We start from the raw sequence: 57,671 nt of genomic DNA on the forward strand, positions 1-57,671 counted from the left end.
CAGGGCGCTCTGTCGGCGACGCTGGAAGAAGGCTCGTGGATTTCCACGTCGTACCTGGTCGCGGAAATCATCATGATTCCGCTGACCGCGTGGCTGGTGCAGCTGCTGTCTGCCCGGCGTCTGGCGGTGTGGGTGTCGCTCGGGTTTCTGGCCGCATCACTGCTGTGCTCGATGGCGTGGAGCCTGGAAAGCATGATCGTGTTCCGCGCCTTGCAAGGTTTCACCGGTGGCGCGCTGATTCCGCTGGCGTTCACCCTCACGCTGATCAAACTTCCCGAACACCACCGCGCCAAAGGCATGGCCATGTTCGCGATGACGGCGACGTTTGCGCCCTCCATCGGCCCGACGCTTGGCGGCTGGCTGACCGAAAACTGGGGCTGGGAATACATCTTCTACATCAACATCCCACCGGGCCTGATCATGATCGCCGGCCTGATGTATGGGCTGGAAAAGAAAGAAGCGCACTGGGAATTGCTGAAAAGCACCGACTACACCGGGATTCTCACCCTCGGTATCGGCCTTGGTTGTTTGCAGGTTTTTCTCGAGGAAGGTCATCGCAAGGACTGGCTGGAATCGAACCTGATCGTGTCCCTGGGCAGTATCGCGCTGGTCAGCCTGATCACGTTTGTCATCGTGCAGTTTTCCAAGCCCAACCCCCTGATCAACCTCGGCATCCTCGGCAATCGCAACTTCGGTTTATCGAGTATTTCCAGCCTCGGCATGGGCGTCGGGTTGTACGGCTCGATCTTTCTGTTGCCGCTGTACCTGGCGCAGATCCAGAACTACAACGCCTTGCAGATCGGCGAAGTGATCATGTGGATGGGCGTGCCGCAGCTGTTTCTGATTCCGCTGGTGCCGAAGCTGATGAAATACGTCTCGCCAAAATGGCTGTGCACCCTGGGTTTCGGGTTGTTCGGGCTGGCGAGTTTTTCCTCGGGGGTGCTGAACCCGGATTTCGCCGGGCCGCAGTTCAATCAGATCCAGATCATCCGCGCGCTGGGCCAGCCGCTGATCATGGTGACGATTTCGCTGATCGCGACCGCCTATATTCTGCCGCAGGATGCGGGCTCGGCGTCGAGCCTGTTCAACATCCTGCGCAACCTCGGCGGCGCCATCGGCATCGCCCTCCTCGCCACATTGCTGGACGCGCGCACAAAGACCTACTTTGATTATTTGCGTGAGGCGATAGTGCCGAGCAACCCGCAGGTTGCCGAACGGATTACGTCCCTGACGGAGCGCTTCGGCAGTGAAACAGCGGCGCTGGGCAAGCTCAGCGAGATTGCCCATCAGCAGGCGTCGATCATGGCGTATAACGATGCGTTTCACTTTGTCGGGATTGCGCTGGGGATCAGCATGCTGGCGGTGTTGTTGACCAAGCAGTTGCCGGCGGGGCTTAAGGCTGGCGAGGCGCATTAATTGAAAGCACCCCTGTAGGAACTGCCGAAGGCTGCGATCTTTTGATCTTGAAAATCAACCTCAAAAGATCGCAGCCTTCGGCAGCTCCTACAGGTCGCGGTAATTTCAAACCGCGATCAACCGCTCCCGCAACTTGCTGATCTCATCACGCATCTGCGCCGCCGCTTCGAACTCCAGGTCCCGCGCCAGCTGGTACATCTTCTCTTCCAGCGCCTTGATGCGCTTGGCGATCTCGCCCGGCGAACGCAACTCGGCTTCGTACCTGGCGCTTTCCTCGGCGGCCTTGGCCATGCCTTTGCGCTTTTTGCTGCGCGAGCCCGGCACGGTGGCGCCTTCCATGATGTCAGCCACGTCCTTGAACACGCCCTTGGGCGTGATGCCGTTGGCAAGGTTAAAGGCGATCTGCTTGTCCCGACGCCGCTCGGTTTCGCCGATCGCCCGCTCCATGGAACCGGTTATCCGGTCCGCGTACAGAATCGCCCGCCCGTTGAGGTTTCGCGCCGCGCGGCCGATGGTCTGGATCAGTGAGCGCTCGGAACGCAGGAAGCCTTCCTTGTCCGCATCGAGAATCGCCACCAGTGAGACTTCCGGCATGTCGAGTCCTTCACGCAGCAGGTTGATCCCCACCAGTACATCAAAGGTGCCGAGGCGCAAATCGCGGATGATTTCGACCCGCTCCACGGTGTCGATGTCCGAGTGCAGATAACGCACGCGCACGCCATGATCGGCCAGGTAATCGGTCAAGTCTTCGGACATGCGCTTGGTCAGCGTGGTGACCAGAACCCGCTCTTCCAACGCGACGCGTTTGCCGATCTCCGAGAGCAGGTCGTCGACCTGAGTCAGCGCCGGGCGGATTTCGATTTGCGGGTCCACCAGACCGGTCGGGCGCACCAGTTGCTCGACCACGCGACCGGCATGTTCGGCCTCGTAATTGCCCGGCGTGGCCGAGACAAAAATTGTCTGCGGGCTGATGTGTTCGAACTCATCGAAACGCATCGGCCGGTTATCCAGCGCTGACGGCAGGCGGAAACCGTATTCCACCAGCGTCTCTTTACGCGAGCGGTCACCTTTATACATCGCACCGACCTGCGGCACGCTGACGTGGGATTCGTCGATCACCAGCAAGGCATCGGCCGGCAGATAGTCAAACAAAGTCGGCGGCGCCTGGCCGGAATCGCGGCCCGAGAGATAGCGGGAATAGTTTTCGATGCCGTTGCAGTAGCCCAATTCGAGGATCATCTCCAGGTCGAAACGGGTGCGCTGTTCCAGACGCTGGGCCTCCACCAGTTTGTTGTTGGAGCGCAGGTATTCCAGACGCTCCTGCAATTCGACCTTGATGCCTTCGATGGCGCCGAGCAATGTTTCCCGGGGCGTCACGTAATGGCTCTTCGGGTAAAAGGTGAAACGCGGCAGCTTGCGGATGACTTCGCCGGTCAGCGGATCGAAGGCGGACAGGCTCTCGACTTCGTCATCGAACAGCTCGATGCGGATCGCCTCGAAATCGGATTCGGCCGGGTGAATGTCAATCACGTCGCCGCGCACACGGAAGGTCGCGCGGGCGAATTCCATGTCATTGCGGGTGTATTGCAGGTCGGCCAGACGACGCAGCAACGCGCGCTGATCGAGCTTGTCGCCGCGATCCACGTGCAGCACCATTTTCAAGTAGGTTTCCGGGCTGCCCAAGCCGTAGATGCACGACACCGTGGTCACGATGATCGCGTCTTTGCGCTCCAGCAACGCTTTGGTCGCGGAGAGCCGCATCTGCTCAATGTGGTCGTTGATCGACGCATCCTTCTCGATGAAGGTGTCCGAGGACGGCACGTAAGCTTCGGGCTGGTAGTAGTCATAGTAAGAAACGAAGTACTCGACCGCGTTGTTCGGGAAGAATGCCTTGAATTCACCGTACAACTGCGCTGCCAGGGTCTTGTTCGGTGCCAGCACCAACGTCGGGCGCTGCACTTGCGCGATGACATTAGCGATACTGAACGTCTTGCCCGAACCGGTCACACCCAGCAATGTCTGGTGCGCCAGGCCGGCTTCGATGCCCTCGACCATCAGGCGAATGGCTTCCGGCTGGTCGCCGGCGGGCTCGAAGCGGGTCACTAGCTGGAATTCAGACATTCAATACCCCTGATTCGCGCCCGCCCGATGAAACGGGCAGGAACGGGAAAGACCACAAACGACCGAGGTCGCCCGAGGAAAAAACTGGATTGTGCTCAATGTGGTGCCGATTGCCCTCGCTTTCAAGGCAAACGTCCTACATCCCTTGAAGTCTTTGATGCGGCCAATTGCCTAACGGTCAAAAAATAATCGGAAAAACTTACGTCAGAAGCGGAAATGCCTGTCGCCTTCAATCGCGGATGGCCTCTATACTAGCTCCCCGTTTGTGCACCGCTCTAGTGCATTCGGCTGGAGCGCGACACGTCCCTCCACACTCCATTCAGAGCCGCCGCAAAAATGAGCCTGTTCTCCGCTGTCGAAATGGCACCACGCGATCCAATCCTGGGCCTCAACGAAGCATTCAACGCCGATACCCGTACCAACAAGGTCAATCTGGGGGTCGGTGTTTACTGCAACGAGGAGGGGCGAATTCCACTCCTGCGCGCCGTTGTCGAAGCCGAGACGATTCGCGTCGCTCAACACGTTTCCCGTGGCTACTTGCCGATCGACGGCATCGCCGCCTACGACCAGGCCGTGCAGAAACTGCTGTTTGGCAATGATTCGCCACTGATCAGCGCTGGCCGCGTCATCACCACCCAGGCCGTTGGCGGTACCGGCGCACTGAAAATCGGTGCCGACTTCCTCAAGCAATTGCTGCCGAACGCCGTCGTGGCGATCAGCGACCCGAGCTGGGAAAACCATCGCGCGCTGTTCGAAACCGCCGGTTTCCCGGTGCAGAACTACCGCTACTACGACGCCGCGACCCATGACGTTAACCGCGCGGGCTTGCTGGAAGACCTGAACGCCCTGCCGTCCGGCTCGATCGTTGTACTGCACGCCTGCTGCCACAACCCGACCGGTGTGGACCTGAGCCCGGCGGACTGGAAAAACGTTCTGGACGTGGTGAAAGCCAAAGGTCACGTGTCTTTCCTCGACATGGCTTACCAAGGCTTCGGCGATGGCATCGACGAAGACGCCGCTGCCGTGCGCCTGTTTGCGGAATCGGGCCTGACCTTCTTCGTTTCCAGCTCGTTCTCCAAATCCTTCTCGCTGTACGGGGAGCGCGTTGGCGCCCTGTCGATCGTCAGCGAATCGAAAGAAGAAAGCGCGCGCGTGCTGTCGCAAGTCAAGCGCGTGATCCGCACCAACTACTCCAACCCGCCAACCCACGGTGCGAGCATCGTTGCCGCGGTGTTGAACAGCCCGCAACTGCGCGCCCAGTGGGAAGAAGAACTGGCTGAAATGCGTCTGCGGATTCGCGGCATGCGCGACCAGATGGTCGATCTGCTGGCGAAAAACGCGCCACAGCGCGACTTCAGCTTCGTCGGTCGCCAGCGCGGCATGTTTTCTTACTCCGGCCTGACGGTTGAGCAAGTGACCCGTCTGCGCAGCGAATACGGCATTTACGCCCTGGACACCGGCCGAATCTGCGTGGCCGCGTTGAACCAGAGCAACATTGACGCGGTAACCAAAGCAATTGTTGCGGTGATCTGAGTCCTGCCGTGATACGAAAAACGGGAAGCCTTTGGGCTTCCCGTTTTTTATTTGGCGCAGATAATTCTCAAAGCGGCGGCCGACGGCTCTAAACTGCACACCTATCAAATGTGGGAGCGAGCCTGCTCGCGAAAGCGATCCATCTGTCACATTGATGCTGAATGTGCCGCCTTCGCGAGCAGGCTCGCTCCCACAGGGTTTTGTGTACACCCCGAATTATGATGAGAGCTCACATGAAAAACGATGACCTGCGCGCAGAGCGCGATGACCTGGATGACCTGGATGAAATGGACACCTTCACCCCTCGCACCCCGGCCAAACGCGGCAAGAACCTGGTGATGCAAGTGGCCGCAGGCGTGTTTCTCGGCGGCCTGGCGTTGTGGCTGGTACAACTGGGCGCGACGCTGCTTTACGCCAAGCTGATGCTCGGCACTGTGACCTTCGGCGGTTAAGCCAGTTCGCTTGCGCGCTGACTGGCTGCATCGTCGTAAGCGACATACAGCGATTCGGCGACCTGGCTTTTGATCGCCTTGGTGCTTTCCAGGCCCAGGACAAAACCTTCAGCCTTGCCGCCCGCGCGGTTCAATTCGTCAGCAGTGCTGGCCTGAGTGATTGCATCGAACAGTTTTTCCGCGTGCGGGCCAACCCCTTTGGGCAGGCTGATCTGAGCGATGCTCATGCGAACACCTCGCGAGTGTGAAATGTGAGGGCTGGGTGATTCATGGCGCGTACCTTTTCGGCGAATGGCCGGCAGCGCGTGTTACCACTTCCGGGCCGCCATGGTAGACCTCTGGCGCGATTCTGGTAACCGCCAATCGCCGCTAAACCACCGTCCGTCACGATGAATCCCTCAATCTGCCAACAGGTGCTTGACTTCTCTTTTTGAATCAGTAACATACACGCCATTCCGCGATAGCTCAGTTGGTAGAGCAAGTGACTGTTAATCACTGGGTCCCTGGTTCGAGTCCAGGTCGTGGAGCCAGACAGCAATATCAAAAAGCCCCTGAATCGAAAGGTTCAGGGGCTTTTTTGTGCCTGCCGGATTGTCAGAAGATCACAGCCTTAGGCAGTTCCTACAGGAGATCGCATTCCAGGGTAGGAGCTGCCGCAGGCTGCGATCTTTCGATCTACCGCAGCGTCATTCAAATGTCGCCGTTACACATGCTCACCACTTTTGACCTGTACCACCCGCGGCTCTCCATGCCCATGGTCAACCTCCACGACCGGGATCTCTTTCCCGTCGCAATCATGCAATTTGCCTTCGCTGAAGTAATCGCCTTCGCGCAATGCGGCCAGGTCCTGGTATCGCAGGACACGTTCCGTACCTGCGGCAAAAACCGACTGCTGATCCGAGTTGCCGGCGGTGAGGTGGTTGAATGCCAGGTTGAGTACGATGGCCATGATTGCCGACGAGCTGATGCCCGAGTGGAAGATCGTGGCGAACCAGCTTGGGAAGTGGTCGTAGAAGTTCGGTGCGGCAATGGGGATCATGCCGAAACCGATGGAGGTGGCGACGATGATCAGATTCACGTTGTTGCGATAGTCGACTTTGGACAACGTGCGAATGCCGCTGGCCGCCACCGTGCCGAACAACACGATCCCGGCGCCGCCGAGCACCGAGGTGGGAACCGCGGCGATGACCCGGCCCATGAAAGGCAGCAGACCGAGGACCACCAGGAACAACCCGCCGGTGGCGACCACGAAACGGCTCTTGATCCCGGTCACCGCCACCAGCCCGACGTTCTGGGCGAACGCGCTTTGGGTGAACGAGCCGAAGATCGGCGCGATCATGCTCGACAGCATGTCGGCGCGCAGACCGTTGCCCAGTCGCTTGGAATCAACTTTGGTTTCAATGATTTCACCGACGGCGAGGATGTCGGCCGAGGTCTCCACCAGCGTCACCATGACCACGATGCACATCGACAGGATCGCGGCGAAGTGGAAGGTCGGCATGCCAAAGTGGAACGGCGTGGGGAAGCCGAACATCGGGCCCTCTGAAACGGACGAAAAATCCGCCATGCCGAGGAACACGGCGATGATCGTGCCGATGACCATGGCCAGCAGGATCGACAAGCGAGAGATGGTCGCGCTGCCGATCTTGCTCAGCAGCAGGACCAGCACCAGCGTCAACGCCGCCAGACCGATGTTCGCCATACTGCCGAAATCCGCGGCATGACTATTGCCGCCCATGGCCCAGCGTGCGGCCACCGGCATCAGCGTCAGGCCGATGGTGGTGATGACGATGCCCGTCACCAGCGGCGGGAAGAATTTAGTGATTCGCGAGAACACCGGCGTGATCAGTAATCCAATCAACGACGCAGCAATCACTGCCCCGAGAATCGATTGAAACCCGCCCTCCCCGCCACTGCTGACAATGGCCACCATGGTCGCGACGCCCGAAAACGACACGCCTTGCACCAGCGGCAACTGACAACCGAAAAACGGTAAACCAAGGGTCTGCAGCAATGTCGCCAGCCCCCCTGCAAACAATGAAGCAGCAATCAACAAACCGATGTCCGCTGGCGAGAGCCCGGCCGCCTGGCCGATGATCAAAGGCACCGCGACGATGCCGCCGTACATGGTCAGAACGTGTTGCAGGCCGTAAGCCATATTCGCGCCGACCCCGAGGTTTTCGTCCTCAGGCCGTTGGTGTGAAACATGGGGCGTTTTCATGATTGGGGGGTTCCCTGGTTTTTGTTATGCGCACACTGTATGCAAGACTCAGGACAAATGTCTATAGAGTTGTATACAACTCATCAGTCAGATTATCGACATGTGTCCATTACCTCCTTTACCTGCGCCGCTTCCTCCCTTCAAAAAGTTTTGAAATACATCCTTCCTCTGTCTTCTCCACTGCCCGCTAGTCTTTGGCATTCCAAGCGACCGTTGGCACGGACGCCCCTCGCTTATACATATAAAGTATGCATAATGAAGTCATTCGAGATTCAGTATCACAAGGCAAAAAACGCGGCTAACAAATTAAAGCACCAAGGCATCAGCCTCGCGGAAACGGAGGCCGTCTTTTATGACGAGAGGGCCCTCTCATTGCAGGACGACCATCACGAGGAGCAGCGGTGGATCACGCTGGGGCTGGATGCCAAAGGTCGTTTGCTGGTCGTTGCGTACACCTACCGCGATCCGAATTTCGTTCGAGTAATTTCCGCGCGCCTCGCCACCAAAAACGAGCGACGCCGATATCTGGAGCCTTGACCCATGAAAGACGAATACGATTTCAGCAATGCCAAACGCGCAGCGGTTGCCTCCAGCAAAGGCAAAACCCGAATCACCATCATGCTCGACGATGTCGTGATTGAAGCGGCACGCGCCGTCGCCGAGAGTGAGGGATTCGGTTATCAGACAGTCATCAACAACAGCCTGCGCAAAGTGTTGCTCGGCGACGCAGACAAGGGCTCTGCGGCCACTCCGCGGTCCGCGCTGGCGAATGCCGGGCATTTCAAAGAAGGCATAACCGCCTCCGAACTGAAAAACCTGGAGAAAAAATTATCCGAGGTGCTCAGCGAAATTCATCGCGTGATGAAGCCATGAATCAGGTGGCAACCATCAATCGCTCCAGCACGCGCTTCAACGGCTCGTGCTCGGGCATCCGAATCCCGAACTCGCTCTTCAGCAACCCAACCAGCTCATCCACCCCCGCCACCTGCCGGCGCTCGCTCTCGCTGCCGATCCGATGGATCGCAAAGCTGCCGTTGTTGAGCGTGCGCCGCCAGCCCTCGCCCGTTCGCGCCACCATCAGTTGCCTGGCAAAAGACGATTCGGGATGGGTCGAGACGTACCAGTTACCCACGGTGTAATCGATCTCCTCCTGACGCTGCAGGTCGAAGATGTACATCGCTCGCCATTCACCGCCGACGTTGGCGCGCAGGGTGTAGCCGTCTTCATGCTGTTCGATGCGATAAGGTTCGTGAGGGGTGAGTTGCTCGGCTGGCGTGTCGAGGAGCAGCGGTGCGGTAGGCACCATGCCACCGAAACCGACGTCGGTGATGTAGCGCACGTCGTCCAGGTTCACCAGACTCAAACGATGCGTACGCGCCGTCCATGCGCCTTCAGGTTGACCCATGACCACTCGGCCGCTGATACCGCGCGCATCGAAGCCCAATTCCTGAAGCAACGCCAGGTACAGCCTGTTGAGTTCGTAACAATAACCACCGCGGTCTTCGTGCAGGATTTTTTGCTCGATGGATGGCAGATCGATGCGCACCGGTTCGCCCGACAACGTACTGAGGTTTTCAAAGGCAAAGGCGCCGGTGTGACGAAACTGCAATTGATTCAGGGTTTCCAGGGTGGGTGCCGGTGGCGCGTCGAAGCCCAGACGTTGCAGGTACAACGCAAGATTGCTCAGGCGTGGCTCGCTCATTGCTCGATCCTTACGCAGTGGCCGCGGATCATTCCGCCGATGGCTGCCATGTATAAGGGATTAACCACATCGACCGACAATTGATTTAGCCAATCGTCGCCGATACAAAATCAACGCCGCTTACGCGAACCCAGTTGAATCCATGTCGGTGCATGGTCGCTGGCATGCGGCTCGTTGCGTACCCAGGCGTCAACACCGGCCTCTTGCAAATAAGGACTCAGCGCCGGGTTCAGCAACAGATGGTCGATGCGCAGCCCGGAATTTTTCTGCCAGTGTTGTCGGAAATAGTCCCAAAAGGTGTAAAGCCGATCCTCCGGGTACAGATGACGCAAAGAATCGGTCCAACCCTGATCCAGCAACCGCTGATAACACTCGCGAGTTTCAGGTTGCAGCAATGCATCCTTGAGCCACGAACGCGGGTTGTAGATGTCGAGGTCGGTCGGCACCACGTTGTAATCGCCGGCCAGCACCACCGGGTGTTCACTGCTCTGAAGATCCTTGGCGTAGGCGATCAGACGTTCAAACCACGCCAGTTTGTAATCGAACTTCGGCCCTGGCTGCGGATTGCCGTTGGGCAGGTACAGGCATCCCACCAGAATTCCATGCACGGCGGCCTCCAGATAACGACTGTGAGTATCGCTGTCGTCACCCGGCAGACCGCGCCGGCTCTCTAGCGGTTGCGCATCCCGCGCAAGAATCGCCACCCCGTTCCACGATGACTGCCCCTGCCAGATCGCGCCGTAGCCAGCGGCCTCAAGTTCCGCTGCAGGGAATGCACTGTCCACCGACTTGAGTTCCTGCAAGCAGGCAATGTCCGGCTTCTCGCGCTCCAGCCAGGCCAGCAGGTTCGGCAGCCGCGCGCGCATGCCGTTGACGTTGAACGTTGCGATGCGCAGTTTCTTCATGGCCGAGCGCTCCTGCGAAGGGGGATTCACTGTGTGACAGCCGCGCGTTCGGGTCGTTGCGTTGGCTATCCCACTCGACCGGGTTCTTTCAAAAGATTGCAGTTAATGTGGGAGCGAGCCTGCTCGCGAAGGCGAATGATCAGTCGACTAATCCGTTCGTCATGTAACTGGCACCAATTATCCAGCCCTTCACACCAACATCAGGTACCGACTCTTTTTTGGAGACGACCATGATGAACATCAAAATGACTACCCTGTTGTTGGCGAGTCTTTTGGCGGCAGCTTCCTCGGCCACTATCGCAGCCTCCGGCGACGGCGCTGACGCCACCGGCACCAAATCCGGATCGACCGGCGGCTCGACAATGGCTCCCAACAATAACCCGGGCGCACCGTCCGGCGGGCAAAGCGGTGACGGCGGCAGTGGCGGATCGAGCGGTTCCAGTGGTTCCAGCGGCACGTCCAGCGGCAATGGCGGTTCCGGGGCCGGTGGCGGCAGCGGTTCTGGCGCGGGCGGCGGAACGGGTGCACCGGGTGGTGGCACCGGCGGTGCAGGTGGGGGAACGGGCAGTTGAAAGCAAAAGAGCGACCCGTGACGTAAATCACCCATCGCTTCAGGCCTTTGCTTTCAGCGATCCGAGCGCATCAATTCCCCGATCGTGGTTTCCAACGGCAGCACTGCCGTGCGATTTCGTCCTGAATGCTTTGCCTGGTACAACGCAGCGTCGGCGCGCCTGATTAACACTTCGGTGCTGTCCAGGCGTGTCGGCACAAATGAATAGCAGCCCAGGCTGACTGTGACGAAACCGTAGGGCGAACCGCTGTGGCTGATGTTTTTGGCCATGACGCTGCTGCGGATCTGTTCTGCAACCAGCAGCGCGCCGTGGATATCGGTATCGGGTAACAACACAGCAAACTCTTCACCACCGTAACGCACCGCCAGATCTGCTTTGCGAAGACAGCAGTTCTTCACCACCTGCGCCACTTCCGCCAGACAATGGTCTCCGGCCACATGACCGTAAGCGTCGTTGTACCGTTTGAAGTAATCGATATCGAGCATGATCAGACTCAAGGAGTTGGGCTGTCGGATGCCACGACCAAACTCGATGTCCAGCGCCTGCTCGAACAGGCGTCGATTGCCAAGACCGGTCAGGCTGTCGTGCGTTGCGATCAGCTTCAAGTCTTCCTTGGCTTGGCGCAGATCCGTCTCGACCTGTTCACCGAGCCGTACCTGGCGCACAAACACCCAGCCGAACAGCCCCACGCCCAGCACGACCAGCGCCACTATGACGCTGGACTGAAACGCCCGGTCATACCAACCCTTGAGAATCGAGTCCCGGGACGATGCCGCCGACACCACCAGAGGGTAGGCATCGAGCTGACGGAAGCCATGCAGGCGGACAGTGCCATCGAGCACCGATCCGACCATTGCATTGCCGGACACGGCGCCGGTCAGGTATTTGCTGAAAATCTCACCTTTGGCCAGCGACTGGCCAATCTGTGACTCCACAAACGGTCTTCGGGCCAGTAACGTTCCGTCAGTCAACGCGAGGAAAATAGAACCGTCATCATCAAGATTGAAGCTTTCGAAAAACTGATCGAAGTAGGTCATTTTGATGCCGGCCAGCAAAACGCCCTGAAAAAGGCCATCTTTGTCGTTGACCCGCCTCGACACCGGGATGATCCACTCGCCATTCTGCCGACTGCGAATGGCCGGCCCGATGTGCGCCAAAGTCGATACGTTCTGCTGGTGATACAGGAAGTACTCACGGTCAGCGACACCGCCACCACGGGGCAGATCCTCAAACGAGGTCACGACCCACTGCCCTTCCCGGTCGAACAGGAAGATGCCATGCAACTGACTCAGCGCCTGCACTCGCCGGGCGAAGATTTTCTGTAATCGTGGCTTCTGCGCCGCGTTAAAACCATCGGCCTGAATCCAGTCAGCCAGACTGGTCAACACCAGGTCGGCTTGCATAAACGTGTCTTCGGCATGTTGTGCCATCGCGCGGGTCAGGTTTGCTGACGCCACTTGCGCCACCGCCAGATCTTGCCGTCGCGATTGCTCCAGTTGCAGATACAGCAAACCGCACAGGCACAGACACACCACCGCAATGAACAGCACCGCCGCCTTGCCCAGTGGCAAGCGTTTCAAAGTGACGCCACTGGCGTGACGCGGGTCGTCATGGGAGATAGGCAAAAGCTCGTCCTGCAAGGGTAAGGCAAGGGCGAAGGCCCTAAACCCCTATTTTTTGTGAGCTTAGTCTACGGGGTGATGTGGGGCAATCGCCGTTTGGACAGCCGCCTACTGCTGGCCAGCAGCGCCCGAGGCCCTCGCCGCATGCAGATTCAATACAGTCGACAGTGCGGGCCGATTCAACGCCCGCAACACGGGCGCATCGTAGCCATACACATCCGGCTTGAATGCCACGCGCCCATCACTGCCCAGGTCCACGGTCCAGTACGCCAACAACACCGGTACTTTTACTGGCAGTCGAATATTCGCGGTCTTGCCATTGGCCAGTTGTTTCTGAATTCCGGCGCTGTCCCATTTAACCGGGTCGTTGAACAACAGCTCCACCAGTTGCAGCGGGTTCTCCACGCGAATGCAGCCAGAACTGGTCGCACGCACCGTTTTGGCAAACAACTCGCGATGCGGCGTGTCGTGTAGATAAATCGCATAATCGTTGGGGAAACGGATCACCACCTGCCCCAGCGAACTGTCCGGCCCTGCGTCCTGACGCAAGCTGATGCCCCGCGGGCTCGTCCAGTCGACCGTCGCTGGATCGAGCTCGTTGCCTTCGCGATCAATCACGCGAATTCGGTTCGCGGCGAGGTAGCGGGGATTGCTCTGAATCTTCGGCAGCACGTCTTCCTTGAGGATCGTCGGCGGCACTGTCCAGGTCGGATTGAACGTGATGTAGGTAATCTGCGCCTGAAAAACCGGCGTATTGCGCGCTGTTTTACCGACCTGTACCCGCGAGCGCCAGATCGGCTGACCGTCGCGGTACATCGCGACTTTATAGCCGGCGATATCAACGATCACGAACGTGCCCTGAAGTTTATAAAGCAGCCAGCGCGCCCGCTCCATGTTGACCCGTACCTGATCGATGCGCGCATCAATGGAGACATTCAATGCGGCCAATGTGGTCGCCCCGGCCATGCCGTCCGCGCCAAGGTATTGCTCGTTCTGATATTTTTTGACCGCGGCAGTGACAGCGCCGTCGTACCGGGTGCCGCGGATCAAACGCGGATCGAGAAAACCTGCCGCGACCATTCTCGCGCGCAGTTGCGCGACAGCCGGATCGTCCATGCCCGGCTTTAGCGAATGATCAACGATCACTTTCGGCCAGCCACCCTGCTCGCGAATACCGCGAAGTTGCGCCAGCGCCTGACGCAACCCGACGTACACCGCTTCTTGCGGCGGAGCCTGAGCAAACGCTTTCGCCACATCGTGATCGTCGAGGGCGGCGAAAAAGGCATTGATGTCGTCGCGCGGATCGACGCCATTGGCGTCGAAGTTCCAGTGATTGTCGAGCCGCGAGGGGTCCACCTTGCCGCGCCGCAACTGCAGCAGTGCAGTCAAAAAAGTATGCGTCGTCGCCAGGTCAAAAGCCGCTCGCTGTTCGGGCGTGACAGAAGCGTCCTGCATCGCGGCCAAGGCCCGGACCAACTCGTCAATATGAAAATCCGCCGGGTTCAGACCATCGGCTTCAGTCGCATTAAGGCTGGCAATCAACTGGGTGACGTCGCTGTCGTTTGTCCACGCCGCGCGATAGGCGCGATGGGTATAGAAATCCATGACCAGACGGCTGACATCCACGCGGCGATTGCGGGACGAAGTGAGCAATGGCGGAAACGCGGATTTCATCGGCTCCAGCGACGCTTGAATCGCTCGGCCGACGTTGTCGTCCGCGGCAGCTTCGATTACGGAGTCCGGCGCAATTGTCGACTCGATCGGCGAAGTTTCTGCGAGCGCCGCGCCGCTGATCAGAAAGCCCATAAAAAATACGCGGCTTATGACGAATAACCTTGTTAAAAGCACCATGAATAATCCTTAATCTCCCGCATTCAACGCCTGGCTTTCAACACACTGCTAGACTCGAACTTAACATGATGAGACATCTATATGGCGCCACTACGTTTTGGCTTTCTATTGCCGGGCTTGCTATTGACTGCAATGTCCGTACCGTCAGCCTACGCCGATTCGCTCGCGGCCGCCCTCATCAAAGCGGCGCCGAAAGCTAACGCCAACGTCATCAACCTCGCCGTTCGCGCCTCGCAATGCAGCATCGCTCAAGGTGCCGCTCCTGTCCAAAGACTTGCGGTGATCGACTATTCCCTGCCTTCGACCGAACAGCGTCTGTGGGTGTTCGATTTAAAGAAGCGCAAGTTACTGTTTCATGAACTGGTCGCCCATGGCCGCAACAGCGGCGAGAACATGGCCGTCAATTTCTCCAATCAGAATGAAAGCTTCGCCACCAGCCTGGGTTTGTACCGCACCCAGTCCAGCTACGTCGGCCAGAATGGCTATTCGCTGCGCATGGAAGGTCTGGAGCCGGGGTTCAATGACAACGCCTTCGACCGCGCGATCGTGATTCATGGCGCCCCCTACGTCAGCCCGGTACTGGCGCGGGCAAATGGACGGATTGGTCGAAGCCTGGGTTGCCCGGCCGTGCGCCCGGCGATTGCGCACAAGCTGATTGATTCGATGAAAGACGGTCAGTTGCTGTTCTCGTACTACCCGGATCAGCGCTGGCTGAAGAAATCTTCGTACATCAATTGCGGTGGTGCGACGGTCGCGTCGGCGGCGAAGCCTACGATTAATCGATGACGTCGAGTTTCGCAGTGACAACGCGTGACCTGTTGCCTGCGACTATCTAAACTCCCGAGCACGCCAAAACACCTTCGGCACGCTCGGGAACCCACACATGGACCTTCAACATCGCAACAACGTCAAAGTGATGGGCGAAGGTCCGGCAACATTGGTCTTCTCCCACGGCTTTGGCTGCGATCAGACCATGTGGCGTTATCTGGTTGACCATTTCACCGCTCGCTTCAAGGTCGTGCTGTATGACCTGGTGGGTGCGGGCCAGTCGGATCTTGGCGCTTACGACCGGGAAAAATACAATTCCCTGAACGGTTATGCCCAGGACCTGGGTGAAATCATTGACCGGTTCGCCAGCGGCCCGGTGATTGTGGTCGGCCATTCCGTCAGCGCGATGATTGCTGCCCTGGCGGATCGTCAGTCTCCCGGAAAAATCGCCGGCCACGTGATGATCGGCCCTTCGCCCTGTTACATCGATTCCGACGACTATGTCGGCGGTTTCAAACTCGAAGACATTCATTCATTGCTCGACACCCTCGACAGCAACTACCTCGGCTGGTCCAGCACCATGGCCCCGGTCATCATGGGCGCGCCGGGGCAACCGGCGCTGGGCGAGGAACTGACTAACAGCTTCTGCCGCACAGAACCGGACATCGCCAAACAGTTCGCCCGCGTGACCTTCATGTCCGACAACCGCCAGGACATCGCGGGGCTGACCACGCCCACGCTCATCCTGCAATCCACTGACGACCTCATTGCCCCCATCGCGGTGGGTGAATATATGCGCGCGATACTACCCAACAGCACGCTGTGCCTGGTGGACAACGTCGGCCATTGCCCCCACATGAGCGTTCCGACCGCTTGCTCCGAAGCCATGGACAATTTCCTGTTGCCCTGGGTCAGCGCTGATGTCGCCTGATCAACCGTTACTGCCCGACCCGCAAACATTATTCGAAGAAGCACCCTGCGCATTGGTGGTGACGAAAGAGGACGGCACGATCCTGCGTGCCAATCTGACTTTCAGCAACTGGATTGGCTTCAGTCAAACGACGCTCTGTGGCAAGCGCTTTCAAGATTTGCTGACCATGGGCGGGCGCATTTTTCATCAGACCCACTGGGCGCCGCTGATGCGGATGCAAGGTTCGGTCGCGGAAGTAAAACTCGACCTGGTGCATCAGGACAAACGCACCGTCACCATGCTGCTCAATGGCGTCAGGCGCGAGCACACCAGTGGCGCGTTTTATGAACTGGCACTGTTCGGAACCACTGACCGCGACAAGTACGAACGGGAACTGCTTAATGCGCGAAAAACCGCCGAAGATCTCCTGCGCGAAAAAACCGCTGCCGAATCCGCCCTCCAGCAGGCACAAGATGAATTGAGCAACGCCTATGTAAAGGCCCAGCGCCGCGCGTTGTTCGCCGAGCAGATGGTCGCCATCGTCAGCCACGACCTCAAAAACCCGCTGACCGCGATCAAAATGGCCTCCGACATCCTTGCCCGAGACGAGCGTTCGACCAAGGAAGCGAAACTGCTCGGCCACATCAACCAATCGGCCGACCGAGCCGAGCGCATGATTGCCGACCTGCTGGACTTCGCGCTGGCTCGTGTGGGGAATGGCATAGCGATCTCTCTTACATTGCAGGATTTACATGCATTCGTCAGTCGCAGCGTCGAAGAACTGCGTGTTGCTTTTCCGAACGCGATGCTGTTGCATCAGTCCTTTGGGTATGGCTCTGCGCGTTTAGACGCTGATCGCGTGCAGCAAATCATTGGCAACCTGGTGGCGAACAGTGTGGCCTACGGAGATTTGGAGCTACCCATTACGATCACATCCCGACTGGAAGATGACCAAGCCGTTGTCTCGGTACACAACCATGGTCCCGTTATCCCGCAAGCATTGAGGGCAGCGTTGTTTGAGCCGATGACCCGAGGTACGGAAACAGCCAGCGATGTGCGAAGTGTGGGTCTCGGCCTGTTTATCGTCCGGGAAATCGCCAAGGCGCATGGTGGGAATGTTTCAGTAAGTTCAACTCCGCAGGATGGGACAGTGTTTAGTGTTCACTTCCCGTTGGGCCCGGACACTGCTCCAGGCGTTTAGCCAAGAGACTAATCAAATCCTTTATGGAAGCCGGATGACAATGAAAACAATAAAATTCAAGTTGATGCTCTGCGGCCTGCTCACCCTGCCCTTTGGCGTTCAGGCAGAGTCTTCCCATCTGGACAGCGTCATCCAGCAAGGCCAACTGCGCGTGTGCACGACGGGCGACTACAAACCCTACACCTTTAAGGCCGAGGACGGCGAATACACAGGGATCGACATCGCCATGGCCCGCTCGCTGGCCGAGAGTCTTGGCGTCAAGATCGAGTGGGTACAAACCTCCTGGAAAACCCTGATGCCCGACATGCTCGCGGGCAAGTGCGACATCGGTGTCGGCGGAATTTCAGTCACGCTGGAGCGGCAAAAGAAAGCTTTCTTCAGCACCACCCTGGATGTCGACGGCAAGATCCCGCTCGTGCGCTGCGAAAACCAGGCGCAGTACCAGACAATCGAACAGATCAACCAACCTTCTGTGCGCCTGGTTGAACCCGCCGGCGGCACCAATGAGGCCTTTGTGCATGCCTATCTGCCAAAGGCGCAACTGCGATTGCACGACAACGTCACTATTTTCCAGGAGCTGCTGGACAAGAAAGCTGACGTGATGATTACCGACGCATCGGAAGCGCTGTACCAACAGAAGCTAAAACCCGGTTTGTGCGCGGTGAATCCGGGCCAGTTCATGCAGTATGGGGAGAAAGCGTACTTGCTGCCGCGTGATGACATGACGTGGAAGTTGTACGTGGATCAGTGGTTGCATCTGGCCAAGGTGACGGGGAATTACCAGAAAGTTCTGGGGCAGTGGATCGCGACGCCCGAGCAGGACCAAACCGCCCAATAAGATTATTACAATTATATCGTCGGGAAACACCGCATGGACCAGGGAATGACACGTGGCAATTGATACCAGACCCACCCACAAACTATTTAAGCCCGAATCAATTGTACTGGGTGTATTAGTAATTATATTTTTGGCTTCGCGTCTCTTTCTATTAGATTCAGACATGCCATCATGGGTATCGTCTACTTACAGCCCGATCGATGAGTTTTACTACACGACCCAGGCTTTCGACATAGTGGAAGGTATGCACGAGCCCAATGGGAAATTGCTAAGCTCCCAGTACTCTGCCTACAACATTACGGAACAATTGACTACAGCTGCGTCAGTTTATACTTTTGGTGACAACTATTTCGGACTAAGAATCCCATCGGTTCTTGCCGGATTGATAGTGCTGGTGCTTTTCTATTTATTAGTCCTGAATCGATTCGGCCTCGCGTACGCTACGTCATTCTCATTGATATTGATGTCCGAAAAAAGTTTCGTACTGGCCACAAGAATCGCAGAACCCACTATTTTCCGAATGGCTGCCGCCGCCGCGATTATCTTTATTCTCGCAAAGCAAGACTACACCCAGAAAAATCAATTGCGCGTGATTGGATTCGTGACGTGTTTTGCTTGGCTTTTTATTTATCCAACCAATGCATTTTTAGGGCTGTTTGTACTCATCACACTCGCCACATCCAATCCAAAAAACCTGGCACCCAGCCTTGGCCACTACCTCACCGGCTGTCTCCTGTGTGTAGTTGTCTACCTCATCAGCTATTACTCACTTGGAAACACGTTCAGCGATGTCTTAACAACGAAAAGCATATTTTCCGCTAGAGTTTTATCAGAAACAGAGCCCAGCTTTATAGCGCAGATCAACTCCAAACTTATGGGCCTTACCCTGGCAAGTTATTTTATTTCGTACCCCTACGTGATGTGGATGTCCATATTCTCACTCATCGTAATGACAATCCTCGTGCCAATAAGAAATAAACTTGTCACCCGTACCGACAAGGTAATCTACATATTTTGCGTTTGCTTCCTATTGCAGTGCGCTTTTATCAACGACTACCCGGAAAGAAAACTTGTATTTCTTCTGCCCATCTGCCTGTACATGGGACTGTTTACCCTGTACATCATTTTAAGATTGCTGCCAGCAAAAATCGCGTTGATTCTGGGCGCCACAGTCGTTACCGCGGTCATTGCGACAATAACCCCCCTAACGTTCAACACTATTTACAAAAACCCACAATACACTTACAAAAACGCCATGAAAGAACTGAGCTATCTGGATAACCAACGGGTCATTGGTGGCTGGAGTTATGGCTTTCGACTGTATAACAACTACAAACCTTACTTAAACAGATACACGATTATCTATTCCGAACCTGAGCGCTACTACCAAATGCTCAACGATGCTGGGAAGCAGGGTAATGCCAGGTTTACGATTGAATACGGCAATGACAAAACAGAACAAAAAATGAACAGCATTGACTTTCATAAATACAAACCGGCATTTAAATCGAATGACCCTTCGTACCCGGACGTATACGTATACAAGTTTATCGAAAAGCAAAATTTCTCGACGACAAACTGACCAAGTTGAAAATATATGACCGCCAAACCGACGCCCGACATTTCAGTAGTCATACCCGTGTATCAGGCGGAGAACCTGATCCACGAACTGCTGCGCCAGCTAACAAATGAGCTAAAATCGATCACGAGTCAGTATGAAATAATATTGGTTGAGGACCGAAGCCCCGATAACAGTTGGGTAGAATTACAAAAATCGACTAAATTGTACCCGAACGTTAAAGCTGTTCGATTGAGCAGAAATTATGGCCAGCACTACGCCATTTCTGCAGGCCTAGCCCTTGCGAAAGGAGCGTGGATTGTCGTGATGGACTGCGACCTTCAAGATCAACCCAGCGAAATCCCGAAGCTCTATGAAGAATCAAAGAAAGGATTTGATATCGTCTTGGCCCGGCGAGTGGAACGTCAAGATAACTGGATGAAACGGCTTTCTTCGAAAATTTTCTACGGCGCGCTTGGGTATTTAACTGGCACAGAACAAGATTCTTCGGTCGCAAATTTCGGCATCTACAGCAGGAAGGTGATCTCCGCGATTAACAGGATGCCGGAATCGATCCGATACTTTCCAACGATGGTACGCTGGGTGGGCTTTAAATCAACAAAGCTGGATGTCGTCCACGCAGCCAGACCTGCAGGAAAAACCTCCTACAACTTCAAGAAATTGTTAAATCTGTCACTGGACATCTGCCTCGCCAACTCGGACAAACCGATAAGACTGACTATCAAGCTAGGGCTACTCGTAGCGTTCACAGGGTTCATATTCGCGACTTACGTAGCGATCAAGGCTCTCCTTGGCGAAATACAGGTTCTCGGGTATGCCAGCCTTCTTGTTTCGCTGTGGGTGTTAAGCGGTCTCATCATTTGCATAATAGGTGTGGTCGGGTTGTATGTAGGCAAATCGTTTGAAGGCATTAAAAACCGCCCTCTTTATGTGATAGATGAAGTGATAGAACATGAAGAATAACATAGCATTGGGACTGTACCTCATGTCCGCCAAAGGACTGGCGACACTTCAGTCTTTCAGCAATGAAAGCAAGAAACTGATTGCTTACGTTGTAGTGGCCAAGGACAACAATGTCACGAACGACTTCTTTACAGACATTATTGAATTAGCGGCCCGCTTGGGACTACCCATACTCGACCGATCTCAAACGCCGCCGCCAGCTTCACATGTAATAGCGGTTTCGTGGAGATGGCTAATCGAATTGTCCCCACAACAACAACTAATCGTTTTTCACGATTCGATCTTGCCCCGTTACAGAGGGTTTGCACCTCTGGCGAGCGCCCTGATCAATGGTGACAAACAGTTAGGCGTTACCGCTTTAGTGGCTTCCGACGAATACGATAAAGGCCCAATAATTGATCAGGAAGTCATTGAGATCGATTACCCGCTCAGGATGTCTCAGGCGATTGACCTTTTATTGCCGTGTTATAAATCACTGACAAAAAAAGTCGTTAATCGCATTATCGACGGCAGCATGTTCGGTTTACTGCAGAACGAGGCTGAAGCCACCTACAGTCTCTGGCGGGACGACGAAGATTATTTTATCGACTGGAGAGCTGACGCTCATTACATTCAACGATTTGTGGATGCCCTGGGGCCTCCGTATAAAGGTGCCGCAACCACAATTGGTGGTGAAGTCTATCGCATACGAAAATGTCAGCCTTTGCCGGACGTCGAAATAGAGAATAGAGACGTCGGCAAGGTGATTTTTGTGGTGAACGGTAACCCAATAGTCGTATGTGGTACAGGACTGTTAAAAATACTTGAACTCACAAAAACAGATTCTGAAACAAACGCACTGCCGTTAGCAAAGTTCCGATCCAGGTTTGTCTCATCAGTTAAAAACCCAGAATGAAAATGAAATAAACCATGAAAAACCGGCATACGATTCAATTCGTAAAATATCTGGTTGTTGGCGCAGCAAGCAATACTGCGGGCTACTGCACCTATTTATTACTGACGTACTTTGCGCTCCCACCCAAGACAGCGATGACGCTGCTTTATATTACAACTGCGGCGCTGAGCTTCTTCGGCAATAAAAGAACTACATTTGCTCATGAGGGGCGTCTATTCGGCGCTGGCGTTCGCTATATTATCGCTCAGGCTTTGGGATATTTAATAAACCTTGCTATCCTCATGGTATTTGTGGATCAGCTTGGATACAATCACCAAATAGTTCAAGCCACCGCTATTGTCACTGTCGCTTTTTATTTGTTTTTTTCCTTAAAGCTTTTTGTTTTCCGGAGCGCTAATTAAATGTCAGACAACCGCTCCCCTTTTCCACCGGCTTATTTCGCAAAGCTAGCGGAGGTCGAATCGGGTAATTGGTGGTTTCGCTCAAGAAACCGCACTTTATTATGGGTTCTAAAAAGAAAAGCAGGTCAATTTAATAATTTTTTAGAAGTCGGATGCGGTACGGGGTATGTATTGGAAGGCGTACGGAATGCATTCCCTGAAGTAGACATGTTCGGTGCAGAATACCATGAGGAAGGGCTGGACTTCGCAAGAGCACGAATCCCCTCTGCGAGCTTCAGACAACTGGACGTTACTAACATGACCGACACCGGTATTTTTGATGTGATCGGTGCGTTCGATGTCATTGAACATATAGAGGAAGATCAAAAGTCGTTGTCGAACCTTGCTCGCGCGCTCAAACCCAACGGCAAGTTAATTATTTCAGTCCCGCAGCACCAATGGTTGTGGTCATATACAGACGAGGCCGCCTGTCACGTCAGAAGATACTCCAGGAAAGACCTCGAGACCAAACTTCATCAGGCGGGTTTAAAACTGGACTATACGTCATCATTTGTCAGCCTGCTTGTCCCGCTGATGTTTATTTCCAGGCAACGTAAGAGCAAACTGGAAGCAGATCCAATGAGCGAGCTGAAAACTCCGAAAATCCTGAATGCGCTGCTGGAGATCATCATGAGATTCGAATTGCTCCTTATGAAATCCGGCGTTAGATTCCCTATCGGCGGATCGCTCCTGGTAGTTGCAAGCAAAGCAAACGACTAACAGCCGACCCATAACAATGGGCATGGACAAATCATGGACAATGGAAAAATAGATTTTAACCGCCCTTACATGACTGGCAAAGAACTGTATTATATTGCCGAAGCCAAATTTGGAAATATGCTTGCAGGGGATGGCACATTTACCAAACGTTGCCACGCATGGCTCGAAGAAAAAACTGGTTGTAGTAAAGCACTCCTTACTCACTCATGCACTGCTGCACTTGAAATGGCTGCACTGTTGCTAAACGTCGAGCCGGGTGATGAAATAATCATGCCGTCATATACGTTTGTTTCAACGGCGAATGCATTCGTTCTGCGTGGCGCCATTCCAGTGTTCATTGATATTCGTGAAGACACGCTTAACATCGACGAGCGTCTGATTGAAGCGGCTATCACCCCACGAACCAAAGCAATAGTTCCAGTTCACTATGCGGGTGTCGCCTGTGAAATGGACATTATTATGTCGCTCGCCCGAAAGTATAACCTTATGGTCGTTGAGGATGCGGCTCAAGGTGTAATGTCGACATATAAGGGCAAGGCGCTTGGTAGCATTGGTGATCTTGGCGCATTCAGTTTTCATGAAACGAAAAATGTGATTTCAGGCGAAGGTGGAGCACTATTAGTCAACACACCGAATCTCGCACTTAGAGCAGAAATTATTCGTGAAAAAGGCACAGATCGCAGTCGGTTCTTCAGAGGAGAAGTCGACAAGTATACATGGCAAGAAGTAGGTTCATCCTACCTGCCTGGCGAGCTTATCGCTGCATTTCTGTGGGCCCAGTTAGAGGAAGCGCAATCCATCACAAACGAAAGAATACGCAGCTGGAATTACTATAACGATGCTTTACAAGGTTTTGAAAATCAGGGGCTTCTGCGCAGACCTGTTATTCCGGAAAACTGCACACACAACGCGCACATGTATTATGTTCTACTTCCAGAATCAATGGATCGACAAAAAGTCATATCCGACCTGAAACGCAACAATATATATTCGGTCTTTCATTACGTCCCGCTGCATTCCTCACCTGCAGGACAGCGTTATGGCAAAGTCCATGACTCCATGAGCGTCACCGACATGCAATCCGAAAGACTCATTCGCCTGCCACTTTGGGTTGGGTTGAGCACCGACCAGCAAGAAAAAGTTGTGGAAACGTTGTACAGATCACTGCGATAGCAACGCATTGAATACCGTATTTAGGAAAACGAATACCCACTCGATATCAGCACCTGCTCAGACCATCCCCCTTGCTCGGCATCCGAATTGATTTCTTGTTCGATAGCCGATGGGGGGAGGCAAACTGCTTCTTACGGTGCGGCGCGAAAAGGTTGATTTTCACTTGGCCATATCCTGATAAACTGCCTTCCCGTCCACGATTCATCTCTGCGCTTTATAGGCTGTCCCCTGCGCGCATGCGTGATGTGATCGTGCCCATTTCCGCTTGCTACATTGCCGAATGTCCTCGCGACATCGTAGCAACCGTTTTAAAGAATGAATGGGCAACAACCGCTGTATAAAAGATCAGTACCAATGAATTTCGAAAATGCTGAAACGCCCGTAAACACTAGCCCTACCCGTTCTGAGCCGTCCCGCCGCTTCAGCGTCGCGCCGATGATGGATTGGACTGACCGCCACTGCCGGTTTTTCCTGCGCCTGCTCTCTAAACACGCCCTCCTCTACACCGAAATGGTCACCACCGGCGCGCTGCTCAACGGCGATCATGATCGCTTCCTCCGTCACAACGAAGCCGAACACCCACTTGCCCTGCAACTGGGCGGCAGTGTTCCGCTGGACTTGGCCGCGTGCGCGCGCATGGCTCAAGAGCACGGTTACGACGAAGTGAATCTGAATGTCGGCTGCCCGAGTGATCGGGTGCAGAACAATATGATCGGCGCGGTGTTGATGGGGCATCCGCAGCTGGTTGCGGATTGTGTGAAGGCGATGCGCGATGCGGTGTCGATTCCGGTGACGGTGAAGCATCGGATCGGGATTAATGGACGGGATAGTTACGAGCAGTTATGTGATTTCGTTGGCACGGTTCGCGACGCGGGTTGCGCGAGTTTTACCGTACATGCGCGGATTGCAGTTTTGGAGGGGTTGTCGCCGAAAGAGAATCGCGACATTCCACCGCTGCGATACGACGTGGCGGCGCAGTTGAAGAAGGATTTTCCGGAATTGGAGATTATTCTCAACGGCGGCATCAAGACACTGGAGGCCTGTCATGAGCATTTGCAGACATTTGATGGCGTGATGCTCGGCCGTGAGGCGTACCACAATCCTTATGTAATGGCTGAGGTGGATCAGCAATTGTTCGGCAGCACTGCGCCGGTGATCAGTCGAGCCGAAGCGCTCGCGCAGTTGCGGCCTTACATCGCAGCGCATATTGAGTCAGGTGGTTCGATGCACCACATCACTCGGCATGTGCTGGGGCTGGGCACCGGGTTTCCGGGCGCGCGGAAGTTTCGGCAGTTGTTGTCGGTGGATATTCACAAGGCCAAGGAGCCCCTGGCGTTGCTGGATCAGGCGGCGGAGCTGCTTGAAGGTCGCTAACGGTCACCCCGGTTGAACCTGTGCGCCTATTCGGCATCGTATTTACCGACACCGCGCCCCGCCATTCAAACATCCGTTTTTCAGATGTTGCCCACGGGGCCTTCGATACGTACATACGCCCTTGAGTGGCTGTCAGCGCTCGGGTAATGTCATTAGACCCACAGGACAGAGCACGCCCATGACTTCCAAGCTGGAACAACTCAAACAAATGACTACCGTGGTTGCCGATACCGGCGACTTCGAAGCAATCGCTCGCGTCAAACCGGTGGACGCTACCACCAACCCTTCCCTGCTGCTTAAAGCAGCGGCCATCACCGGTTATGCAGATTTACTGAATGCATGCGTCAGCGACTGCAAGGGTGATGTGGGCCTGGCCAGCGATCGATTTGGCGTCGCGGTAGGGCAAGAAATTCTGAAGGTGATTCCCGGCCGTATCTCCACCGAAGTGGATGCGCGCCTGTCGTTCGACACTGACGCCGTATTGAAGCGCGCGCACCGTCTGATCGAGCTGTACGATAAGGCCGGCATTGGCCGCGACCGCGTGCTGATCAAAATCGCTTCGACCTGGGAAGGTATCCGCGCTGCCGAAATCCTGGAAAAAGAAGGTATCCAGACCAACCTGACGCTGCTGTTCTCGTTTGCTCAGGCAGCGGCGTGTGCCGATGCGGGTGTGTTCCTGATTTCGCCTTTCGTGGGTCGGATCTACGATTGGTACAAGAAGGCCAACGGCAACGACTACACCGGTGCGGATGACCCGGGCGTGCAGTCGGTGACGCGCATTTACAATTACTACAAGGCCAATGACTACAAGACCGTGGTCATGGGTGCGAGTTTCCGCAATCTGAATCAAATCGAGCAATTGGCCGGTTGCGACCGTCTGACCATCAGTCCGGATTTGATTGATAAGCTGGCGGCGGACACTGGCAAACTCGAGCGCAAACTGGCGCCGGGGAATGCCGGTGAGGCGCGTCTGAGCTTGAATGAAGCGCAGTTCCGCTGGTTGTCCAACGAGGATGCAATGGCAACCGAGAAACTGGCAGAGGGCATTCGCCAGTTTGCCCGGGATCAGGAGAAGCTGGAGGCGCTGTTGCAGGCCAAGCTCTGATCTAGCTCAGCTTGATACGAAAAGGGCGAACCTTGGTGGGTTCGCCCTTTTTTTCGCTTTGAATTTGGGTGTTGTTATGCAGCCTTCGCGAGCAGGCTCGCTCCCATAGGTGATCTGGGTGAGGCATTCAACTCGGAACTACGGTGGGAGCGAGTCTGCTCGCGAAGGCGCCCGGACAGGCGCCGTCAGTTTCAGAGGATCAATGGCGCTCCAGCGCATTCACCAAATCATGAAACGCTTCACGATTGGAATCGTTGAGGCCCATCAGGATTTTGTGCGCTTCAAGCACCTTGATCCGCACCACTTCTTCGGACTGATCCTGGTCTGGCAGGTCAGTCAGGCATTCAGGGCACGGGATCGGGCGATCCACGATATTGAACACCTGTTCGAAGCCCATGGACTGCAACAGACGGGTAATGTCTTCGTGGGTGGTGACGACGGTTGGCAGCAGGCCGACCTTCTGCCGCGACAGGATCGACAGTTTGGCCAGCAGGCCAAGGGTGGTGCTGTCGATGCTGCGGGTTTCGGTCAGGTCAATCACGATCGCGTTGAAGTTCAACGCCGTGAAGATCCGCTCAATAGTCGCATCCAACGCCGAACACAGGGTCAGGCGAACTTCACCGACGAACTTCAGGACGAAGGTGCCGTCCTGCTCGGCGAACTGGATTCTACCGGTACTCATTAAAGATTCCTGCTCAACACCAACAGGGCGATATCATCCGGCATCTCCCCTAGCGTGGCCAATCCAAAAACCTGCCGCAACCCATCCAGGGTGCCGCCCGCTGCCTTGACCCGCTGGGGCAAAGCCGCTTCTTTTTCTTTGAGTGTAGGCTCTGGCAAAAGGTCCAGAATGCCATCGGACATCAGCGTCAGGCTGAATGTCGGCGGCAGCTCCATCACGTGGTCTTCGTAGGTGGCTTCATTGAAGAGGCCCACCGGCAGCCCACGCCCTTCCAGATAACGAACACTGTCTGGCGTGTACAACACAGGCAACGGCAAATGACCACCGATGCTATAGGTCAACAAACCTGTCTCCTCGTCGATGACTCCACCGACCATTGTGACGTGTTTACCCAGCTTACAACTGATCAGGCCCCGGTTGATATGACCAAGGACCTCTGATGGCTTGAATTCCGGCAGAGTGCCGTTGCGCTTGGATTCGAACAACAAGCGCGTGGTCATGAATTTCAGCAGCACGGTGACGAAGGCTGAAGAAGCGCCATGACCGGAAACGTCCGCCAGGTAAAACGCTACCCGACGCTCGTCGACCCGAAAGTAGTCGACGAAATCACCCGACAGGTACAGCGACGGGATGATCTGGTGAGCAAACTGGAACTCGTCGATGGTCCACGGACTGACCGGCAACATGTTCATCTGCACCTGGCGACCGGCATTCTGGTCTTCCTGGAGCAGGTTCAGGCTGGCTTCGAGCTCGCGGTTAGCCCTTTCCAGCTTCTCGCGGTAGCGCTGGTTCTCCAGCAGCAGACGCGCGCGATCCAGGGCCCGGCGCACAGAGTGCTCGAGCACGGCCAGATCTTCGAGAGGCTTGATCAGGTAATCCGCCGCGCCCAGGCGCAAGGCCTCGACCGCGTCGTTCATCACACCGGCGCCGGACACCACGATGACCGGGGTTTGTGGCGATAGCTCGGTGACCTGACGGATAAGTTCGAGTCCGCCCATCTGCGGCATGCGCAGATCGCAGATGACCAAGTCGGGCTTGTCTTGCTCGAATACCTGAAGACCCTGCTGGCCATTGCTGGCCTGCAAGACGCTGAAACCACTGTCGTCCAAATAGGCGGCGAGGCTCGCGCGCACTACTTCGTCATCATCGATTATCAGCAGCGTGGCACTGGTTTTTGGCATGTGGGCAAACGGCGCCAGAATTAGGTTGGCGTAGCAGGCTGGGCAATTGCCCCCGCGCTCACTACTGGATTCGCTTTCTAGCCTCTCTGTCGCACCGCTTTCGAGCATTAGCCCTACTGGCAGGCACATCAGAGGTGCCCTTCTAAGGCGCAGACGGTACTCCCATCCGCGGGGCGTTTCAAGCTCACGCCGATGGTCGCCTGACGTCTTTACTTGCTAAATCACCGGGAGTTATAAGAACAGGCAAAACCGTAACCCAATGGAAGGATGAAGCCCATGAGTCAAACCGATCGGGACTACAGCGAAAAGCGCGATTTCATCCGCATGCGGGTCGATGCCGATGTCGCGCTGATTCATCAGGGAGACGAGGTTGCAGCCGTCTGCATCGACCTTTCCAGCAGCGGCATGCAGGTCGAGGCACCGCGTTTGTTCAACGTCGGCGACCGTATAAGCGTGAGAATAGATTCCGAGCATGCCGCACTCAAGGGCCTTGAAGCCGATACCGAAGTGGTGTGGGTCAAACAGCAGGACGGCGCCAGTCAGAAACTCGGCCTTACAATCTTGAAAATCAAATAACCGCAATCCAACACCAAAGAAGGCGGCCAATGGGCCGCCTTCTTCGTTTTAACGGTGAAGATCAAAAATCGTCTTCGACCTGGCCGTCCTTGACTTTGAATTCGCGGTTTTGCAAGTACGCGTTGCGGATAAAGATGTACTTGTCGCCATTGATCAGCTTTTCGGCCGACAGCAGGCTGGCGCGAGTGTCGACAATGTTCAGGCCGAAAATCGAATTACGCACTGGCACGTCGTGGATGTAGCGGTAAGGGCCGGTGTAGCCATCGACATACTTGGCGGGTGCATCACGCAGCGTGCTTGGCCCCAGAAGTGGCAGCATTACGTACGGACCACTTCCTACACCCCAATAACCCAGCGTTTGACCGAAGTCTTCATCGCTACGATTCAGACCCATTTTCGTGCCCACGTCGAAGAAGCCCAGCACGCCAAACGTGGTGTTGAAGATCAGGCGTGCGGTGTCGACACCAGCCGCGGCCGGTTTGGCCTGCAAGACGTTGTTGGCAAGGTTGGTGACATCACCGACGTTGCGGAACATGTTGTGGATGCCGTCTTCAAGAAACTGCGGCGTCACGAACTGGTAGCCCTGCGCCAGAGGTTTCAGCGCATAGGTGTCGATCACATCGTTGAACTTGTAAATCGGGCGGTTGATGCTTTCCCAAGGGTCATCTTCCGTGGCTGCCTGGGCAACGAACGGAACCAGTAAGGCACTGGCGCACACACACAGCTGAGCTAGATGATTGCTCCAGCGCATAAAAAACTCCTTGGTTGGTACTGGCGCGGGCAGCTTGGCCCGGGCATCAAGCTCGCTAGTATAAGACGGAATCGCCGCTTTAGGCAGCATCGTGCGTGATGGCCTACGGATGATTCGCCATGACCGCGAGCGATTCAAGCCGCTGTCACTCAACTGTCACCGGTGACCCATAGCCTTGTCGCTATTTCAGGGATGTTCATATGCCGCACGCCGAAGCGTTGCCCCTCGCAGCACCGAACCTGACCGCCGTCCTGTTCGGCCTCAGCGGTTGCCTGGTGGATTTCGGCGCCCGCACGCGTCAGCATGGCGCGCCCTCTGCCGAGCACGCCGAGTTCACGCCGGGGGCCCTCGACAGTTTGCACAGCTTGCAGCGCCAACAGATCCCCTGTGCCTGGCTCGACGAACTCTCACCTGCCCTCAGCCATAACCTGGCCGCTGTCCTGCCGGAATGGATCAAACCCTCGCAACACTCCGCAACAAACAATCCCTGGCCGGCACCGAATGCTTGCTGGCAAGCCTTGATGGCCTTGAATGTTGGGCAGTTGGATGGCTGCGTACTGGTCAGCGGCGAACCGCGATTGCTGCAGTCAGGCTTGAACGCCGGCCTGTGGACGATTGGGCTGGCTTCCTGCGGCTCGCTCTGCGGCCTGGCCCCCAGCGCATGGCAAGCCTTGAGCCAAAAGGAACGCGAGCACTTGCGCGGCAAAGCCACCGTGCAACTGTTCGGCCTCGGCGTGCACTCGGTCATCGATCACCTCGGCGACCTCGATACTTGCCTGGCCGACATCAGCCTGCGTCGCCTCAAGGGCGAAAAGCCCTGACAGAGATCATGCAGGTTGCGCACGAGTGGATTAATCTAAAGGTCAGCCATAGACCTTTGGCGTGCCGCTGCGGTCTATGCCAGTGCCTATCGATAAAAGGAAGAACGCCATGCCTGCCCGCGAACTGCAACAACAGCTCAACACTCTGCGCGAGCAATTGGAACAGAATCCACCGTTGACCGAAGTGGAACGTGAAGATCTGCGCGTGCTGATGCAGCAGATCGAACTGGAGCTTGAGCTGGAAACCAAAACCCAGGACTCCAGCCTCTCCGACAATGTGAACCTGGCCGTCGAGCGCTTCGAGATTGAGCACCCGACCCTGGCCGGCACCTTGCGCAACATCGTGCAGGCGCTGGGCAATATGGGGATTTAAATCCTGCGGATGCAAAAAAGCCCTGCTAGCGATAGCGGGGCTTTTTCATAACGCAATCCCTGTGGGAGCGAGCCTGCTCGCGAAGGCGAATTGTCAGTCACCATTGATGTTGAATGTGATGACCCTTCGCGAGCAGGCTCGCTCCCACAATGGGTTTACTGGCGGACCAGGCGGTGGTTCGGCAGTTGCAATTCCTCAGTGCTGCGATACGGGTTGATATCCAATCCGCCACGACGCACATAGCGCGCATACACCGTCAGTTTCTCCGGCTTCAGCAACCGTTGCAGATCCAGGAAGATCCGCTCTACACACTGTTCATGGAAGTCCGAGTGCTGCCGGAAGCTGACGATGTATTCCAGCAGACTCGCGTGATCCAGCGCCGCACCACGGTACTCCACCGCCACGCTGCCCCAGTCTGGCTGACTGGTCACCGGGCAGTTGGATTTGAGCAGATGGCTGTGCACGCTCTCTTCGACAATGCGCGAATCATCGCAACGCAGCAGCTCCGGACGCGGATGCTCGTAATTGCTGACGCTGATGTCCAGCTCGTCGATGCACACCCCCGGCAGCGCCACAACGCCTTCAGCCTCGACATCTTTCAGGCTGCGGATGCGCACACCCACGGGTTTCCCGGCGGCGGCGGACAGGTCTTTCACCAGGGTCGCTTCAAGGCTCGCGGCGTCGGCAAATGGCGTCTGATTCAGCGAGTTCAGGTACAGCTTGAACGACTTGGATTCGATGATGTTCGGCGAATCCGCCGGGATGCTGAATTCGCCGATCGCCACCACCGGCTTGCCCGACGGCAACAGCCACGACAGTTCGAAGCAATTCCAGAAATCCACCCCCTTGTACGGCAGGGTGTCAGCCGTCAGGCCCAGCTCGGCCCATTTCGCCGTGCGCGGGATCGGGAACAGCAAGGATGGTGTGTAGGTGGCGATATATTCGCTGGATTTGCCCAGCGGCGAGTGTTCGGCTGCGGGATGCATGGCGGAAACCTGACTGAAGAATCAGCCGATTCTACCAGCCTTTGTTCCCGCCTTAGAGTGCTTACTGACTGACAGTCAACTTGCCGACCATGCCGGCCTGATAGTGACCGGGAATATTGCAGGCAAATTCCAGGTTGGTGGCCTTGGTGAAGGTCCAGGTCAGCTCGGCGGTTTTGCCCGGCTCAATCAGTACGCTATTGGGGTCGTCGTGCTTCATCACGTGATCCATGCCGGTCATTGAGCCGTGGTCCATTTCCTTCATCCCAGTAGGGGTGAGCATGCCGCTTTGCTGCATCTTCATCATTTCCTGCTGATGCCTGGCATGCATCGCCGCGTCACCGAGGTTGAATTCGTGCAGCAACTGGCCCTTATTCACCAGCACAAAACGAACCGTCTCACCGGCCTTGATATCGATGGCCTTCGGGGTAAACGTCATGTCGCCCATCACCACTTCCACGCTGCGAGTAGCCTTGGCAGCCGGGGCCGGTTGCCCGAAGTCGTAAGTGTGCGCCGGCGAAGCCCACACCGGAGCGCTCAGCGCCAGCAAGCACGCAGCCAGCATCAGGGGTTTGCGCAAAAACATAGTCGTACTCCAACAAGGTAAGGTTCAGCGTGTAAAAAACTTTAAACTGCTGCCACTGCCCGCAACCTGACGGCCAGATTACAACTTTGTCAGGTTGGCCTGTGCCGACGCCGCCCACGGTATAAAGCGTGGGTTCCACTTGACCAGAGTCGCCCATGAAACTGCTGATCGTTGAAGACCAACCGAAAACCGGCCATTACCTGCGCCAGGGGCTGGCCGAGGCCGGGTTCAACACCGAGCTGGTGGCCGACGGCAGCACCGGTCAGCAACTGGCGCTGAGTGGGGATTACGCGTTGCTGATCCTCGATGTGATGCTGCCCGGTCGCGATGGCTGGCAAATTCTGCAAGCCGTGCGTGGCGCCGGCCTCGACACACCGGTACTTTTTCTGACGGCGCGAGACGCAGTGGAAGACCGGGTTCATGGCCTGGAACTCGGCGCCGACGATTACCTGGTCAAACCGTTTGCCTTCTCCGAGTTGCTGGCCCGTGTCCGCAGCCTGTTGCGCCGGGGCAGCGTCGCACCGCAGGAAACCAGCCTGCAACTGGCGGACTTGCGCCTCGATCTGATCCGCCGACGGGTCGAGCGCAATGGTCAGCGCATCGACCTGACCGCCAAGGAGTTCGCCCTGCTGGAAATGCTCCTGCGCCGCCAGGGCGAAGTGCTACCCAAATCGCTGATCGCTTCCCAGGTCTGGGACATGAATTTCGACAGCGACACTAATGTCATCGAAGTCGCCATCCGTCGTTTACGCCTGAAAATCGACGATGAATTTCCTGACAAGTTGATCCATACCGTGCGCGGCATGGGTTACGTTCTCGAAGAGCGCCCGGCCTGATGCGTCGACTGTCCTTGAGCAGCCGTCTGGCGCTGCTGTTTGCCGCCTGCACGGCGGTGGTGTCGTTGTTCGCCGGGGTGTTGTTCAGTCGAGCCAGCGAGGCGCATTTTGTTGAACTGGATCAGCAATTGCTGGACGGCAAGCTGATTGGTTTGCGCCGGGCGCTTAGCGATATTCAATCAAGTGACAGTGAAATCAGATTGGCGGATGAACTGAGTCGACAGGCTGATCTATCGGTGCGAATTACCGGGAGCGACGGCAAGCGTTGGTACGACAGTTCTGCACGCTTGCCCGACGGTCTCCCGAAAACACCGGGCTTATCGACCATCAACGACAACGGCACCGACTACCGCGTCCTGACTGCGCCGCTGTTTGTCGATGCGCCGGATTCACCACAATTGACCCTGCTGCTAGACATCACCCATCACCAACATTTCCTGCAGCGCATGCAGCATTTGATCTGGCTGACCGTCGGTTTATCAGCCCTGGCCACAGCGTTGCTCGGCGCTTGGGCGGCGCGCAGCGGCTTGCGCCCATTGCGACGCATGAGTGCAGTCGCCCGCGGTGTATCGGCGCAATCGCTCAATGCTCGTCTGCCCGAAGAGCATATGCCGTCAGAACTTGCGGAAATGGCCCACCACTTCAACGCCATGCTCGGACGCCTCGACGACTCTTTTCAGCGGCTCTCGGCGTTTTCCGCCGACATTGCCCATGAACTGCGCACGCCACTGTCGAACCTGTTGACCCACACTCAGGTCACCCTCACCCGCCCACGCCCCATCGAGGATTACCGCGAAGCGCTGCACAGCAACCTCGAAGAACTGCAATGGATGGCGCAACTGGTCAACGACATGTTGTACCTGGCCAAGGCTGATCATGGCTTGTTGGTACCCAAGCGAGAACCGCTGGAACTGGCGCAGGAAGCGGATGTGTTGCTGGAGTTTTTTGCGCCACTGGCCGAGGACGCGCAGGTGACATTGAGCCGTGACGGTCATGCGCGCATGGAGGGTGACCGGAGCATGTTGCGCCGGGCGCTTTCCAATCTGCTGGATAACGCGTTGCGGTTCACTCCCGCGCAGGGCGAAGTTCGGGTACGAATTATCGATCTGGCAAAAGGTGTGAGTGTGATGGTCGAGAACAGCGGCCAGGGTATCGACAAAGCATTGCTGCCGAGATTGTTTGACCGGTTTTATCGGGCGGATCCGGCGCGGCAGGAAGGCAGCAGTGAGCATGCGGGGTTGGGATTGGCGATTACCCAGTCAATCATTCGCGCCCATGGCGGGCAGATTCGGTGTGAATCGGAGAATGGGTGGACGCGGTTTGTGATTGAGTTGCCCAAAGGGGATTGAGGTCAGCAGGACTGGCCTCATCGCGAGCAAGCTCGGCTCCCACAGTGACCGAGTTGAATCACATTGTTGTGAACGACTCGAAACCCTGTGGGAGCTGGCTTGCCAGCGATAGCGGTGTACCGGATTACGAATATCTAAGTGCGTGAGCCGGCTCGATCTTCGCCGCCCGCCACGCCGGGTAAACCGTGGCGAGGAAGCTCAATACAAACCCCGCCGAGCAGATCAGCAACACATCCGCACCCTGCAATTGCGAAGGCAGGTTGCTGACGAAATACACATCGGAACTGAAGATGTGCTGCCCACTCACCCGCTCGACCCAACCCACCAGCTCACTGACGTTCAGCGCGGCAATCACACCCAACACGCCACCGATCAAGGTGCCAACCACCCCGATCACAGTGCCCTGAACCATGAAGATCGCCATGATCTGGCGTGGCGTGGCGCCGATGGTGCGCAGGATGGCGATGTCCGCGCCCTTGTCGTTCACCACCATGATCAGGGTCGCGATGATGTTGAACGCCGCCACCGCAACGATCATCAGCAATAGCAGGCCAATCATGGTTTTTTCCATCTTCATTGCACTAAACAGACTGCCCTGGGTGTGAGTCCAGTCGTCAGCCTTGTAAGCCGCGCCCAAACCGCCAGCAATGGCGTTTGAAACCATCGGCGCCGCGTACAAATCCTTCACCGCCAGCCGCACACTCTGCACCTGATTCGGTTGCCAATGCTGCATCTGCGCGGCATCCGCGACGTGGATCAGCGCCATCGAACCGTCGAGCTCAGCGCCCACCTTGAACACACCCACCACGTTCAGCCGCTGCATGCGCGGGGTAATCCCGCCCGGCGCGGTGCTGACTTCCGGCACGATCAAGGTGATTTTATCGCCGACATTCAATCGGAAACGCCGCGCCGTGATTTCACCAATCACCACGCCGAACTCGCCCGGTTTCAAGGCATCGAGGCGTCCCTGAACAATGTGCTGGGCGACAATCGACACCTTGCCTTCCAACGCCGGGTCGACGCCGCTGACCTGAATCGGCTGCATCGTGCCTTTATAGGAGAGCATGCCTTCCATCTCGGTGAACGGCACCGCGGCAGTCACTTGCGGATTTTTCATCGCAGCGGCGGCCACAGGCTGCCAATCATCAATCGGATTGACGCCGACGATGGTCGCGTGCGGCACCATGCCGAGGATGCGCGAGCTCATTTCGCGCTGGAACCCGTTCATCACCGACAACACCACGATCATCGCCAGCACGCCCAGGGCGAGGCCGATCATCGAGGTCATCGAGATGAAGGAAACAAAGCGATTGCGGCGTTTGGCGCGGGTATAGCGCATGCCGATAAAGATCGATAACGGTCTGAACATTCGCTGGGGCACCGTATAAAAATAAAAGACCCGACGTACCGTTCAGTACATCGGGTTTCGAGCAATCAGATAGGCGTCAGGCAACCTTCCTGCAAATGCAGGACGCGATCCATCTGGCGAGCCAGGTTCATGTCGTGAGTCACCACTAGAAAAGCGGTGCGCATCGAGGTGCTGAGTTCCAGCATCAAATCCTGAATGCCTTGGGCGGTGTGAGAATCGAGGTTACCGGTCGGCTCATCGAGCATTACCAGCCCTGGCTTGTTCACCAACGCGCGGGCGATGGCCACGCGCTGGCGTTCGCCGCCGGACAATTCCGAAGGTTTATGTTCCAGGCGATGCCCCAACCCTACCCGCTCCAGCAACGCCGTCGCACGCTGACGCGCTTCCGGGATCGCGGTCCTGCCGATCAACAGCGGCATGCAGACGTTTTCCAGCGCGGTAAATTCCGGCAGCAAGTGGTGGAATTGGTACACGAAGCCGAGGGAACGGTTACGCAACAGTCCGCGATTCTTCTCACTCAGTGCCGACAATTCTTCGCCGTCGAGCCAGACGCTGCCCTTGGTCGGCGTATCGAGGCCGCCCAGCAGGTTGAGCAAAGTACTTTTTCCCGAACCCGAGGTGCCGACAATCGCCACGCGCTCACCCGGATGCAACTCCAGTTGCAGACCGGCCAGAACCTCTACCGATTCCGGGCCTTCCTCGTAGGATTTGCCCAGGTTGCGGCAGCTCAAGATTGCTTTATCACTCATGCCCGACTCACTCATAACGTAGCGCCTCCGCAGGCTGGGTGCGCGCGGCACGCCAGGCTGGATACAGGGTGGCGAGGAAACTCAGGACCAACGCGGCGGCGCAGACCATCAACACATCCTGGCTCTGCACTTGCGACGGCAGGTAATCGATGAAATACACGTCGGCATTGAGGAATTTATGCCCGATCAAGCCTTCCAGGGCCGAAATCGCGGCGCTGACGTTCAGCGCGGCAAAGATCCCGACCACTGCGCCGATCAACGTACCGACCACACCAATGACCGTGCCCTGCACCATGAAGATAGCCATGATCGTTCCCGGCGTGGCGCCAAGGGTGCGCAAAATCGCGATGTCGCCCTTTTTGTCGTTCACCACCATCACCAGGGTGGAAATGATATTGAACGCGGCGACCGCGACGATCAGCAGCAACAGCAAACCGATCATGGCTTTTTCCATGCGGATCGCCTGGTACAGATTGCCGTGGGTGCGGGTCCAGTCACGGGCGTAGAAATGGTCTTCGCCGAGCTGCTGGGCGATGTTCCACGCAACGCGCGGCGCCTGGAACAGGTCGTCGAATTTCAGGCGGATGCCCTGCACCTGATCGGGTTTCCAGCGGTGCAGCTTCGCCAGGTCCTGCAGGTTGGTCACGCCCAGGTAGCCGTCGATCTCACCGGCGCCGACATGGAAAATGCCGACCACGGTAAAGCGCTTCATGCGCGGGAACATCCCGGCCGGGGTCACGGTGACTTCCGGCGCGACAAACGTCAGCTTGTCGCCGATGGCCGCGCCGAGCTTGGCCGCCGCCTTGTCGCCAATGACGATGCCGAAACTGCCGGGCGCGAGGTCGTCGAGTCTGCCCTGCAGCATGAACTGGTCAATGATCGACACCTGCCGTTCCAGCGCCGGGTCGATGGCATTCAGCAGCACTTTGGAGACTTTGCCATTGTTGGTCAGCAAACCCTGCATCTGGGTAAACGGCGCCACTGCCGTGACCTGAGGGTTTTGCTTGACCTTGGCGGCCAGGCCTTGCCAGTCGCTGATCGGTTCACCGGATTCGATGGTTGCGTGGGGCACCATGCCCAGCACGCGGGTGCGCATCTCGTGATCAAAGCCGTTCATGACCGACAGCACCACGATCATCACGATCACGCCGAGGGCGAGACCGATCATTGAAGTCAGGGAAATGAACGACACAAAATGATTGCGACGCTTTGCACGGGTATAACGCGTGCCAATAAATACGAAGAGAGGTCTGAACATGTCGGGGCTTGTTCGGAGGGAAAAGGAACGTCCTTGTGGCGGGGGTCGGTAACCAGCTTTACACTCAGACCACCGCCGCTACCATGGGTTCGCCATGTCGACATTAGATGAAGAAGATCGCCGCGAATACTACCGTATCGAGGACACGATCGCACTGGAAATTCGGCCCCTGTCTGCTCCCGAAGCCGCAGGCCAGGAAGTGTTGCAGGATGCTTCCCCGCTCTTCAACCTGCTCAGCGAATTGCACCTGAGCGAATTCGAATCACAGCACTTGCTGCGACAGATCAGCGAGCGCGACCGCAACCTCGCCGCGTTCCTGAAATCCCAGAACAAACGCATCGACCTGCTCAGCCAGGTGATCGCCATCACCGTGCTCGGGCAGATCGGCGAGCCGCAACCGGTGATCATCTCCGAAGGTGGCATTGAGTTTCAGCATCCGGCTCCTGTCGCCGCAGGCACGCACCTGTCGGTGAAACTGGTGTTGATGCCGCAGGCCCTCGGCCTGTTGCTACGGGCGCGCGTCACGCATTGCGACCGCAAGGGCGACGGTTACGACGTCGGCACCGAGTTTGTACGCCCGACCGATGCCCAGCGCCAATTGCTGGCGCGCTACATTTTGCAGAAGCAGGCCCAGGAACGACGTCTGGCCCGCGAAAACGAATCAGGCATTTAATTTAAGGAAGAACCGTGACCCTCATCTACGGCCATCGCGGCGCCAAGGGCGAAGCACCGGAAAACACCCTGACCAGCTTTCAGGAATGCCTCAAGCACGGCGTGCGCCGTTGCGAACTGGACCTGCATCTGTCGAAGGACAACGAGTTGATGGTCATTCATGACCCGACGCTCAAGCGCACCACTGACCGGCGCGGCAAGGTGGTCGAGCACTCGGCGGCCGATCTGGTGACCTATGACGCACGCAAAGGTGGCCCGGGCTGGATCAAGCCGTGCCCGATTCCGACGCTGGAAGAGTTGTTCGAAAAATGTGAGTTCGAGCACTGGCAGCTTGAAGTCAAAAGCGCTTCGCGCACTCGCGCAGCGACCACGGTACTGGCGATTCGTGAAATGGCTCAGCGATTCGGCATGCTCGACAAGGTCACCATCACCTCGAGTTCGCGCGAAGTGTTGAAAGCCGCACTGGACCTGGTGCCGGACGTGTCCCGCGGACTGGTGGCCGAGTACGCCTGGCTCGACCCGCTAAAGGTCGCGCAAAGCTACGGCTGTGAAATGCTCGCGTTGAACTGGACCCTGTGTACCCCGGAACGCCTGCAAAAAGCTCAGCGTCAGGGGCTGCATGTGTCGGTGTGGACCGTCAACGAGCCCGCGCTAATGCGCAGACTCGCCGACTTCGGCGTTGACAGCCTGATTACAGACTTTCCCGGTTTGGCCACTGCCACGCTCGAGAATTGCTGAAATCGGTCTCCCCGGCCGGCTCAGGCCACCGGCCGGAGCCGCTCAAAAAAGCCGGTTGAGGCCGTCGTACGCGGCGACCCGATAGGCTTCGGCCATGGTCGGGTAGTTGAACGTGGTGTTGACGAAGTACTTCAGCGTGTTCAGTTCGCCCGGCTGGCTCATGATCGCCTGACCGATGTGGACGATCTCCGACGCCTGATAACCGAAACAGTGAACGCCTAGCACTTCCAGCGTCTCGCGGTGGAACAGGATCTTCAGCATGCCCTGAGGCTCGCCGGCGATCTGTGCACGCGCCATGCCCTTGAAGAACGCCTTGCCCACTTCGTAGGGCACCTTGGCCTGAGTCAACTCTTGCTCGTTCTTGCCGATCGAACTGATTTCCGGAATGGTGTAGATGCCGGTCGGCACGTCGTTGACGAAGCGCCAGCTGCCATTGTCGACAATGCTGCCCGCCGCCGAACGGCCCTGGTCGTGCGCGGCACTGGCCAGACTCGGCCAACCAATCACGTCGCCGGCACCGTAGATGTTCTGGATGCCGGTGCGGTAATTTTCGTCGACTTCGATCTGGCCACGGCTGTTGACCTTGACGCCAATGTTTTCCAGACCCAGCTGATCGGTGTTGCCGGTCCGGCCGTTGCACCAGAGCAAAGCGTCGGCCTTGATCTTCTTGCCGGACTTGAGGTGCAGGATCACGCCGTTGTCCACGCCTTCGACGCGGTCGTAGTCTTCGTTGTGACGCACCGTGATGTTGTTGTTGCTGAAGTGGTAGCTCAGGGCCTGGGAAATTTCCGAGTCGAGGAAGCTCAGCAACTGACCGCGGTTGTCCACCAGTTCAACCAGCACGCCCAGACCACTGAAGATCGACGCGTATTCGCAGCCGATCACGCCGGCGCCGTAAACGATCAGTTTGCGCGGGGTGTGGCCGAGGCTGAGGATGGTGTCGCTATCGTAGATGCGCGGGTGATGGAAATCGATGTCGGCCGGGCGATAAGGACGCGAGCCGGTGGCGATGATGATGTGCTTGGCCACCAGTTTTTCGACCACGCCGTTGGCGCAGACCACCTCGATGGTTTGCTCGTCGGCGAAGCTGCCGGTGCCGAAGAACACGTCGACGCGGTTACGGGCGTAGTAGCCGGTGCGCGAAGCCACTTGTTTGGAAATGACTTTCTCGGCGCTTTTCAGCACGTCCGGGAACGAGAACCAGCGTGGCTCACCAATGGCCCGGAACATCGGGTTGGTGTTGAACTGCATGATTTGCCGGACCGAGTGACGCAGTGCCTTGGACGGGATGGTACCCAGGTGGGTGCAGTTGCCGCCGACCTGGCGACGACTGTCGACCATCGCCACCTTGCGCCCTGCTTTGGCGGCGTTCATTGCCGCGCCTTCTCCCGCCGGGCCGGAACCCAGCACCACCACGTCGTAGTTGTAGACAGCCATGCGTACTCCTCAGAACAGGCCGCGGCACCCTCGGCACCTGCGGCTAAATCACGCCGATCTGCGGCGTGAAGGAACAATTTGGGGCCAGTGCAGAACCCGGACACAGTCTATAGAAGCGTCAACGCCGGGCACATTAACCCTTGGTCGCGTCGTAGGCTAGTTTTGCCTGCGCTACATCGCCAGCCTTCCATGCGCAAATCGCCGCAATCATTCGGTTTTGCCGCCACTGAGGCGTTCAAAAGCCTGATTGGTGCGTATGACGAAACCTGTATCGGCACGAATCACAAAGAATGCACCGATGCCGTGTGTTTCGGCATAGTCCCAACCCCGTTCAGGCCCGAGAATCAGCAACAGCGTCGATAGGCCATCGGCCATCAACGCCGAAGGATGAATCACCGTGACGGACGCCAGTGTGTGTAAGACCGGTGCACCGGTGCGGGCATCGAAGGTGTGGGAATAACGCCGACCGCCCTGTTGAAAATAGTTGCGGTAGTCGCCGGACGTGGACACGCCGTAGCCATCGACCGCGAGGATTCTTTGCGCCACCTGCTGATCGTCCCGAGGTTCTTCGAGGGCGACACGCCAAGGTGAACCGTCAAGCTTTCTGCCCGACGCCTTAAGTTCACCCGTGGCCTCGGCGAGGTAATTCTGAATGCCCATTGCCTCGAGTTTTGCGGCAATCCTGTCGACGGCATAACCCGCTGCGATGCTGTTGAAGTCAACTTCAACGGCGGCGTCCTTGCACAACCGATCGCCTTCGATGCGCAAATGCGCGTGCCCGACCCGCTGTCGCACTTCGGCCAACGCTTCAGGGTTCGGGACTTTTTCCTCGCGGGCCTGCGGGCCGAAGCCCCAGAGATTGAGCAACGGTTCTACCGTCAGGTCGAAGGAGCCTTCGCTTTGCACTGACAGCTGTTCGCCAACGCGGACCAATTCGAGAACCGGCTCGGGCATTTTCTGACAGCGATTGGCTGGAAGATCGTTGAAGCGTTCGATGTCGGAGTCGCTGCGGTAGGTCGACATTTGCTGATCGACTTCAGCGAGGATTTTCTCGACTTCGATGCGGACTTCGGTCGGGGCTGGAAGATCGGCGTGGCGCAGGTACTTGACCGACCAAGTGCTGCCCATGGTAGGGCCGCTGATGCTTTCCATGGAATCGCTGCTACCGCAGCCAGACAACGCGGTGATCAGGCCCAGGAACCAGAACTTCCACTCGTGCGACAAAACCTGCCTCCCCAGAACAATCCCATGGCACACCGCCAAAGGCTCGCCATTATGCATCACCCCTGTAGGAGCTGCCGAAGGCTGCGATCTTTTGATTTTCAACAACTGGATCAAAAGATCGCAGCCTTCGGCAGCTCCTACAGAAAAAACCACCGGTTGCGCATATAGTCAGAAGGCTCGAAAGATCACCTCACATTCAACGCTCAGCCACCTTCAACGCCCCACTCCACCCCCCACCCAGCGCCTTGTACAACGTCACCTGATTGATTTCTCGCGCCAACTCCAGTTGCGCCCATTTCTGCTGCGCATCGAACAACGAGCGCTGCGCATCCATCGTCGAAAAATAACTGTCCAGTCCCGCTTCGAAACGCAAGCGGGACTGGCGATACGCTTCCTGATAATCCCCCACCAGTTTTTTCTGGAACTGCACCTGCGTGAGCATTTCCTGCCGCGCATTCAGCGCATCGGCGGCTTCGCGAAAAGCGTTCTGCACCGTGGCTTCATACGCCGCCGCCTGACCGTCGAACCGCGCGTGGCTGGCATCCACTTGCGCCCGCCGCGCGCCGCCGTCGATCAAGGGCAATGTCCCCGCCAGCGCCACCGACCAGAATTCCGCCGGGCCGCTGAGCAACCGGGAAAAATCCCCGGTCAGGCTGCCCAGCGCACCGGTCAGGGAAAAGGTCGGGAAATACGCAGTCCGCGCCGCGCCGATATCGGCATTGGCCGCGCGCAGCGAAGCTTCCGCCGACATGATGTCCGGGCGTCGTTCGACCAGCGACGAAGGCAAACCGGCCGGCACATCCAGCGTCGCCAACTGTTCGCCCAGCGCACCGGTCGGCAGCAAGCTCACCGGCACCGGCTGCCCGACCAGCACCCGCAATGCGTTAATGTTCTGCGCCACTTCCATGCGATAGGTATTGACCTGCACCGCCGCCGTGTTGGTTTGCGCATCCGCCTGGTGCACGTCGATCCGCGCGCTGGAACCAAGGTTGAAACTCTTGCGCAGCAGTTGCCCGTAGCGGTCCTGGGACTGATAGGTGTTCTGCGCGAGGTCGAGCAAATGCTGATTGGCCTTAAGGCTCAACCAGGTGCTGGCCACCTCGCCGATCAGCGCCAGCCGCGCCGTTTGATAATCCGCCTCGGACGCTTCGAAACGCGCCCCGGCGGCATTGCGCTGGCTGCGGATACGACCGAACAGATCCAGCTCGTAGGACGTAAACCCGCCCGTCGCCTGAAAAGTGTTGGCAATGCTGCCAGAGCTGTCACCGCCATTCGGCGTTCGTACCAGTGGCGGTAACTTGCTGCGTCCGGCGTAGGTGTCGATGCCGATCGTAGGAAAAAGCCCTGACCGCGCACTGTCGTACCCGGCCCGCGCCTCTTCGACGCTGGCCGCGAATTGTCTAAGGCTGCGGTTATTGGCCAAGGAGAGGTCGATCAGCTGGCGCAGTCGGTCATCGACCACAAAACCACGCCAATCCTTGTCGAACGCCTGCTTGCCGACGCAACACTCCCCCGCCGTGTTGGCCGGCCACTGTTGATCAATCGGTGCGTCAGGTTTCTCGTAGGTCGGTTCCAGCGAGCATCCGCCGAGCAGCAGCAAAGACATGAAACACGAGGTCGATAAGCAACTGTTCATGGCGCGCACCTAAAAACGTTGGCCGAGCAAAGCTCGCAAGGGGGAAAGAAGCATTGCCCACAGGCCCGAGCGGCCGACACTGATGGGCGGCAGAACCTGTTTATGAGAACGAACACTGACCGGCCGCCAGCGTGGCAGCGGCAGGTAGGACGATGATCTGATGGGCGTGGGCAACCGCGGCGTACGACGTTTTTCTCCGAGCAACGCCCGACGCAGCAAAGTGCCGAACGCCAGCGCCGGTTCAGCCTTGCTGACGACATTGATCGTCGCGTCACTGAACAGCCGTGCGATCAGCTGTCGGCGCAGCGTTTCATCGAGCTCGACAAAGCGCAGGCCCAACTGGTCATCACCGTGATTGCGCATGACCTCAACGCCCAGCCACCCGAGCTTGTCGATCCACATTTCGCCACACAGCCCCGGCTTGATCGAAGACGCGAATGCGCAATGCAGCGACGCGCCGCTGAGGGAAATATCCACCAGCCGACCGGGGAGGACTTTGCCGCCAAAACGCAAACCGGTGGGTTTGTCGAACGGGAAGCGCTCTTCGCCATGCAACCGTGGGCGGTCGACACACGCCACCAGTGTCGCCAGGTTGTAGACCAGCGCCACCACTGTCCAGCAGAGGTTAAACAGCATGTTGCCGTCAAACGCAGCCGCCGTGCTGATGGCGATGTAGGCGCCTATCTGCGAGAACAGGGTCAGGGCAAAAAAGAACCCGAACAGCTTCCAATGCACCATCGTCTTCGTCCGGTCGAGCCCCTTGGCGGTAACTTTGAACGGTCGCCCAAACGGACGGATCATGGCGCTGGCAATAGTGGCCGTGACGGCGAGCGAAGCAACGATCTGCGTGACTTCGGTGAAAATCGGCAAGGTGCGCCGATCCGTGACCCAGGTTCCGTAACCCCAGAACGCAATCAACGCCGGCATGCCGAACGCGAGGAAGTCCACTGGATTGGCGTAGAACCCGGCAATGCCGAAGTACCAATACAGCACCGGCGACACCAGCATCATCAGAATGAATGGCTTGGAAAACCAGTGCATCAGCCCGTGGATATAGTGCAACCGGTCGTTGAGCGTGTAACCGCCACCGCGCAACGGTCCGTCCTTGAGCAGCGCGACCTGGATAGTACCCAGGCACCAGCGTCCGCGCTGGTTGATGTACTCGGTCAAGCCCTCCGCCGACAAACCAATCGACAGACGCTCATTCAGCCAGCGGGTGACGTAGCCTTTTTGCAGCAATCGATAAGTGGTGTAGATGTCTTCACAAACCGAGCCTGTAGGAAACCCGCCGATTTCGTTGATCAAATCACGACGCACCACGAAGGACGTGCCGACGCAGAACGCTGCATCCCAGCCATCCTTCGCCGGTTGAAACACGTCGAAAAATACCCGCTGCTCATCCACCCAACAGGCGGAGGTGCCGAGGTTGTGTTGAATCGGATCGGGGTTGTAGTAGAACTGCGGCGTCTGTACCAGGCCGACTTTCGGATCGTCGAACAGGCCCAGGGTGCGCATCAGGATCGGTTGCTGCGGCGCGAAGTCGGCGTCGAGCACCAGAATATACGGCGCGTTACTGAGGGTCGCCGACTGCCGCAAACCGTTGTTCAGGTTGCCGGCCTTGGCGTGTGAGTTGTCCGGGCGCCGCGCGTATTGCACGCCAACCTCGGCGCAATAATCGCGCAACCAGTCGCGCCGCGTATCGTCGAGCACCCAAATGGTGAAGTTGGGGTAATCGATGGCCTGCGCGGCAATGATGGTTTTTTCGAGGATCTCCAGGCCTTCGTTGTACGTGGCGATGAAGATATCCACCGACGGTGCGCTCACGCCTAGAGCGCGCAACCGACGCTCACCCGCGTCGGCGTCCTTGCTGTGATCCGAACGACAGAGCATGACGACGATGGAAAACAACGTGTACCCAATCGCCAGCATTTCGAAAAACAGGAAGGCGTAGGCCCAGACCGTGGCAAACCCGGAATGGTCGTCGGGCAACGTGTCGCGAATCCGCCACACCGCGTAGTTGACCAGCAACAACGCGGTGACGGCACCAAACCCGGCGCGCGCGGCCCATTGATCGCGGTGGGTCAGGCAGGTGAACAGAATCACCATCGCCAGCGTCCAGAAGTTGATTTGCAGCAGTTGCAACGAGTCGAGTGCCTGCATGTCAGTCAGCCTCTGTCGAACCGGTAAAGGGATTGACGCCAGTAGCCGCAATCGCCGCCCACGCCGTGGCGCCCAAGTGAGGCAGGTGGTAATAGAAGAAATCGTTGGTGACGGAATCCGGTCCGATCGCCAGCCCGGTACTGATGCGTGGTGACGGTGTCGCAAACAGCCAGCCATCGCCCGCCTCCTGAGCGAGCAACACGCTCCACAGTGGTCGCGCCTTGTCACTCAGGCCGTTTAACTGCGCGACGGCAGCCGCCTGCGCGGTGCCTTCGGTCCACAGGCCATCGGGATCGCGGTTGAAACCGTAGCCATCGCCCGCACGGTGAGCGTGATCGATGAAGGCGAACACTCGCCGCCAATCCTTGGGCGGGTCCTGCAGGGCAATCAGCGGCCAGATCTGTGCGTCCAGTCCCGAGCGCACGCGATCGGACGTCTGGCCATCGGCCCCGGTGCCGATCAGAAACCGCCCTTCCCCGGCATCCCATTGACTGGTAACGAATTGCCGGGCGATCCGGGCTTGCTGCACCGAGTCCTGATCCGGCGCTACCGCGTCGAGTGCCGACCACGCCGCGGCGAGGTCGACGTTATGCTCCGTGGACTTCCAGTTCTGCTGGACCTGCTGGGAAAAGTAGCCGTAATAGCCACCACTGAAGCCGGCCGGTGATTGGCCGTCGTAGGTATTTTTCTGCGACCAGTGAAGGACTTTTCTTGCCGCCTCAAGGTAAGACGCCTCACCGCTTTGACGAAAAGCCTCAAGCAAGGCCAATGCCGCCCACGCCTGATTGCCGGTGGCACTGCTGACCTGGTAGGCGTCCTGGTTCCAGGCATTGCGCTCAGTACTCCAGTAACCGGGCAGTTTTATCGACGGCGCACCGACCGGGCCCGCCGCGTAGGCATTGCGCAAGCGACCGTCCTGATATTCGGGATCGTGGCGCGTGGCAAACACCAAGGCGTCTGCGATGCGTCGCGCCGAATCGGCTTTGCCACAGGCGAACAGCGCAATGCTTGCCAGCGCGTTGTCATACGTAAACGCCACGCCGCGCAAGGCCAGAATCGGCGCAGGTTGACCGTGAAGCGGCGGATAACTGGCCACTAGCACCGGGCCGGCCGGCTGCGATGACACTGCCCGATCCAGGGCTGCGCAGGTCATTGCCGCGAGTTGCGGCCTCGCTTGAGCCGCAACCGCGGTCGCCCCACTGCTGATCAGCATCACTGCGATCATCCCTCGCAAAAATCCGTTCATGGTCGAGACACCTCGGCACTGGCCCACAGCCCCGGATTGCAGGTCATGGCGCGCTGGCTATCAGTCAGGTCTGCGGCAAAGGTGCCGACCACATACACGGAATTCTGCTCGGCATACGGAAACGGCACGCTGTAAGTGTTGGCGCGAATATCCGAAGCGCTGGACAACAGTTGCACCACGCTGGCCTTGAGCGGCTGATCGAGACCACGGATTTTCACCGTGAGCACGCTGTCGCGATCGATCTTGCTGGCCATGCGTTCTGGAAACACCGCGATCACGTAGCTCTGCCCGCAGTCGGTGGCGCGCAGCAAAGTCGATCCGGCCTGCACCAGCGTGCCCTGTGGCGCCAGCAGTTCCTGAACGGTGCCCGGCGAATAGGCAACGACGTCGTAACCGGCCATCAACTTCATGCGTCCCTGTTCGGTTTCGATCAGTTGGTTGAGGTTGTCGAGTTCCAGTTGATAGGTCGCCCGATTGCGCGCCTGATTCTCCAGGCTGAGTTTCAGTGTGGTCATTTGCGCACTGAGGTCGAACATGCGCAGTTGATCGGGGTCGAGGTAAACCTGTTTGTTGGCGGCACTGACGTCACCATCATTGATCCGCAATTGCGAGCGCACCGATTCCGCCGCGCCTTGCAAGGAAGCCAACTGAGCCTTGGAGGAAGCGACCACCGCGCCACTCACCGCGCCTTGCACGAACAACTCGAGGTTGCGTTCGACGGTTTCCTGGGCATCCAACAAGCGCGCACTGGCGGCGCTGCTTTCGGCTTTCAGGGCTTTTTGGGTGAACAGTTGGCGGGTATGAAACGCGGTTTGATACTGCTGACTGGTTTTCTCCAGCGCCTCGTAATACTGCTGATCATGCTCGGCCTGGCTGGCCGACGATGACAACTGTTGTTCAAGGGTGAGTCGCCGTGTTTGCAGCGTCAGCAACGTTTCCTGATTTGCACGCGGGTTCTCGACAACAGCGATTTTCTGACCCTGGATAAACGTCGCGCCCGGTTTGACTTCCAATGCACTCACGACACCGTCGATCGGTGTCGTCAGCAATATCACCGGCGCATTCAGAATCGCCCGCGTGGCAGACGCCGACACCAGCGGCATCAGTAACGTCGACAACAAGAGCCAGACAATAAACCCGAGCACGCCCAAACCGACCAGACGCGGCAACAATGACAATAACCGTGAACGTTCTTGCGCCATGTTCGACTCTCCCGATAAACCAACCGCGTAAAGTCAGGCAATAGCAGGCCGTGACTGCAAGACACTTTTGGCAGGGTGAGCGAGACACAAAGACTTCTATGGACGGCAACTAAGCCGACGCTGTTTATGTGGTTTTATTGTGATGTGAGCAGGAATGAGGTTCCTGTCTTTTTGGAGAGTTGCTATGTTGCGCAGTAAATATCAGGTAACGAGCCCAAGGCAGAGCGGGCGCTGTCATTGGCGACACTAGATACAGTGCCCGTAGGTGTCAAGCATCAGTCTTAAACATTTAAATGGCGTCAAATAGGTAACGCGCATTAAATGGGATGCGCTGTAGATTTTAAAATCCAAAACACCGACAACCCATTAATTTTATTAATAGTTTTTATTTTTTACCTACAAATGAACTTTGCACTGAGAACGAGATAATTCTGTAGACATAGTTGGTCAGATTAAAAAGATATAAGCGTTGCGCAAACAAAAACGCCCCGACAAAGTCGGGGCGTTTTCATGTGCCGCTGATGCTTAGCGCGGGAACGCTGGCGGGTTTACACCGGCCATGTCTTCCATTACGCGAACCACCTGGCAGCTGTAACCGAACTCGTTGTCGTACCAGACGTACAGCACAACGCGGTTATCCTGGGTGATGGTTGCTTCAGCATCGACAACACCGGCGTGGCGCGAGCCAACGAAGTCAGTGGACACCACTTCCTGCGAATTGACGTAGTCGATTTGCTTATGCAGATCGGAGTGCAGCGCCATGTAGCGCAGGTACTCGTTTATCTCTTCACGGGTAGCGGCTTTCTCAAGGTTCAGGTTGAGAATGGCCATCGACACGTTTGGCGTCGGAACGCGGATCGCGTTACCGGTCAGCTTGCCGGCCAGTTCAGGCAAAGCCTTGGCAGCCGCGGTGGCAGCACCGGTCTCGGTGATCACCATGTTCAACGCGGCGCTACGGCCACGGCGATCGCCTTTGTGGAAGTTGTCGATCAGGTTCTGGTCGTTGGTGTACGAGTGAACCGTTTCAACGTGACCGTTGATGATGCCGAACTTGTCGTTGACCGCTTTCAGCACCGGCACGATGGCGTTGGTGGTGCAGGACGCGGCCGAAACAATCTTGTCCTCAGCGGTGATTTCGCCGTGGTTAATGCCGTGGACGATGTTCTTCAGCTTGCCTTTGCCTGGCGCGGTCAGAACAACGCGGTCGATGCCCGGGCAGGCCAGATGCTGGCCCAGACCGTCGGCGTCACGCCATACACCGGTATTGTCCACCAGCAGCGCGTCTTTGATGCCGTACTGGGTGTAATCCACTTCAGTCGGGTTTTTCGCGTAGATAACCTGGATCAGGTTGCCGTTGGCGGTGATGGTGTTGTTTTCTTCGTCGATGGTAATGGTGCCGTTGAACGAACCATGTACCGAATCGCGGCGCAGCAGGCTGGCGCGCTTGGTCAGGTCGTTATCGGCGCCCTTGCGGACAACGATGGCACGCAGACGCAGACCGTCGCCGCCACCGGTTTTTTCAACCAGGATGCGCGCCAGCAGACGGCCGATACGACCGAAGCCGTACAGCACAACGTCGGTGCCTTTGCGAGCGGAGGCGTTTTGCTGGCCAACCACGTCAGCCATTTCTTCACGGACGAACTGCTCGGCAGTGCGGCCATTGCCTTCGACGCGGAATTTGTACGCCAACTTGCCCAGGTCCACCGAAGCCGCGCCGAGCTTGAGCTCGCTCATGGCTTTAAGCAGAGGGAATGTTTCGTGGACGGAGAGTTCGGTATCGTCGGAAGAACGATGGCGAGCAAAGCGGTGAGCTTTGAGAATCGCGATGACAGACTGGTTGATCAGGCTGCGGCCATAGATCGAGCTCACCACGTTGTTATTGCGGTAGAGCTGACCGATAAGCGGAATCATCGCTTCTGCGAGTGCTTCACGGTCGATCCATTCACCAAGACACTGGTCGGGCTTCTGAGTCACGGGAACCTTCCACATGTAGGGGCAGAAAAAAGGGGCTACATTATGCCGCCGAGTGCCTCCCGTAGCAATGCGCGCCTGTCGTGCGATCCGTAACAAATTTCCGTTAAAAAAAATCCGGCACTGACGGAGCCCAGTAAAACCGCGGGTTTCAGCGCAGTCGATTTTTTCGAGACACCGCTGTCTTATCCGTAACCCTCCGTAACACTCGACCGTTTTGCCACTACATAATCAGTGATTTTCCGTAAAAAACCGGCCGATTTTGTCTTTACCACTACATTTCGCCAAACCTGCGTAATAGACACAGTCAGCAACTGACAGGCGGCACCCGGGACCGCTACAATTACCGACTTTGTCGCAACGCTTGGAGCTCAACCTTCCGTGCCCGTTCTGCGTCTACCGCTTCTCCCTGCCGCGGCAGGTAAACAGCACTGGGGCAACCTGCCCGGTGCCGCCCTGAGCCTGGCCATCGCCGAGGCTGCCAGCGCTGCCAAGCGCTTTACCCTGCTGCTGACCGCCGACAGCCAAAGTGCCGAACGGCTGGAACAGGAGCTGAGTTTCTTCGCCCCGGATTTGCCTGTGCTGCATTTCCCGGACTGGGAAACCCTGCCCTACGATCTGTTTTCGCCGCACCAGGACATCATTTCCCAGCGCATCGCGGCCTTGTACAGGTTGCCGGAGCTGAGTCACGGTGTGTTGGTAGTGCCGATCACCACGGCGCTGCATCGCCTGGCACCGACCAAATTCCTGCTCGGCAGCAGTCTGGTGCTGGACGTCGGACAAAAGCTTGATGTCGAGCAGATGCGCACCCGGCTTGAAGCCAGCGGCTATCGCTATGTCGATACCGTTTACGAGCATGGCGAATTTACCGTCCGCGGTTCGCTCATCGATCTGTTCCCGATGGGCAGCAAACTGCCGTTTCGCATCGACCTGTTCGATGACGAAATCGAAACGCTGCGTACCTTCGATCCGGAAAACCAGCGCTCCATTGATAAGGTGGACACCGTGCGCCTGTTGCCGGCCCGCGAGTTCCCGTTGCAAAAAGATGCGGTCACCCGGTTCAAGGCGCGCTTCCGTGAGCGCTTCGATGTCGACTTCCGCCGCTGCCCGATCTTTCAGGATCTGAGCAGCGGGATTACACCGGCGGGCATCGAGTACTACCTGCCGTTGTTCTTCGACGAAACCTCCACGCTCTTCGATTACCTGCCGCAAGACACCCAAGTGTTTTCCCTGCCGGGCATTGAGCAAGCGGCGGAAAATTTCTGGAACGACGTGCGCAATCGCTATGAAGAACGCCGCGTCGACCCTGCCCGTCCTTTATTGCCACCGGCCGAATTGTTCCTGCCAGTGGAGGATTGCTTTGCGCGCCTGAAGAACTGGCCGCGCGTAGTGGCCAGTCAACAGGACGTGGAAACCGGTGTCGGCCGCGAACGCTTCCCCGCTCGGGCATTGCCCGACCTGGCCATCGAAGCCAAGGCCACTCAGCCGCTGGCCGCGCTTGCGGGTTTCCTTGACGAATTTCCCGGTCGCGTGCTGTTCACCGCCGAGTCTGCGGGTCGTCGCGAAGTGCTGCTGGAATTGCTCGAACGCCTGAAGCTGCGGCCGAAAACCGTCGACAGCTGGCCGGACTTCGTGGCCAGCAAGGAACGCCTGGCGATCACCATTGCGCCGCTCGACGAAGGCTTGGTGCTCGACGACCCGGCCCTCGCGCTCGTGGCCGAAAGCCCGTTGTTCGGCCAGCGTGTCATGCAGCGCCGTCGGCGGGAAAAACGCACCGACGCCAACAACGATGCGGTCATCAAGAATCTCACCGAACTGCGCGAAGGCGCGCCGGTGGTGCACATTGACCACGGTGTCGGCCGTTACCTGGGGCTTGCGACACTGGAAATCGACGATCAGGCCGCCGAATTCCTCACCCTGCAATACGCCGAAGGCGCCAAGTTGTACGTGCCAGTGGCCAACCTGCACCTGATCGCGCGTTACACCGGCAGCGACGATGCGCTGGCGCCGCTGCACCGCCTCGGTTCCGAAACCTGGCAGAAAGCCAAGCGCAAAGCCGCCGAACAGGTGCGTGACGTCGCCGCCGAATTGCTCGACATCTACGCCCGTCGCGCCGCCCGCGAAGGGTATGCCTTCGCAGACCCGAAAGCCGATTACGCGACCTTCAGCGCCGGTTTCCCGTTCGAAGAAACCCCCGACCAGCAAACCACTATCGACGCCGTGCGCGCCGACATGCTTGCACCGAAACCGATGGACCGCCTGGTGTGCGGCGACGTGGGTTTCGGCAAGACCGAAGTGGCGATGCGTGCGGCGTTCATTGCGGTCCACGGCGGCCGGCAGGTCGCGATTCTGGTGCCGACGACCCTGCTCGCCCAGCAGCACTACAACAGTTTCCGCGACCGCTTCGCCGACTGGCCGGTGACCGTCGAAGTGATGAGCCGCTTCAAGTCGACCAAGGAAGTGAATGCCGCCGTCGCCGACCTCGCCGAGGGCAAGATCGACATCGTGATCGGCACGCACAAGCTGTTGCAGGACGACGTAAAAATCAAAAACCTCGGGCTGGTGATCATCGACGAAGAGCACCGTTTTGGTGTCCGTCAGAAAGAACAGCTCAAGGCCCTGCGCAGCGAAGTCGACATCCTCACGCTCACCGCGACGCCGATTCCGCGCACCCTGAACATGGCGGTGTCGGGCATGCGCGATTTGTCGATCATCGCGACACCGCCGGCCCGTCGCCTGTCGGTGCGCACCTTCGTCATGGAGCAGAACAAGAGCACGGTCAAAGAGGCCCTGCTGCGTGAATTGCTGCGTGGCGGCCAGGTCTATTACCTGCACAACGACGTGAAGACCATCGAGAAATGCGCCGCCGACCTAGCCGAACTGGTGCCGGAGGCGCGGATCGGCATCGGCCATGGGCAGATGCGCGAACGCGAACTCGAACAGGTGATGAGCGACTTCTATCACAAGCGCTTCAATGTGCTGATCGCCTCGACCATCATCGAGACCGGCATCGACGTGCCGAGCGCCAACACCATCATCATCGCGCGCGCCGATAAATTCGGCCTGGCGCAACTGCACCAGTTGCGTGGCCGTGTCGGTCGCAGTCACCACCAGGCGTACGCGTACCTGCTGACACCGCCGCGCCAGCAAATCACCCCGGATGCGGAAAAGCGTCTGGAAGCGATCGCCAACACCCAGGACCTCGGCGCGGGCTTCGTGCTCGCCACCAACGACCTGGAAATCCGTGGCGCCGGTGAATTGCTCGGCGATGGGCAGAGCGGGCAGATCCAGGCGGTCGGTTTCACGCTCTATATGGAGATGCTCGAACGCGCGGTGAAATCGATCCGCAAAGGCGAGCAACCGAATCTCGATCAACCGCTGGGCGGTGGTCCGGAAGTCAATCTGCGCGTTCCGGCGCTGATTCCCGAGGACTATTTGCCGGACGTGCATGCCCGACTGATTCTCTACAAACGCATTGCCTCGGCCACCGATGAGGAAGGCCTGAAGGACCTGCAAGTGGAAATGATCGACCGTTTCGGCCTGCTGCCGGAGCCGACCAAGAACCTGATGCGCATTACCGCGCTGAAGTTGCAGGCCGAGCTGTTGGGCATCAAGAAAGTCGACGGCGGCCCGCAAGGTGGCCGGATCGAGTTCGCGGCGCAGACGCCGGTCGATCCTCTGACGCTGATCAAATTGATTCAGGGCCAGCCAAAACGCTACAAATTCGAAGGCGCCACGATGTTCAAATTCATGGTTCCGATGGAGCGCCCCGAAGAGCGCTTTAATACTGTAGAGGCACTGCTTGAATGCCTTATCCCGAAAACTGCTTGAAGGACGCCGCATGCGCCTGTTTCGTTTACTGACCTTGCTGACAACCCTGGTCGCCCCCACGGCGTTTGCCGATGACCTGTATCAGATTGAAATGATTCTGGTCCGGCAGAACGCCGTGCCCGCCATCGTCAGCCGCGCCGCGCCGGAAGACTGGGACGCCGGTGCCCAGCGCATCAGCCCGGAAAACCTGCGCACACCGAGCCTGAATGGTGAGGTGGAAAAGCTCACCGCGAGCAACGAATACTCGGTGTTGCTACACAAGGCATGGCAGCAGAACCTGGGTGAAGAAGCCAGCAAAGTCGCGATCAGCGAAGGAACGGAGCAGTTCGGCCAGTTCCCGATCGAGGGCACGCTGAATCTGAAGCTGGGACGTTTCACCGATGTTGATGCAGACTTCTGGGTCAACCAGATCGACGCCAACGGCCTGGTCACTGCCAGCGAACGCCTCAAGCAGGAAAGCCACACCAAGAACGGCCAGCTGAACTTCCTCGACAACGGCCACCTCGGCCTGCTGATCAAGATCACCTCGCTCACCGCCCCTGCGCCTCGGCCAGTCCCCGATGAAATTCCGGACTGATTGAGTCCCTATGACCCTGAGCAAACCCCTCGCACCTTCATGGGTCAGCCGATTCAAGGAACAGAGCCTGGAGCGTGGCCGTCGCTACGCCGTGGAGAATCGCGTCAGGATTGTCGAGGTCGGCGACGCCACCATTACTGCCGCGTGCGAAGGCTCCGGCGGTAACGTTTATCGTCAGACCATTCGCCTACGCGAGTCGGCCAAATCTACGTTGCTGATGGTCGACGCCACCTGCACCTGCCCGGTCCGCAGCAACTGCAAACACTGCGCTGCGGTGCTGCTCAAAGTGCAGGAAACGCTGGCCTACCCCGCCGCCGCGCAAGATGCCGAGCTGCTGGAAAAGCTGCAGGCCGTCCTGGAAAACCGCAGTCCGAAGGCGCCCCCACACGTGTTGGTGGACAACGTGCAACCGGTGCCGCGCCTGTGGCTGGCAAGCATCGAGTTCAGTGCCTTCGAACCGCGCAACGGCAAAATGCAACGCTACATCCAGCATCGCGCGGCGCTGTCCTTCAGTTATCTGGATGAATATGTCAGCGGGCAGAAAAACGCCGATGTCCTGATTCGCCAGGAAACCCAGACATTACGGATAAAACGCCACCCGGAAGTCGAACAGGCCTACAGGGAACAGTTGCGAATCCTCGGCTTCAAGATCGCTACGCGGCAAAGCAAGGCCTTGCCGGAAAGTGCGGGCGAACTCTACGAGATGGTCAACGACAGTGCCTGGCTGACTTTCACCCTGAATGAGTTGCCGAAGCTGCGGACTCAAGGCTGGGAATTGCAGATTGACGAGGATTTCGGTTTCGACCTGACCGCCGTGGACGACTGGTACGCCACCGTCGAACAGGCGCCGGAGCGCGACTGGTTTGATCTGGAGCTGGGAATCATCGTCAACGGCGAGCGCCTGAGCCTGCTACCGATCCTGCTGAACCTGATGCGCTCCCACACTGAAATCCTCAACCCGGAACGCCTCGCCCGTCGGCGCGACGACGAGCTGATCCTGGTCAACATCCCCCATCGCCCAAACTCTGAACATGGCCCGCTGCAGGTCGCCTTGCCCTTCGGCCGTTTGAAACCGGTGCTGGCGACCCTCGGCGAGTTCTACCTGCAAGAGCCCGGCGAAACCACGTTGCGCCTGAGCAAGGCCGACGCGATTCGCCTGAACCCGCTGGAAGACATGCCGCTGCTTTGGGAAGGCGGCGAGCAGATCCGCACCTTTGCCCAGCGTTTGCGCGACATCAAGGACTACACCGCGACAGCCCCCGACGGCCTGAACGCGACCTTGCGTCCGTATCAGCTGGAAGGCTTGAGCTGGATGCAGTCGTTGCGGCAGCTGGAAGTCGGCGGAATTCTCGCGGACGACATGGGGCTGGGCAAAACCCTGCAAACCCTGGCGCACGTTCTCAGCGAAAAGAATGCCGGGCGGCTTGATCGGCCGTGCATGGTGGTGATGCCCACCAGCCTGATTCCGAACTGGCTCGACGAAGCCGCGCACTTCACGCCGCAGCTGAAAGTGCTGGCCCTGTACGGCGCCAGTCGTAAAAAGCACTTTGACCAACTGGCCGACTACGACCTGATCCTCACCACTTATGCGCTACTGCCCAAGGATGTCGAACGCCTGGCCGCGCAGCCGTTGCATGTGCTAGTGCTGGACGAAGCGCAATACATCAAGAACCCCAACAGCAAAGCCGCCCAGGCTGCGCGGGAACTGAATGCGCGCCAGCGTTTGTGCCTGAGTGGGACGCCGCTGGAAAACCATCTGGGCGAACTGTGGTCGCTGTTTCACTTCCTGCTGCCCGGCTGGCTCGGCGACGTGAAAAGCTTCAACCGCGACTACCGCGTGCCCATTGAAAAGCGCGCCAGCGAAGTACGACTTCAGCACCTCAATGGTCGGATCAAACCCTTTCTGTTGCGCAGGACCAAAGAGCAAGTGGCGACGGAATTGCCACCGAAGACGGAGATTATCCATTGGGTCGAGCTCAACGAAGCCCAGCGGGATGTGTACGAAACCATGCGCCTGGCCATGGATAAAAAGGTGCGCGACGAGATCACCCGAAAAGGCGTGGCACGCAGCCAGATCATCATTCTGGAAGCGCTGTTGAAGCTGCGCCAGGTGTGCTGCGATTTACGTCTGGTCAACGACGCTGCCCTGCCAACGCGCGGCAGCACGTCGGGCAAGCTGGATAGCCTGATGGAAATGTTGGAGGAGTTGTTCGAGGAAGGTCGAAGGGTTTTGCTGTTTTCGCAATTCACATCGATGCTTGCGCTCATCGAAGTCGAGTTGAAGAAACGTGGCGTTGAGTATGCGCTGTTGACTGGACAGACCCGTGATCGGCGTACGCCAGTGAAGGACTTCCAGAGCGGCAAGCGTCAGATCTTTCTGATCAGTCTGAAGGCCGGCGGTGTGGGCTTGAACCTGACGGAAGCGGATACGGTGATCCATTACGACCCGTGGTGGAACCCGGCTACGGAAAACCAGGCGACTGACCGCGCGTATCGTATTGGTCAGGAGAAACCGGTATTCGTCTACAAGATGATTGCCAGGGGCACGGTGGAAGAGAAGATTCAGCACCTGCAGAAGGAAAAGTCCGACCTGGCAGCGGGCGTGCTGGATGGGCGCAAGGCCGGGGACTGGAAACTGCAGAATGATGATATTGAAGCGTTGTTTGCGCCGTTGCCGGAGAAGCTGGAGAAGTAGCGGCGGTTGTCAGATCGCCTTCGTCGGATCACCGCTCCGGGCGGCGATCCGGGCGGCGATCCGGGCGGCGATCCGACGAAGGAATCGACTCGGCGTAAAGACCTGTCTCAGCCCTTCAACACCCGCGCCAACGTCGACTTTACCTTCCCCATCCCGTCATGCAGCGCCTGCTCGATCTCGGCCATGGTGATCACCGCCGTCGACTTCCCCGCTGCCGGGTTCACCACCAGCGCCAGGCAGGCGTAATCCAGCTCCAGCTCACGCGCCAGTGCCGCTTCCGGCATCCCGGTCATGCCAACGATGTCGCAACCGTCACGTTCGAGTTTTGCGATTTCAGCGACGGTTTCCAGACGTGGCCCCTGAGTGCAGGCGTACACACCCTGGCTGCTGTAATCGACGCCTTCAGC

General features: G+C 57.6%; 51 protein-coding genes and 1 tRNA gene (1 of these 52 running past the window's edge). 29 read left to right on the forward strand and 23 right to left on the reverse strand.

Going from position 1 to position 57,671, the window contains the following annotated elements; translation table 11 throughout:
* A partial coding sequence (locus F8N62_RS15980) for an MDR family MFS transporter (RefSeq protein ID WP_150711582.1) occupies window positions 1–1,416 on the forward strand: 1,416 nt, incomplete at its 5' end.
* A 105-nt stretch (window positions 1,417–1,521) separates the two neighbouring features.
* Here F8N62_RS15980 and uvrB read toward each other — a convergent pair.
* Window positions 1,522–3,537, reverse strand: a complete 2,016-nt coding sequence (uvrB, locus tag F8N62_RS15990; protein WP_150711583.1) for an excinuclease ABC subunit UvrB — start codon at window positions 3,535–3,537, stop codon at window positions 1,522–1,524.
* A gap of 336 nt (window positions 3,538–3,873) precedes the next feature.
* Here uvrB and F8N62_RS15995 point away from each other — a divergent pair, with 336 nt between their 5' ends.
* Together F8N62_RS15995 and F8N62_RS16000 are read left to right on the forward strand one after the other, a co-directional pair.
* Window positions 3,874–5,070 carry an amino acid aminotransferase gene (locus tag F8N62_RS15995; protein WP_150711584.1) on the forward strand — a complete coding sequence of 399 codons (1,197 nt, stop codon included), beginning with the start codon at window positions 3,874–3,876 and terminating at the stop codon, window positions 5,068–5,070.
* A 233-nt stretch (window positions 5,071–5,303) separates the two neighbouring features.
* A complete protein-coding gene (locus tag F8N62_RS16000; RefSeq protein ID WP_150711585.1) occupies window positions 5,304–5,522 on the forward strand; it encodes a hypothetical protein in 219 nt (72 codons plus the stop codon).
* Here F8N62_RS16000 and F8N62_RS16005 read toward each other — a convergent pair.
* Window positions 5,519–5,749 (reverse strand): hypothetical protein, encoded by a 231-nt coding sequence (locus tag F8N62_RS16005; protein ID WP_019649343.1) that lies wholly within the window; start codon window positions 5,747–5,749, stop codon window positions 5,519–5,521. The genes F8N62_RS16000 and F8N62_RS16005 overlap by 4 nt on opposite strands.
* A gap of 227 nt (window positions 5,750–5,976) precedes the next feature.
* On the opposite strand from F8N62_RS16005, the gene F8N62_RS16010 reads away from it, so the two are divergent.
* Window positions 5,977–6,052 (forward strand) — tRNA-Asn (locus tag F8N62_RS16010).
* A 173-nt stretch (window positions 6,053–6,225) separates the two neighbouring features.
* On the opposite strand, the gene F8N62_RS16015 is transcribed toward F8N62_RS16010, so the two are convergent.
* A complete protein-coding gene (locus tag F8N62_RS16015; protein ID WP_150711586.1) occupies window positions 6,226–7,743 on the reverse strand; it encodes a nucleobase:cation symporter-2 family protein in 1,518 nt (505 codons plus the stop codon).
* Window positions 7,744–7,998: 255 nt separating this feature from the next.
* On the opposite strand from F8N62_RS16015, the gene F8N62_RS16020 reads away from it, so the two are divergent.
* Together F8N62_RS16020 and F8N62_RS16025 are read left to right on the forward strand one after the other, a co-directional pair.
* On the forward strand, window positions 7,999–8,280 hold the full coding sequence (locus F8N62_RS16020) for a BrnT family toxin (protein ID WP_150711587.1): 282 nt from the start codon (window positions 7,999–8,001) through the stop codon (window positions 8,278–8,280).
* Window positions 8,281–8,283: 3 nt separating this feature from the next.
* Entirely contained in the window at window positions 8,284–8,616 is a 333-nt protein-coding gene (locus tag F8N62_RS16025) for a BrnA antitoxin family protein (protein ID WP_150711588.1), read from the forward strand.
* A gap of 1 nt (window position 8,617) precedes the next feature.
* On the opposite strand, the gene F8N62_RS16030 is transcribed toward F8N62_RS16025, so the two are convergent.
* Both F8N62_RS16030 and F8N62_RS16035 read right to left on the reverse strand, forming a co-directional pair.
* Complete coding sequence (locus F8N62_RS16030; protein WP_150711589.1) at window positions 8,618–9,445, reverse strand: arylamine N-acetyltransferase family protein; 828 nt, start codon at window positions 9,443–9,445, stop codon at window positions 8,618–8,620.
* A 110-nt stretch (window positions 9,446–9,555) separates the two neighbouring features.
* Window positions 9,556–10,350, reverse strand: a complete 795-nt coding sequence (locus F8N62_RS16035) for an exodeoxyribonuclease III (protein ID WP_150711590.1) — start codon at window positions 10,348–10,350, stop codon at window positions 9,556–9,558.
* Between the two features lie 230 nt (window positions 10,351–10,580).
* Here F8N62_RS16035 and F8N62_RS16040 point away from each other — a divergent pair, with 230 nt between their 5' ends.
* Complete coding sequence (locus F8N62_RS16040) at window positions 10,581–10,922, forward strand: hypothetical protein (protein ID WP_150711591.1); 342 nt, start codon at window positions 10,581–10,583, stop codon at window positions 10,920–10,922.
* A gap of 53 nt (window positions 10,923–10,975) precedes the next feature.
* Here the strand turns inward: F8N62_RS16040 and F8N62_RS16045 are convergent, their stop codons facing one another.
* Together F8N62_RS16045 and F8N62_RS16050 are read right to left on the reverse strand one after the other, a co-directional pair.
* Window positions 10,976–12,547 (reverse strand): GGDEF domain-containing protein, encoded by a 1,572-nt coding sequence (locus F8N62_RS16045; RefSeq protein WP_150711592.1) that lies wholly within the window; start codon window positions 12,545–12,547, stop codon window positions 10,976–10,978.
* Between the two features lie 105 nt (window positions 12,548–12,652).
* Complete coding sequence (locus tag F8N62_RS16050) at window positions 12,653–14,395, reverse strand: L,D-transpeptidase family protein (protein ID WP_150711593.1); 1,743 nt, start codon at window positions 14,393–14,395, stop codon at window positions 12,653–12,655.
* An 81-nt stretch (window positions 14,396–14,476) separates the two neighbouring features.
* Here F8N62_RS16050 and F8N62_RS16055 point away from each other — a divergent pair, with 81 nt between their 5' ends.
* The 12 genes from F8N62_RS16055 (at window position 14,477) to tal (ending at window position 26,361) form a co-directional block, all read left to right on the forward strand.
* The gene (locus F8N62_RS16055) at window positions 14,477–15,181 is read left to right on the forward strand and encodes a murein L,D-transpeptidase catalytic domain family protein (protein ID WP_150711594.1); all 705 of its coding nucleotides are present in this window, start codon (window positions 14,477–14,479) and stop codon (window positions 15,179–15,181) included.
* 97 nt (window positions 15,182–15,278) lie between these two features.
* On the forward strand, window positions 15,279–16,094 hold the full coding sequence (locus F8N62_RS16060) for an alpha/beta fold hydrolase (protein ID WP_150711595.1): 816 nt from the start codon (window positions 15,279–15,281) through the stop codon (window positions 16,092–16,094).
* The gene (locus F8N62_RS16065) at window positions 16,084–17,274 is read left to right on the forward strand and encodes a PAS domain-containing sensor histidine kinase (protein ID WP_150711596.1); all 1,191 of its coding nucleotides are present in this window, start codon (window positions 16,084–16,086) and stop codon (window positions 17,272–17,274) included. The genes F8N62_RS16060 and F8N62_RS16065 overlap by 11 nt, the downstream gene beginning before the upstream one ends.
* A 40-nt stretch (window positions 17,275–17,314) precedes the next feature.
* Window positions 17,315–18,112 (forward strand): transporter substrate-binding domain-containing protein, encoded by a 798-nt coding sequence (locus F8N62_RS16070; RefSeq protein WP_150711597.1) that lies wholly within the window; start codon window positions 17,315–17,317, stop codon window positions 18,110–18,112.
* Window positions 18,113–18,164: 52 nt separating this feature from the next.
* Complete coding sequence (locus F8N62_RS16075; protein WP_150711598.1) at window positions 18,165–19,694, forward strand: hypothetical protein; 1,530 nt, start codon at window positions 18,165–18,167, stop codon at window positions 19,692–19,694.
* Window positions 19,695–19,709: 15 nt separating this feature from the next.
* Window positions 19,710–20,654, forward strand: coding sequence for a glycosyltransferase family 2 protein (locus tag F8N62_RS16080; RefSeq protein ID WP_150711599.1), 945 nt, complete (start codon window positions 19,710–19,712; stop codon window positions 20,652–20,654).
* Window positions 20,644–21,549, forward strand: a complete 906-nt coding sequence (locus F8N62_RS16085) for a methionyl-tRNA formyltransferase (protein ID WP_150711600.1) — start codon at window positions 20,644–20,646, stop codon at window positions 21,547–21,549. The genes F8N62_RS16080 and F8N62_RS16085 overlap by 11 nt, the downstream gene beginning before the upstream one ends.
* Window positions 21,550–21,563: 14 nt before the next feature.
* Window positions 21,564–21,950: a GtrA family protein gene (locus F8N62_RS16090; RefSeq protein ID WP_150711601.1), complete on the forward strand. Its 387-nt coding sequence runs from the start codon at window positions 21,564–21,566 to the stop codon at window positions 21,948–21,950.
* The gene (locus F8N62_RS16095; protein WP_150711602.1) at window positions 21,951–22,709 is read left to right on the forward strand and encodes a class I SAM-dependent methyltransferase; all 759 of its coding nucleotides are present in this window, start codon (window positions 21,951–21,953) and stop codon (window positions 22,707–22,709) included.
* Window positions 22,710–22,742: 33 nt separating this feature from the next.
* The gene (gene rffA / locus F8N62_RS16100; RefSeq protein ID WP_150711603.1) at window positions 22,743–23,882 is read left to right on the forward strand and encodes a dTDP-4-amino-4,6-dideoxygalactose transaminase; all 1,140 of its coding nucleotides are present in this window, start codon (window positions 22,743–22,745) and stop codon (window positions 23,880–23,882) included.
* Window positions 23,883–24,236: 354 nt separating this feature from the next.
* Window positions 24,237–25,256, forward strand: coding sequence for a tRNA dihydrouridine(20/20a) synthase DusA (gene dusA, locus F8N62_RS16105; RefSeq protein WP_150711604.1), 1,020 nt, complete (start codon window positions 24,237–24,239; stop codon window positions 25,254–25,256).
* Between the two features lie 178 nt (window positions 25,257–25,434).
* Window positions 25,435–26,361, forward strand: a complete 927-nt coding sequence (gene tal / locus F8N62_RS16110; protein ID WP_150711605.1) for a transaldolase — start codon at window positions 25,435–25,437, stop codon at window positions 26,359–26,361.
* 199 nt (window positions 26,362–26,560) lie between these two features.
* On the opposite strand, the gene rssC is transcribed toward tal, so the two are convergent.
* A complete protein-coding gene (gene rssC, locus F8N62_RS16115) occupies window positions 26,561–27,043 on the reverse strand; it encodes an anti-sigma factor antagonist RssC (protein WP_007935262.1) in 483 nt (160 codons plus the stop codon).
* Window positions 27,043–28,224 carry a two-component system response regulator RssB gene (rssB, locus tag F8N62_RS16120; protein ID WP_150711606.1) on the reverse strand — a complete coding sequence of 394 codons (1,182 nt, stop codon included), beginning with the start codon at window positions 28,222–28,224 and terminating at the stop codon, window positions 27,043–27,045. The genes rssC and rssB overlap by 1 nt, the downstream gene beginning before the upstream one ends.
* A gap of 276 nt (window positions 28,225–28,500) precedes the next feature.
* Here rssB and F8N62_RS16125 point away from each other — a divergent pair, with 276 nt between their 5' ends.
* Complete coding sequence (locus F8N62_RS16125; RefSeq protein ID WP_150711607.1) at window positions 28,501–28,800, forward strand: PilZ domain-containing protein; 300 nt, start codon at window positions 28,501–28,503, stop codon at window positions 28,798–28,800.
* 61 nt (window positions 28,801–28,861) lie between these two features.
* Here F8N62_RS16125 and F8N62_RS16130 read toward each other — a convergent pair whose 3' ends face one another.
* On the reverse strand, window positions 28,862–29,551 hold the full coding sequence (locus F8N62_RS16130) for a VacJ family lipoprotein (protein WP_150711608.1): 690 nt from the start codon (window positions 29,549–29,551) through the stop codon (window positions 28,862–28,864).
* Window positions 29,552–29,751: 200 nt separating this feature from the next.
* Between F8N62_RS16130 and F8N62_RS16135 the strand changes: the two genes are divergently transcribed.
* Together F8N62_RS16135 and F8N62_RS16140 are read left to right on the forward strand one after the other, a co-directional pair.
* On the forward strand, window positions 29,752–30,372 hold the full coding sequence (locus F8N62_RS16135; RefSeq protein ID WP_150711609.1) for an HAD family phosphatase: 621 nt from the start codon (window positions 29,752–29,754) through the stop codon (window positions 30,370–30,372).
* A gap of 109 nt (window positions 30,373–30,481) precedes the next feature.
* Window positions 30,482–30,745: a DUF4404 family protein gene (locus F8N62_RS16140; protein WP_150711610.1), complete on the forward strand. Its 264-nt coding sequence runs from the start codon at window positions 30,482–30,484 to the stop codon at window positions 30,743–30,745.
* A 155-nt stretch (window positions 30,746–30,900) separates the two neighbouring features.
* Here the strand turns inward: F8N62_RS16140 and queF are convergent, their stop codons facing one another.
* Window positions 30,901–31,731, reverse strand: a complete 831-nt coding sequence (queF, locus tag F8N62_RS16145; RefSeq protein WP_150711611.1) for an NADPH-dependent 7-cyano-7-deazaguanine reductase QueF — start codon at window positions 31,729–31,731, stop codon at window positions 30,901–30,903.
* Window positions 31,732–31,792: 61 nt separating this feature from the next.
* Window positions 31,793–32,314: a plastocyanin/azurin family copper-binding protein gene (locus F8N62_RS16150; RefSeq protein WP_150711612.1), complete on the reverse strand. Its 522-nt coding sequence runs from the start codon at window positions 32,312–32,314 to the stop codon at window positions 31,793–31,795.
* A gap of 155 nt (window positions 32,315–32,469) precedes the next feature.
* Between F8N62_RS16150 and F8N62_RS16155 the strand changes: the two genes are divergently transcribed.
* Window positions 32,470–33,150: a heavy metal response regulator transcription factor gene (locus F8N62_RS16155; protein WP_150711613.1), complete on the forward strand. Its 681-nt coding sequence runs from the start codon at window positions 32,470–32,472 to the stop codon at window positions 33,148–33,150.
* Window positions 33,150–34,499, forward strand: coding sequence for a heavy metal sensor histidine kinase (locus tag F8N62_RS16160; RefSeq protein ID WP_150711614.1), 1,350 nt, complete (start codon window positions 33,150–33,152; stop codon window positions 34,497–34,499). The genes F8N62_RS16155 and F8N62_RS16160 overlap by 1 nt, the downstream gene beginning before the upstream one ends.
* A gap of 124 nt (window positions 34,500–34,623) precedes the next feature.
* Here F8N62_RS16160 and F8N62_RS16165 read toward each other — a convergent pair whose 3' ends face one another.
* The 3 genes from F8N62_RS16165 to F8N62_RS16175 form a co-directional block, all read right to left on the reverse strand.
* Entirely contained in the window at window positions 34,624–35,868 is a 1,245-nt protein-coding gene (locus F8N62_RS16165; RefSeq protein ID WP_150711615.1) for a lipoprotein-releasing ABC transporter permease subunit, read from the reverse strand.
* 65 nt (window positions 35,869–35,933) lie between these two features.
* Complete coding sequence (gene lolD, locus F8N62_RS16170; protein WP_191632386.1) at window positions 35,934–36,617, reverse strand: lipoprotein-releasing ABC transporter ATP-binding protein LolD; 684 nt, start codon at window positions 36,615–36,617, stop codon at window positions 35,934–35,936.
* A gap of 7 nt (window positions 36,618–36,624) precedes the next feature.
* A complete protein-coding gene (locus F8N62_RS16175) occupies window positions 36,625–37,875 on the reverse strand; it encodes a lipoprotein-releasing ABC transporter permease subunit (protein WP_150711617.1) in 1,251 nt (416 codons plus the stop codon).
* A gap of 94 nt (window positions 37,876–37,969) precedes the next feature.
* Between F8N62_RS16175 and F8N62_RS16180 the strand changes: the two genes are divergently transcribed.
* Window positions 37,970–38,548, forward strand: a complete 579-nt coding sequence (locus F8N62_RS16180; protein ID WP_150711618.1) for a PilZ domain-containing protein — start codon at window positions 37,970–37,972, stop codon at window positions 38,546–38,548.
* Between the two features lie 14 nt (window positions 38,549–38,562).
* Window positions 38,563–39,285 (forward strand): glycerophosphodiester phosphodiesterase, encoded by a 723-nt coding sequence (locus F8N62_RS16185; protein ID WP_150711619.1) that lies wholly within the window; start codon window positions 38,563–38,565, stop codon window positions 39,283–39,285.
* A gap of 42 nt (window positions 39,286–39,327) precedes the next feature.
* Here the strand turns inward: F8N62_RS16185 and sthA are convergent, their stop codons facing one another.
* From sthA to F8N62_RS16225, 7 genes are all read right to left on the reverse strand, one after another.
* On the reverse strand, window positions 39,328–40,722 hold the full coding sequence (sthA, locus tag F8N62_RS16190) for a Si-specific NAD(P)(+) transhydrogenase (RefSeq protein WP_150711620.1): 1,395 nt from the start codon (window positions 40,720–40,722) through the stop codon (window positions 39,328–39,330).
* Window positions 40,723–40,929: 207 nt separating this feature from the next.
* On the reverse strand, window positions 40,930–41,874 hold the full coding sequence (locus tag F8N62_RS16195) for an FAD:protein FMN transferase (protein ID WP_224791377.1): 945 nt from the start codon (window positions 41,872–41,874) through the stop codon (window positions 40,930–40,932).
* Between the two features lie 268 nt (window positions 41,875–42,142).
* Window positions 42,143–43,582 carry an efflux transporter outer membrane subunit gene (locus tag F8N62_RS16205; RefSeq protein ID WP_150711622.1) on the reverse strand — a complete coding sequence of 480 codons (1,440 nt, stop codon included), beginning with the start codon at window positions 43,580–43,582 and terminating at the stop codon, window positions 42,143–42,145.
* Window positions 43,583–43,591: 9 nt separating this feature from the next.
* Window positions 43,592–45,742 (reverse strand): glycosyltransferase family 2 protein, encoded by a 2,151-nt coding sequence (locus tag F8N62_RS16210; RefSeq protein ID WP_150711623.1) that lies wholly within the window; start codon window positions 45,740–45,742, stop codon window positions 43,592–43,594.
* Window position 45,743: 1 nt separating this feature from the next.
* Entirely contained in the window at window positions 45,744–46,988 is a 1,245-nt protein-coding gene (locus tag F8N62_RS16215) for a hypothetical protein (RefSeq protein ID WP_150711624.1), read from the reverse strand.
* On the reverse strand, window positions 46,985–48,190 hold the full coding sequence (locus F8N62_RS16220; RefSeq protein ID WP_150711625.1) for an HlyD family efflux transporter periplasmic adaptor subunit: 1,206 nt from the start codon (window positions 48,188–48,190) through the stop codon (window positions 46,985–46,987). Before F8N62_RS16220 ends, F8N62_RS16215 begins: the two co-directional genes overlap by 4 nt.
* A 525-nt stretch (window positions 48,191–48,715) precedes the next feature.
* The gene (locus tag F8N62_RS16225) at window positions 48,716–50,179 is read right to left on the reverse strand and encodes a glyceraldehyde-3-phosphate dehydrogenase (RefSeq protein ID WP_150711626.1); all 1,464 of its coding nucleotides are present in this window, start codon (window positions 50,177–50,179) and stop codon (window positions 48,716–48,718) included.
* A 363-nt stretch (window positions 50,180–50,542) separates the two neighbouring features.
* Here F8N62_RS16225 and mfd point away from each other — a divergent pair, with 363 nt between their 5' ends.
* The 3 genes from mfd to F8N62_RS16240 are packed head-to-tail and all read left to right on the forward strand — an operon-like array spanning window position 50,543 to window position 57,264.
* A complete protein-coding gene (gene mfd, locus F8N62_RS16230; protein ID WP_150711627.1) occupies window positions 50,543–53,992 on the forward strand; it encodes a transcription-repair coupling factor in 3,450 nt (1,149 codons plus the stop codon).
* Between the two features lie 10 nt (window positions 53,993–54,002).
* Window positions 54,003–54,569 carry a CsiV family protein gene (locus F8N62_RS16235; protein WP_150711628.1) on the forward strand — a complete coding sequence of 189 codons (567 nt, stop codon included), beginning with the start codon at window positions 54,003–54,005 and terminating at the stop codon, window positions 54,567–54,569.
* 10 nt (window positions 54,570–54,579) lie between these two features.
* Window positions 54,580–57,264, forward strand: coding sequence for a DEAD/DEAH box helicase (locus F8N62_RS16240; RefSeq protein ID WP_150711629.1), 2,685 nt, complete (start codon window positions 54,580–54,582; stop codon window positions 57,262–57,264).
* Window positions 57,265–57,371: 107 nt separating this feature from the next.
* Here F8N62_RS16240 and F8N62_RS16245 read toward each other — a convergent pair whose 3' ends face one another.
* Window positions 57,372–57,671 carry the 3' portion of an S-methyl-5'-thioinosine phosphorylase gene (locus F8N62_RS16245; protein ID WP_150711630.1) on the reverse strand. Its footprint extends 438 nt past the window's final position, so the window shows 300 of its 738 coding nt (coding positions 439–738); its start codon lies off the right edge, out of view — the gene reads right to left on this strand; its stop codon occupies window positions 57,372–57,374.

The organism is Pseudomonas fluorescens (genome assembly GCF_902497785.1).
GTDB classification, from domain to species: Bacteria; Pseudomonadota; Gammaproteobacteria; order Pseudomonadales; family Pseudomonadaceae; genus Aquipseudomonas; species Aquipseudomonas fluorescens_BO.

Excerpts from the sequence above, each read along its gene's own strand:
- uvrB (WP_150711583.1), bottom strand. The coding sequence starts at position 3,537 with ATGTCTGAATTCCAGCTAGTGACCCGCTTCGAGCCCGCCGGCGACCAG.
- F8N62_RS15995 (WP_150711584.1), top strand. The coding sequence starts at position 3,874 with ATGAGCCTGTTCTCCGCTGTCGAAATGGCACCACGCGATCCAATCCTG.
- F8N62_RS16000 (WP_150711585.1), top strand. The coding sequence starts at position 5,304 with ATGAAAAACGATGACCTGCGCGCAGAGCGCGATGACCTGGATGACCTG.
- F8N62_RS16005 (WP_019649343.1), bottom strand. The coding sequence starts at position 5,749 with ATGAGCATCGCTCAGATCAGCCTGCCCAAAGGGGTTGGCCCGCACGCG.
- F8N62_RS16015 (WP_150711586.1), bottom strand. The coding sequence starts at position 7,743 with ATGAAAACGCCCCATGTTTCACACCAACGGCCTGAGGACGAAAACCTC.
- F8N62_RS16020 (WP_150711587.1), top strand. The coding sequence starts at position 7,999 with ATGAAGTCATTCGAGATTCAGTATCACAAGGCAAAAAACGCGGCTAAC.
- F8N62_RS16025 (WP_150711588.1), top strand. The coding sequence starts at position 8,284 with ATGAAAGACGAATACGATTTCAGCAATGCCAAACGCGCAGCGGTTGCC.
- F8N62_RS16030 (WP_150711589.1), bottom strand. The coding sequence starts at position 9,445 with ATGAGCGAGCCACGCCTGAGCAATCTTGCGTTGTACCTGCAACGTCTG.
- F8N62_RS16035 (WP_150711590.1), bottom strand. The coding sequence starts at position 10,350 with ATGAAGAAACTGCGCATCGCAACGTTCAACGTCAACGGCATGCGCGCG.
- F8N62_RS16040 (WP_150711591.1), top strand. The coding sequence starts at position 10,581 with ATGATGAACATCAAAATGACTACCCTGTTGTTGGCGAGTCTTTTGGCG.
- F8N62_RS16050 (WP_150711593.1), bottom strand. The coding sequence starts at position 14,395 with ATGGTGCTTTTAACAAGGTTATTCGTCATAAGCCGCGTATTTTTTATG.
- F8N62_RS16055 (WP_150711594.1), top strand. The coding sequence starts at position 14,477 with ATGGCGCCACTACGTTTTGGCTTTCTATTGCCGGGCTTGCTATTGACT.
- F8N62_RS16060 (WP_150711595.1), top strand. The coding sequence starts at position 15,279 with ATGGACCTTCAACATCGCAACAACGTCAAAGTGATGGGCGAAGGTCCG.
- F8N62_RS16065 (WP_150711596.1), top strand. The coding sequence starts at position 16,084 with ATGTCGCCTGATCAACCGTTACTGCCCGACCCGCAAACATTATTCGAA.
- F8N62_RS16070 (WP_150711597.1), top strand. The coding sequence starts at position 17,315 with ATGAAAACAATAAAATTCAAGTTGATGCTCTGCGGCCTGCTCACCCTG.
- F8N62_RS16080 (WP_150711599.1), top strand. The coding sequence starts at position 19,710 with ATGACCGCCAAACCGACGCCCGACATTTCAGTAGTCATACCCGTGTAT.
- F8N62_RS16085 (WP_150711600.1), top strand. The coding sequence starts at position 20,644 with ATGAAGAATAACATAGCATTGGGACTGTACCTCATGTCCGCCAAAGGA.
- F8N62_RS16090 (WP_150711601.1), top strand. The coding sequence starts at position 21,564 with ATGAAAAACCGGCATACGATTCAATTCGTAAAATATCTGGTTGTTGGC.
- F8N62_RS16095 (WP_150711602.1), top strand. The coding sequence starts at position 21,951 with ATGTCAGACAACCGCTCCCCTTTTCCACCGGCTTATTTCGCAAAGCTA.
- rffA (WP_150711603.1), top strand. The coding sequence starts at position 22,743 with ATGGACAATGGAAAAATAGATTTTAACCGCCCTTACATGACTGGCAAA.
- dusA (WP_150711604.1), top strand. The coding sequence starts at position 24,237 with ATGAATTTCGAAAATGCTGAAACGCCCGTAAACACTAGCCCTACCCGT.
- tal (WP_150711605.1), top strand. The coding sequence starts at position 25,435 with ATGACTTCCAAGCTGGAACAACTCAAACAAATGACTACCGTGGTTGCC.
- rssC (WP_007935262.1), bottom strand. The coding sequence starts at position 27,043 with ATGAGTACCGGTAGAATCCAGTTCGCCGAGCAGGACGGCACCTTCGTC.
- rssB (WP_150711606.1), bottom strand. The coding sequence starts at position 28,224 with ATGCCAAAAACCAGTGCCACGCTGCTGATAATCGATGATGACGAAGTA.
- F8N62_RS16125 (WP_150711607.1), top strand. The coding sequence starts at position 28,501 with ATGAGTCAAACCGATCGGGACTACAGCGAAAAGCGCGATTTCATCCGC.
- F8N62_RS16130 (WP_150711608.1), bottom strand. The coding sequence starts at position 29,551 with ATGCGCTGGAGCAATCATCTAGCTCAGCTGTGTGTGTGCGCCAGTGCC.
- F8N62_RS16135 (WP_150711609.1), top strand. The coding sequence starts at position 29,752 with ATGCCGCACGCCGAAGCGTTGCCCCTCGCAGCACCGAACCTGACCGCC.
- F8N62_RS16140 (WP_150711610.1), top strand. The coding sequence starts at position 30,482 with ATGCCTGCCCGCGAACTGCAACAACAGCTCAACACTCTGCGCGAGCAA.
- queF (WP_150711611.1), bottom strand. The coding sequence starts at position 31,731 with ATGCATCCCGCAGCCGAACACTCGCCGCTGGGCAAATCCAGCGAATAT.
- F8N62_RS16150 (WP_150711612.1), bottom strand. The coding sequence starts at position 32,314 with ATGTTTTTGCGCAAACCCCTGATGCTGGCTGCGTGCTTGCTGGCGCTG.
- F8N62_RS16155 (WP_150711613.1), top strand. The coding sequence starts at position 32,470 with ATGAAACTGCTGATCGTTGAAGACCAACCGAAAACCGGCCATTACCTG.
- F8N62_RS16160 (WP_150711614.1), top strand. The coding sequence starts at position 33,150 with ATGCGTCGACTGTCCTTGAGCAGCCGTCTGGCGCTGCTGTTTGCCGCC.
- F8N62_RS16165 (WP_150711615.1), bottom strand. The coding sequence starts at position 35,868 with ATGTTCAGACCGTTATCGATCTTTATCGGCATGCGCTATACCCGCGCC.
- lolD (WP_191632386.1), bottom strand. The coding sequence starts at position 36,617 with ATGAGTGATAAAGCAATCTTGAGCTGCCGCAACCTGGGCAAATCCTAC.
- F8N62_RS16175 (WP_150711617.1), bottom strand. The coding sequence starts at position 37,875 with ATGTTCAGACCTCTCTTCGTATTTATTGGCACGCGTTATACCCGTGCA.
- F8N62_RS16180 (WP_150711618.1), top strand. The coding sequence starts at position 37,970 with ATGTCGACATTAGATGAAGAAGATCGCCGCGAATACTACCGTATCGAG.
- sthA (WP_150711620.1), bottom strand. The coding sequence starts at position 40,722 with ATGGCTGTCTACAACTACGACGTGGTGGTGCTGGGTTCCGGCCCGGCG.
- F8N62_RS16195 (WP_224791377.1), bottom strand. The coding sequence starts at position 41,874 with ATGGAAAGCATCAGCGGCCCTACCATGGGCAGCACTTGGTCGGTCAAG.
- F8N62_RS16205 (WP_150711622.1), bottom strand. The coding sequence starts at position 43,582 with ATGAACAGTTGCTTATCGACCTCGTGTTTCATGTCTTTGCTGCTGCTC.
- F8N62_RS16210 (WP_150711623.1), bottom strand. The coding sequence starts at position 45,742 with ATGCAGGCACTCGACTCGTTGCAACTGCTGCAAATCAACTTCTGGACG.
- F8N62_RS16215 (WP_150711624.1), bottom strand. The coding sequence starts at position 46,988 with ATGAACGGATTTTTGCGAGGGATGATCGCAGTGATGCTGATCAGCAGT.
- F8N62_RS16220 (WP_150711625.1), bottom strand. The coding sequence starts at position 48,190 with ATGGCGCAAGAACGTTCACGGTTATTGTCATTGTTGCCGCGTCTGGTC.
- F8N62_RS16225 (WP_150711626.1), bottom strand. The coding sequence starts at position 50,179 with ATGTGGAAGGTTCCCGTGACTCAGAAGCCCGACCAGTGTCTTGGTGAA.
- F8N62_RS16235 (WP_150711628.1), top strand. The coding sequence starts at position 54,003 with ATGCGCCTGTTTCGTTTACTGACCTTGCTGACAACCCTGGTCGCCCCC.
- F8N62_RS16240 (WP_150711629.1), top strand. The coding sequence starts at position 54,580 with ATGACCCTGAGCAAACCCCTCGCACCTTCATGGGTCAGCCGATTCAAG.